The following is a 42013-nucleotide window of genomic DNA, read 5'->3' as shown; positions in this document are numbered from 1 at the left end:
CTTTCCGTGCGCCTTCGACCCCGGTCGAGGAGATCGTGGCCGGCGTGTTCGCCGAGGTGCTGGGTGTCGAGCGTGTCGGTGCGGATGACGATTTCTTCGCCCTGGGTGGTAACTCGCTGTTGGCGACGCAGGTCGCCGCGCGGATCGGCGCGGCGCTGGACGCCCGGGTGCCGGTGCGTGTGCTGTTCGAAGCATCCACCGTCGCCGGGCTCGCCGCCAAGGTCGAGCAGCACGCGGGCGCCGGTGGCCGCCGCGAGCTGGTGGCCGGTCCGCGTCCGGAGCGCATCCCGCTGTCGCTGGCGCAGCAGCGCATGTGGTTCCTCAACCAGTTCGACACCGCCTCGGCGGTGAACAACATCCCGGTGGCCGTGCGGCTCACCGGCGAACTGGATGTCGAGGCGCTGCAACTCGCGGTCGGGGATGTGGTGAGCAGGCACGAGACGCTGCGCACCGTCTACCCCGAACACGACGGCACGGCGCATCAGGTGATCGTGCCCGTCGACCGGGCCGTGCCGGACCTGACGCCCGAAGCGGTCGCGCCCGAGGACATCCGGCACCGGATCATCGAGGTGGTCTCGGCCGGATTCGACGTGACCACCGAGGTTCCGTTGCGGGCCAAGCTGTTCCGCGTCACGGACGCGGGCGGCGGGGCGGAAGCCGGCACAGCGTATGTGCTCGTGTTCGTCGCGCATCACATCAGCGCGGACGGCTGGTCGATGGGCCCGCTGACCCGCGACGTGATGCTGGCCTACGCGGCCCGCTCGGCCGGCGTGGAGCCGGGCTGGGCGCCGCTGCCGGTGCAGTACGCCGACTTCAGCCTCTGGCAGCGCGAGGTGCTCGGCTCCGAGGCCGACCCGGAGAGCCTGATCTCGCAGCAGGCCGAGTACTGGCGCACCGCGCTTGCCGGGCTGCCCGACGAGCTGAACCTGCCCGCCGACCGGCCGCGTCCGACGACGCAGTCGTTCGCCGGTGGGCGCGTGGTGTTCCCGATCTCCGGCGAGCTGCACCGGATGCTCACCGAGATCGCCAGGGAGCAGAACGCGACGCTGTTCATGGTCGTGCACGCCGCGCTCGCGCTGTTCCTCGCGCGGATGTCCGGCACCGACGACATCGCCGTCGGCACGCCCATCGCGGGCCGCGGCGAAGCCGAGCTCGACGACGTGATCGGCATGTTCGTCAACACCCTGGTGCTGCGCTCGCACGTGGACGGGGATCTGACCTTCGACCAGTTCCTGGCCCGCACCAAGGACGCCGACCTGCAGGCGTTCGCGCACGCGGACCTGCCGTTCGAGCGGCTGGTGGAACTGCTCAACCCGGAGCGCTCCACCGCGCGGCACCCGCTGTTCCAGGTGGCGCTGTCGTTCGAGAACCTGCCCGAGAGCAGTTTCGAACTGCCCGGATTGCACGTGGGCGCGGTCGATTTCGACGTCGACACCGCCAAGTTCGACCTGTCGCTGACCATCCGCGAGGCCGGGGAGAACCCCGACGACGCGGGCATGTACGCGGAGTTCTCCTTCGCCCGCGACCTGTTCGACGACGAGACGGTGCGGGTGTTCGCCGAGCGCTTCACCAGGCTGCTCACCGCGATCACCACCGACCGCCAGACCCCGATCGGTGACCTGCCGCTGCTGGACAAGGCCGAGTTCCACCTGCTCACGCACGTGCAGGGCGAGGACGTCATGGCCACCGGCCTGCTGCCGGACCTGCTCCAGTACGGCGCGCGGCTGGACCCGGAGCAGATCGCGGTGCGCTACCAGGGCCGCTCGATCACCTACCGCGAACTGGACGAGTACTCCTCGCGCCTGGCGCGGGTGCTCATCTCGCGCGGTGTGGGACCGGAGCGCATCGTGGCGCTGTCGTTCCCGCGGTCCTACGAGATGGTCGCCGCGTTCTGGGCGGTGGCGAAGGCCGGCGGCGCGCACGTGCCGGTGGACCCGACCTATCCCGAAGACCGCATGCGGCACATGGTCAACGACTCCGGCGCGGTCATCGGCATCACCGCGAGCGAGTACGTCGACCGGCTGCCGCGCGACGTCGAGTGGCTGCGGATCGACGACCCGGCCCTCGGCGAGCTGGTCGAAAGCCAGTCCGCCGAGCAGGTCACCGACGCCGACCGGATCTCGTCGCTGGCCATGCGCCACCCGGCGTACGTCATCTACACCTCCGGCTCGACCGGCATGCCCAAGGGCGTCACGGTGACCCACGCGGGCATGGGCGGCCTGGTCGGCGTCGCGACCGATCTGTACCAGCTGGAATCGCACCACCGGTTCCTGCACATCTGCTCGCCCAGCTTCGACCCGTCGGTGCTGGAGTGGCTGTGCGCCGCCTACACCGGCGCGACGCTGGTGGTCGTGCCCTCGACCATCATCGGCGGCCCGGATCTGGCGGAGCTGCTGCGCACCGAGCGGGTGAGCCACACCATCATCACCCCCGCGGTGCTGGGGACGGTCGATCCGGAAGGCATGGAGGCGCTCGAGGTGGCCTCCGTCGGCGGCGACGTCACCACGCCGGAGCTGCTGGCCAAGTGGTGGCCGGGCCGCAAGTACTTCAACGCCTACGGTCCGACCGAGACGACGATCATCTCCTCCTACGCCCAGCTCACCCCGGGCAGGCACATCACCATCGGCCGCCCGGTGCGCGGCATGTCCGCGCTGGTGCTGGACAACCGGCTCAATCCGGTGCCGCCGGGCGTCGCGGGCGAGCTGTACCTGGCCGGTGGCGCGCTGGCGCGCGGCTACCACAACCGCCCCGACCTCACCGCGGAACGGTTCGTCGCCAACCCGTGGAGCACCGAGGGCGCGCGGATGTACCGCACCGGTGACGTGGTGCGCTGGTTCGCCGAACCCGGCGAGCGGGCGGGCAACGCCGCGCTGCCGTCGGTGCCGTGGCAACTGGACTACGTGGGCCGCTCGGACTTCCAGGTGAAGATCCGCGGGTTCCGTATCGAACTCGGCGAGATCGACACCGTGCTGGCCGGCCACGAGGACGTCGAGTACGCGATCACCATCGGCCGCAAGACCGAAGCGGGCGCGACGATCCTGGTGTCCTACGTGCTGGCCGCGCCGGGTCGCGAGATCGACACCGCACGGCTGACCGAGTACGCCTCGCGCAGCCTGCCGCCGCACATGGTGCCGACGGCGATCGTGGTGATCGACGAGATCCCGCTGACCCCGGTCGGCAAGCTGGATCGCAAGGCGCTGCCCGAACCCGACCTGGCCCCGCGCGAGTTCCGCGCACCGGCCAGCGAGGTCGAGGCCGTCATCGCCGAGGTGTTCGCCGAGGTGCTCGGCGTGGACCAGATCGGTTTGGACGACTCGTTCTTCGCGCTCGGCGGCGACAGCATCCTGTCGATCCAGCTGGTCTCGCGGGCCAAGGCGCGCGGCGTGCTGTTCACTCCGCGTGACGTGTTCGAGCGGCGCAGCGTGGCCTCGCTGGCCGAGATCGCCGCACTCGGCACGGGCGCCGAACAGGCGAAGCTGGAGGAACTGCCCGGCGGCGGTGTCGGCGAGATCCCGCTGACCCCGATCATGCGCCAGATCCTCGGAAGCGGCTCGTCGTATCAGCGCTTCTCGCAGACCATGGCGCTGCGGCTGCCCGACGGCATCGACCGGGAGACCCTGGTCGCCACCATCGCGGCGGTGTTCGACCACCACGACGTGCTGCGCTCGCGGCTGCGCCGCACCGGCGCGGACTGGACGTTCGAGGCGCTGCCGCACGGCGCGGTGGACGTCGACGCGCTGGTGCGCCGCGTGGAACTGCCCGCCGACATCGACGACGCGGAGCTGGACCGGGTCGCCACCGAAGCGCTCGACGGCGCGATGGGCGGGCTGGATCCGGCGAACGCCGCGATGGCGCAGTTCGTCTGGTTCGCCTTCGCGAGACCGGACAGCGTGACCACGCAGGGAGACGCGGACGCCGCTGTCGGACACCGCGCGCGGCGCGACGTGCTGTTGATCGTCGCGCACCACTTCGTGGTCGACGGCGTGTCCTGGCGCATCCTCATCCCGGATCTGGCGGTCGCCTGGTCACAGCTGGTCGCCGGTCAGCCGGTGACGCTGCCCGCGGGCGGCACGTCGATGCGGCGCTGGGCGCACAGCCTGGTCGAGGCGGCGAGCGCGCCGGAGCGGATCGCGGAACTGCCGTTCTGGCAGCAGGTTTCGGCCACGCCGGACCCGCTGCTTGGCGAGCGTCCCTTCGATCCGGCGGTGGACACGTTCGCGACCGTCGAGCGGGTCGAGGTCACCGTGCCCGCCGAGGTCACCGACGCGGTACTCACCGCGATCCCGGGCCTGTACCGGGGCGGTGTGAACGACGGCCTGCTCTCGGCGCTGGCCATGGCGGTCGCGCGCTGGCGCGGTGACGGTTCGGACGCCGCGCTGGTGAAGCTGGAAGGCCACGGCCGTGAAGAGGACGTGGTCCCGGGTGCCGACCTGTCGCGCACCGTGGGCTGGTTCACCTCGGCCTACCCGGTCCGGCTCGATCTGGCCGGCGCCGACCTCGCCGACGCGTTCGCCGGTGGCGCCGCGCTGGGCGAGATCGTGAAGTCGATCAAGGAGCAGTTGCTCGCGGTGCCCGACAAGGGTCTCGGCTACGGCCTGCTGCGGCAGCTGAATCCGGAGACCGCGGCGAGCCTTGGTTCGTCCGGCCAGATCAGCTTCAACTACCTGGGCCGGATGTCGGCCGGGGAGATCCCCGAGCAGCTCGCCGAGATCGGCTGGGTGCCGGTGGCCGACCTGGGACAGCTGGATGTCGACATGGACCTCGACATGCCCGCCAACGCGACGATCGACATCAACGCGATCGTCACCGACTCCGAAGAGGGACCGAGCCTGGGTGCGTCGTTCGCCTTCCCGACCGGTCTGCTGAACCGGGAGCGGGTCCAGGAGTTCGCCGAGCTCTGGGTCGAGGCGCTCACCGCGCTGGCCACGCACGCGCGGCGGCCCGACGCGGGCGGCTTCACGCCGTCGGACATGTCGCTGGTGCGGGTGCGGCAGCACGACATCGAGCAGTGGGAACGGACCTACCCGGCGCTGTCGGAGGTGTGGCCGCTCTCGCCGTTGCAGTCGGGTCTGCTGTTCCACGCGATGATGACCCAGTCCACCGTGGACGTGTACACCATGCAGGCCGTGGTGGATCTGGGTGGCGCGCTGGACGCGGCACGGCTGCGGGCGGCGGCGCAGGGCATCGTGGACCGGTACCCGAACCTGCGCACCGCGTTCGTCACCGACGCCGACGGGCAGGCCGTGCAGGTGGTGCTGGACCGGGTCGAGGCGCCGTGGCGCGAGGTGGATCTCACCGATCTGCCCGCCGAGCAGCGGACCGCGGAACTGCGCAGGCAGGTCGCGGCCGAGCAGGCGACGCACTTCGACATGGCCACCCCGCCGCTGATCCGGTTCACCCTGTTCCGCAGCGATTCCGCGCAGTGGCACCTGGCCATCACCACCCACCACATCCTGCTGGACGGCTGGTCGATGCCGCTGCTCATGCGGGACATGCTGGTGCTGTACGCGGTGCGGGGCGATCAGACCGCGCTGCCGCGGGTGGCCTCCTACCGCAACTTCCTCGGCTGGCTGGCCGGGCGCGACCGGGACGCCTCGCTGCGCGCCTGGGCGGCGGCGCTGGAAGGCGTGGAGGAACCCACCCAGCTCGCGCCGCAACCGCGGGCCACGGAGAACTACGAGATCGGCAAGGTGGTCACCGAGCTCGACGCCGACCGCACGCGCCGGATCACCAAGCACGCCGCCGAACTCGGCGTCACGGTGAACACGCTGGTGCAGGCGGCCTGGGGCATCCTGCTCGGGCGGCTCACCGGCCGTGGCGACGTGGTGTTCGGCGCGACGGTGTCCGGCCGCCCGGCCGAGCTGCCCGGCGTCGAGTCGATGGTGGGTCTGTTCATCAACACCCTGCCGGTGCGGCTGCGCATCGACGACCGCCAGACCATCGGCGAGCTGCTGGCACGGTTGCAGGGCGATCAGGCGGGCCTGCTCGAGCACCACTACGTGGGACTCACCGACATCCAGCGGGTGGCGGGCACCGGGTCGCTGTTCGACACGCTGCTGGTGTTCGAGTCGTATCCGATGGACAAGGAGGCGATCTCGGCCGCCAGCTCGATCGACGGCATGTCGGTGACCGGCGTCGGCGTCAACGACGCCACGCACTACCCGCTGACGCTGCTGGTCATGGCGGAGGCCACCATCGAGCTGACCCTGAAGTACCTGGGCAGCCGGTTCACCGCCGAAGAGGTCGAGACGCTGGCCGAGCGGCTGGTGCGGGTGCTGGACGCGCTGCTCGGCGACGCGGACGCCCTGGTCGGCGACATCGACATCCTGGACGAGGGCGAACGGGCCCGGCTGCTGGTCGAATCCGGGGTGGCGGCAGGGGCTTCGACGCCGGAGCCGGTGGGCCGGGTCGGCGCGCGCACGGTGGCCAAGGTGCTCGCGGAAGTCGTCGAGGAGGACCCGGAGGCTCCCGCGCTGCTGGCCGGGGACGACGAGGTCGCCTTCCACGCACTGGATCGGCGCTCCTCGCAGCTGGCCCGGGTGCTCATCGATCGCGGTGCGGGACCGGGCGACGTCGTCGCGGTGACGCTGCCGCGTTCGGTGGACGCGGTGGTCGCCGTGTGGGCGGTGCAGAAGGCCGGCGCGGCGTGCCTGTTCGCGGGCGACCTCACCGCGGACCAGCTGACCGCGGCCGGCGCCGGGTACGGGATCTCCGCCGAACCGGTGACCGACAGCGACATCCACTGGGTGGCGCTGGGCGACGCCCAGGTGAGCCAGGACATCGCCGCGGCGGCGGCGCACCCGGTGTCCTACGCCGACCGGGTTCGTCCGCTCGGCGAGGAGCACCCCGCGTTCGTCGTCGCCACGGCGGACGGGGTGGTCGCGATCACCCAGTCCGAGGCGCTGGACGAGGCCGAACGGGTACGCGAGGAGCACGAGATCGACTACGAGTCGACCACGTACACCACCGCCGTATCCGGTCGCGCCGCAGTCCTGGAGTTCCTCACCTCCGCCACCGCGGGCGCACTGTCCGTGGTCGCGATCGGCGACCTGGACACCGACCTCACCGAGGGCGAGGTCACGCACTGGTTCACGCGGCCGGGCGAAGCGACCGACGCGGCGGATGCGGAGATCACGATCGTGATCGCGGAGTAGGGAGACAGCGGTTCTTTGCTGGTGTAGGGCGCGGCGATCCGCGCCCTACACCAGCCTCGTCGCTTCGCTCAGTGACTCGATCCGACCCCGTTGACTACACTCAGGTCGATCGGCGGCGACCAACGCCACCGTCATCAGAGGTTGGAGGTGGTTCATGGCAATGCCAGTGCCTCATGCCGACGGTTGGACGGCTGCCGACCTCGATCACATGCCCGAAGATGGACTGCGTTACGAGGTGTTGAATGGCCAGCTCGTCGTGAATGCCGCCCCCAAGCCTCGCCATCAGTGGCTGGTCCAATGCCTGGTACGTGCGTTGGTGGACAGTGCGCCGTCCGGCTGCCTGGTGCTCGAAGGTGTGGGCGTGTTGATCGATGACGACGAGCCGATTCCAGATCTGGTCGTGGTGAACGGTCCGATAGATTGGGACGAGCGCGGGATCCCCGCCGCTCAGGTCCAGTTGGTGGTCGAGGTCGTATCCAAGTCCACCACGCTGCAAGACCGCATGGTCAAGCCTGTCGTCTACGCCGAGGCAGGTATTCCGAATTACTGGCGATTCGAGCCCAACGCCTTCAAGGGGCAGCTGCCGGGGGAGACCCTCCCCGTTCTGTTCGCACACGAACTGGGTGCCGACCGTACCTACGAGCTGACCCATCGGGTGGCCGCCGGTAACGCGGTCACCCTGCGCAGCCCGTTCGAGTTCACGATCGACCCGGCGGCGTTGCTGCCCTGATCGCCGCGCCTGGAGTGGTCAGGGCGCGAGGGCGTCAACGGTCGAGCGCCTTGATCCAGGCGTCGTATTCGGCCGAGTCGAATGTCCGTCCGTTGCTACAGCCCGGCGCCCATCGGGCGTAGGTGTTCTCCGGGCTCACGGTGACCACGTCGACGACCCGGACCAGTTCCGAAGGCATTTCGGAGCCGAGATGACGGACACCGGGAACAATCACCGCGTCCGCGTCGACTCGGCGGACGACGTTCAGCAGACGGCTCAGCGGACTGTCGGTCTCCGGGCCGAATACGACGGTCTTCGCGAGTTCGTATCCGAGTCGCAGTGCGACACTGCGAATTCGGATTTCGTCCCAGGTTTGGGAGACGCCGGAAACATCGCGGCGCAGGTATCCGATAGCGGTCGGTCGCGGCCTCATCCGTCCACCTCGCTCGTATTTGCGGGCCGGTGGCCCGGTGCCGGGTGTCCGCACCGGTCGGAGCACCTGTATCCGACGCTAAGTAGCCGGGTGCCCGATCGTCTACGGGCTTGCGGGAACTTGCGCATATTGCTTCGAAAGCGTCTTCAGCAGCAAAGCGGCAATGCATCATTGGCTGTGGGATGCAAGCCGGCACAAGCAACTGAATGGGGGCGGATGATGCGTTTACGCTTTCTCGGCAAGGGCGGCTCGGATAAGACGGGTTGCCCGGCGCTGTATGCCACCGACCGGGGCAGTTATCTCGTGCAGGGTTGGCGGACCGACCAGTCCGGAATTCTGGAGATCCCCCACTTGCTACCCGGCTTCGCCGAACCGGGCACTTTCATCGGAGCGACGATGACCGACACCGGAAGGGGAACCTTCCGGTTGGGTGGGCGGCCGATCACCGATCGCGAAACACTGGATCAACTGGCTTTGGAAGACGACGAGACAGCCATCGAAGTGCCGAAGGGTGAGAGGACTTACTACGGTGGAATTCCGCTCGAATGATCGTTGGGTGGAGCTGTTCGAAGTCACCCGGACGTCAGCGTTTCATTTGGAGGTCCGCGACACTTACGCGGAGCCGGAGGAGTCCGAGCCGTTCCGCCGATTCCTCGACGGCGTGCCGGAGCCTCCGGGTGGTTACGACAAGAGCGATTGGCTGGAGCTCGTAGCGACGTTGGCGCAGCGTGGTGTCACGATGAGCCGAGTGCGGGTGGTCAGCGTTCCGCTCTCGGACTATCAGCGCTGGCTGTTCTCGGTCACCGGTAGCAGCGTCGCCGCCGGCGAGGACATTCGATACCTACCCCGACATCTGGCCGGAGAGGTACCGCCGGACGATTGGTGGCTGTTCGACGGTGAACGGGTGGCGTTCAATGTCGTCGACTCCACGGGCAAACCGGCCGGAGCCGCGGTGACCACCGATCCGGTGATCGCGGCGTACTGCCGAGGGGTGCGAGAACGACTCTGGAACCTGGCGACGCCGTTCGCCGAATACGCCGCACCGCACCCGTGACCAGTTCGATACAGGACGCGCGAGCGGCACTCGGCCAACGGCTGCGCGAAATGAGACGCGATGCCGGGGTGAGCGGCCGGGAGCTTGCCGTCCGTGAGGGCTGGCACGAGTCCAAGGTCTCTCGAATCGAGCACGGACGAATCAAGCCGTCGAATGACGACATCCGTGCGTATTGCCGCCATTGCGCCGGGCAGGAGCAGCTCGCCGACCTGCTGGCCACGTTGCACAACATCGACACGGCATATCTGGAATACCGGCGTTTACTAGGCGCGGGCGTCAAACGTGGACAGCAGTTGTATGCCGAACTGGAGGCCGAAGCGGCGTTCGTGCGCAACTACGACCCGCAGATCGTCCCCGGTTTGCTGCAAACCGCCGACTACGCCGAAGCCAAACTGCGGAGCGTCATCGAGTTCTATCGTCTTCCGAACGACATCGACGCCGGTGTCACCAAACGTATGGAGCGCCAGAAGGTTTTGTCGAAACGAGATCACCGGTTCCACTTCATCATCAGTGAACGGTCGCTCTACACATCGGTCGGCGGAGACGCCGTGATGATCGGGCAACTGGAACGGTTGCACTCGATCACGGGTATGCCCCGCGTGACGCTGGGGATAGTCCCGTTGACGGCTCCCGCTCATGTAGTTCTGGAGAACTTCACGATGTTCGACAACCGTATGGTGAAGGTGGAAGGGCACACCGCGGAGATAACCATCACCCAGCCGCGCGAGATCGCCCTCTACGGTCATGCTTTCGATATCCTGGCGCGCCAGTCGATGACCGGAGAGAAGGCCAGGGCCTTGATCAGGTCCGCCCTGGACCGCCGCCGACCGGCCTGACGGCGCGCCCACCGCGAGTGGCACGCGGAACGCTGGAGTTCACCGGGTGCCACTCGCGGAACAGTTCAGAGTGGGAGTGCGTGGTCTTCGGCGAAGACCTTGCGGCAGACGGGGGCGCAGAAGGCGTACGAAGTGCCCTCGTGGGTGAGGGTGAATCGGGCCGTGGAGAGGTCCACGGTCATGCCACAGATGGGGTCGATGGCGTGGCCCTCGGGGGGTTCGGCGTGGGTAGCGGAGGCTCGGTAGTCCTCGGTCATCAATTTGGTGATCTCGGTGGCGGTGAGGGTGTGGCCGAAGGTGCCGAGGTTGTTCTCGCGGAGGCCGACGATCTGGACCACGCAGTGCGGGTCGCGGGTCAGGCGGTCCGGGTCGGGTTCGGAGTCGGCGATGGCCTTGGTGATCAGGGGGATCACGTGGCCGCCGAATTCGGCGTTGTTGGCCCAGGAGCCGGGGACGGTGAGCCGCGCGAGGTAGCGCGGCGCGTCGTCCAGGGCGGGTCCTCCGGTGGCCCACGCGTCGGCGTCGCGCACCAGCACATGGGTCAGCTCTCTGGCTTTCGCCAGCACCGCATCCGGCGCGCCGGGCTCGGTGGTCAGGTCGCGCAGAATGCGCTGGGCGAGGGCGCGTTTGCGGTCGGCGGTCAGGGTTTCGTCGGAGACGAACAGTTCGACGGTCATCATGAGCGGGCTTCTTTCGCGGGGAGCAGGGTGGTCAGCACTACGAGGAGGAAGGCCACCAGCGCGCAGGCCGTGCGCGCGAAGTGGAATGCCTCCCAGCGGCCGAGGATTTCGGCGTAGTCGGCCGGTGGGCCGCTGACCGCCCATACCTTGATCTTCTGGTTGATCGGGACGTTGCCGAGGCGGGTGATGAGGAACGCCGAGACGGCCAGGACGCCCGCGCCACCGGCGAGTAGGCGGGCCCGTCCGGTGGATCGGGTGGCGAGGGTCAGCGCGCTCACAATGGTCAGGCCCATCAGCGATTGCATGACCAGGCCGTTCACGCTCATCAAGGCGGTGTGGAAGGTGAAGCGCACATCCAGGGGAACTTTGCGGAACGCGTAGAGGACGTTGACCGCTCCATAGCCGAACGCACCGGCGAGCAACCCGCCGAAAACCAGCGCGAATGCTCGCGCCACCAGCGGTCTTGCGGCGATTCTCACGCGTGACGCTCCGCCGGGACCAGTGCGAGCAGTTCGTCGACCGACCATTGATCGTAGACGTGCGTGCCGTGCTTCGCGGCGAGCACGCGTCCGTCGGGGGAGATCAAGAAGTCGGCGGGCAGTCCGAGGCTGCCCCCTTCGGGTGTGGTGGGCGGGGCGGCCTGCCTGCGGCGCAGGGTCGCGTACGCGGCGTGGGTGACGCCGCGCAGGATGGCGGGCCAGCCGCGCGGGTCGAGCAGCGCACGCGGTGAGTTCTCGACACCGAATTCGCGGTACAGCTTCCGGTCCGGGTCGGCGATCACGTCGAGTGGCATTTCGGCGGTGTACTTGCGCAATTCCGCCGCGCTGGAATGGAAGACGACCACTTCGCGGATGCCCGCGGCGGCGATCTCCGCGCGGCGGGCGACGATCGTGCGCAAGTGCAGGTTGCACACCGGGCATCCGGCGAAGCGGCGGAATTGCAGGTGGACGAGGCGATCCGGGTCCGGCACGAGGACCTGCGCACCGGACACGGTGACCAGCGTCCGGTCCGGGACTGCGGGCGGCAGCGACATGGGGCTCCTTTCGTAGGTGTACTTCGTACGCCTACGACCAGTATGCGCGTAGCTTGTACGCTGTCAATCCGTGCCCCGTCCCCGTTCGCTGACCACCGCCGATGTCGTCGCGGCGGCTCTCGCCGTGCTCGACCGCGACGGTCTGTCCGCACTGACCATGCGCGCGGTGGCCAAGGAGCTGGGCATGGCGACCATGGCCCTGTACCGCTACGTGCGCGACCGCGATGCGCTCGAGGTGCTGGTGGCAGACCAGGTGTTCGCTTCGATCGACACCTCGCTCCCCGCCGGAAGCGATTGGAAAGCGCGCGTGACGGTGTTGCTCGAGCACATCCGCGACGGGTTCTCGGCCCATCCCGCGGCCGTGCCGCTCGTGCTGCGGCACCGGCAGTCGTCGGTGGAATCGCTGCGCGTGATGGAAGCGATGCTCGCCGTGCTCACCGAGGGCGGCTTCACCGGACGCGCCCGCGTCATCGCCCAGCGCACGCTGATCGCCTTCCTGATCGGCTATCTCCAGAACATGCACTACGCGCCGTTGCCGGGCCGGGGAACGATCGCTATGGCCGAACTTCCCGCCGCCGACTACCCGCATCTGGCCCAGACCGCGGGCCAGGCCAAGGGCATGTCGGCCGACGACGAATTCCGGGGTGGTGTCCAGATCGTGCTGCGCGGTCTGGAGCCCTAGCGGTCGGCCGAACCACGGAAAAGCGCCGCGACGTCGACGCTTTCGGCCATGGCTCGGGCGCCGGCGTCGTTGAGGTGCATACCGTCGCCGCTGTCGAACTCGGGGCGGATGAAGCCGGGCCGCTGCGGATCCTCGACCGCACGCGCCACGTCGAACACCGAATCGAAGACGTCGGTGCCGCGCAGCCATTCGTTCACCCGCCGACGGGCCGGCTGTGCCACCGCCACGTGCAGATCTTCGTAGATGACGCCGGCGTAGGGACCGATCGTGGCGGCGTGGACGGTGAGCCCGGCCGCGTGCGCGCGCCGGGCGAGGGTGGTGAAGCCCGCGATCAAGTCGTCCGCGGTCGCGGGCGGCTGGCCCGTCATGCCGCCCAGGCTGAGGTCGTTGATGCCGAAATTGATCAGCACGCTGGTCACGCCGGGCACCTCCAGCGCGTCGCGATCGAAGCGGGCCAGGCCCGACTCGCCCACCGCGTCGAGCAGCAGTCGGCTTCCCGCGATGCCCTGGTTGACCACCCAGCCCCGGTCCAGGCGCGCGTTGAGCACGTCCACCGACCGGCGGTTCGCGCCGAGTGTGGTGCCGACGCCTTCGAACCAGGAGTCGCCGAACGCGACGGCCACCGGCGTGTCCGCGGGCGCGAGCACATCGACGCCGACGACGAAGAACCGCCCGGGTACCTCCTCGGCGGGGTCGATCGCCGCTTGGTCCGCGACATCGCCGTCCGCGATATACGCGGTCTCGCCGGGCTGGTGCGAGAAGGTCGCCAGCCCCGTGGGGCCGGGCAGATAGAGGCTCAGCGCCAGATCCGCGCCCGCCGAGACGGCCAGATCCACCGGATCGCTGTAAATTTCGCCGCCCACCGGGACGAGGACCTGCTCGGCTCCGCCGAACCGCAGCACGCTGTCGGTCTCGGCGACGATCTCACTGCCGGTCTTGCGCAGGGCGATCCGCGCCGCGCCGACGGCCAGCGGCGTCTTCCCGTAACGGTTGGTCAGCCCGATCCGCACCTGCGCGCCGCCGCCCGCCAGGTGCAGCACTTGACGCACCGTCCGGTCGGTGAACGCGCGCGAGTCCGCGAATCTGACTTGCTCGTCCGGACGGATCACCGCGGTGCGGAATCCGGCGATCCAGGCGGTGGACGACATGGCGACCTCCATTAGTTGACGCGAGGAATAATGCGTACGCATATTTGTACGACTACTTTTTCCTCGTGTCAACTATCTGGCGGTAGATTCGCCCCATGGACATGACCGAGCTGTTCGACGATCCCCGTCTGACCACGATGGGCCTGCTGTTCGAGGCTCACGGCGGCGTGGTGGCGAAGCTGGAGCCGGTGTGGAAGGCGCACGGCTTGTCCGGGTTGGATCTGAACGCCCTGATGCGGCTGAGCCGTTCGCCGGGGCGTCGGTTGCGTATGTCGGAGCTGGCGGCGCAGACCACGCTGTCCACCAGCGGCGTGACGCGACTGGTCGATCGGCTGGCCCGCGCCGGTCTGGTGGAACGCGAGCTGGACCCGGAGGATCGGCGGGGCGCCCATGCGGTGCTCACCGAGGCCGGTGCGGCACGGCTCGCGCAGGTGCTGCCGGACTATCTCGCCGCCGTCGACCGCTGGTTCGTCGGATTGCTGACCGCGCCGCAACTCGCCGCGCTGTCCGAGGCGCTGCGGATCGTCCGCGACACGGCCAACCCCTCGGCCACGTTCCGGATGGACTGAGCGTCAGTCCGCGTTCGCGGCGAGCAGTCGTTCCAGGCCGTCCAGGATCAGCAAAGCTGCGCCCGGTGATCGAGCGGCGCTGCCCGCTCACGGCGGCCGCCTCGGCGGTGGGCCATGTCGCCGAGGGGCACGCCCAAGGTAAGACGGTGATCGTTGTCTGAGCCGGGCGGCGGGTCATCCGGCCCGGACCGCGCCCGCGCGCTGCGCGAGGTAGTCGGCCCAGGTCAGTTCGCCCACCTCGGCGCCGTCGGTCACCAGGTTCTCGCCCGCGCGGTAGACCCGGCCAGCCTTGCCGGGCACCGGGACCGTCAGCAGCGCGCGCCGCTTGCCCAGCGTCGTCAGATAGTCCCGGACCATGTCGCGCATGCCGAAGACTTCGGGGCCGACCAGGTCCGGCACCCGCCCGGCGGGTGCGCCGAGCGTCAGTTCCACCAGTCGCGCGGCGACTTCGCGCACGTCCACCGGCTGCAGGCGCGCACCGCCGAGGACCGGGAGCACCGGCGACTTCAGCATCGCGTCCACCAGCTTCGGTACGAAGTCGTGGAACTGCGCGGCGCGCAGGGTGGTCCACGGGATGCCCGACGCGGCGACGGCCTGCTCCGCGGCGAACTTCGCCCGGAAGTAGGTCAGCGGAAGCAGATCGGCGGCGGTGACCGAGATGTAGACGATGTGCCCGACGCCCGCGGCGGCAGCGGCCCGCAACAGGTTCGCGGTGGCCACCTCGTCGCCCTTGGCGTCACCCGCCAAGTGCAGGACGGTGTCGACGCCCGCCACCGCGGCATCGATCCCGTTGCCGCGCAGCAGATCCCCGGCGACGAACCGCACCCCGTCAGCCGAGGGACGTTCGGCGCGGCTGAGCACCCGCACGTCGGCGTCCGCGGCGCGCAGCAGCGGGAGCACCTGGCGGCCGAGGGTGCCGGTGCCGCCGGTAACCAGAATCTTCGTGGCCATGACCGTCTCCGATCTCGTCGTGCCGGTGGCGTTCCCACCGCTTCATCGAGACGACGGAGTACGGTCGCGGACTGTGACACCGGTGCGCGGATCACTCCCGGTCGCGGTAGCGGCGAAAGCTCGCCTTGGCCGCCGGTTGGCACGGGGTCGAGGGCCGCTGGCCAGTGCGGAAGCGACCGTGCAGATCGGGTGCAGGCTGGCGCGGGATGCCGCTACCGGACGGATTCGCCGCGTTCGCCGAGGTATGAGCGACCGGCCGAACCCGCCGGCGATCACAGTTGCCCAGGTCGCCGGGTTCGCGGTGCCCCGGCTCCGTGTGCGCGATCGAAGCCGTCGCCGCCGTCGCGGCCTGAACCGGGTCACTCGACCGCCGCGGCGAGGCGCGCGGCGAGGGCGCGTATGTGCGTGACCAGCTCGGGTGGTTCGTGCACCTGGAACAGGAAGCCGAAGGTGGCGACGTAGATCGCCAGCTCGTCCAAGGAATTCGATCCGGTGCGCAGCAGGCAACTCTCGGCATCCAGTGCCTCGATCACCCCGACGGTCGGCGCGATGCGCTCGGCGGCCACCTCGGCCGGAACGCCCAAGGTGATGCGAGCCGCGTAGCGGTACGGGGCGGTCGTGACCCCGCGCGAAAGGTACCCGGACAGGTCGGCGTCGGGTGCCTCGCGCGGGGTGAAGCGCGGGCCGGTCGGGATACGTGGACGCAGCCGGTCGACGCGATAGGTACGCCAGTCCGCGCGATCGACATCCCAGCCGATCAGGTACCACCGCCTACCGGTGTGGGCGAGGCGATGCGGCTCGGTGGTGCGCAACGAGGTGGCGCCGTCGTGCGCGCGATAGTCGAAGCGCAGGCGATGGTGGTCGCGGATGGCGGCCGCGACTGCGGTGAGAACGTCCGGATCGACGGTCGGGCCGCCCGCGGGCACGGTGACCGTGGCCGCCTGGAGCATGCCGACGCGATGACGCAGGCGCGCGGGCAGCACCTGCTCGAGTTTGGCGAGGGCGCGCAGCGAACTGTCCTCGATGCCCGCGATGGTGCCGCCCGCCGCGGTGCGCAGGCCGAGCGCCACCGCCACCGCCTCGTCGTCGTCCAGCAGCAGCGGCGGCAGTTTCGCTCCCGCGCCGAGCCGGTAACCGGCCACGCCGGGTGTCGCGTCCACCGGGTAACCGAGGGTCCGCAGTTTGTCGACATCCCGGCGCACGGTGCGCACGTCCACCTCGAGTCGTTCGGCGAGTTCCGCGCCAGTCCAGTCGCGCGGGGTCTGCAACAGCGACAGCAGGCGCAACAAGCGCGCCGAGGTTTCCAACATGGGAAAAGTCTCTCCGATGGCTAGGGCCGAAGCTGTCCTAGGTGGGTCATACCGTCGATGGCATGAGCAACGAGATCACCCCGTTCCGCATCGACATCCCGCAGCGGCAACTCGACGACCTGCGTTCCCGTCTCGACGGCACCCGCTGGCCTGCCCCGCTGCCCGGCGACGGCTGGGACACCGGCGTGCCGACCACTTGGCTGCGCGAGCTGGTCGACTACTGGCGCACCGAGTACGACTGGCGCGCGGCCGAAGCGCAACTCAACGAATATCCGCAGTACACGACGGTGATCGACGGGCAGACCATCCACTTCCTGCACGTCCGCTCACCCCGGGCGGACGCGCTGCCGCTGCTGCTGACGCACGGCTGGCCGGGCTCGGTGGCCGAATTCCTCGACGTCATCGGGCCTTTGACCGACCCGGGACAACATGGCGGCGACCCGGCCGACGCCTTCCACTTGGTCATCCCGTCGCTGCCGGGATTCGGCTTCTCGGGGCCGGTCGCCGAAGCGGGCTGGAATATCGACCGGATCGCCGCGGCGTGGGCCGCACTCATGGACCGGCTGGGCTACCAGCGCTACGGCGTGCAGGGCGGTGACATCGGCGCGGCGGTGAGCCCGCAGGTCGGCCGGACGGCGCCCGGCCGAGTCGTCGGCGTGCACGTCAACGGCGGGCCGGGCCCCTTCCCGCCGGTGCCGCTCGGGGAGCAGGAGCTGGCGAGCCTGACCGAGCTGGAGCGTGATCGCATCCGGCGGATCGAGGCGTTCCTGCAGGAGGAGTTCGGCTACATCGCCATCCAGTCCACCCGCCCGCAGGCCCTGGCGTACGGACTGGTCGACTCGCCGGTGGGGCAACTGGCCTGGATCATGGACAAGTTCCGGGAATGGACCCATCCGCGCGGGGTCGAGCCGGACAAGATCCTGGACCGAGATCGGCTGCTGACCAACGTGATGCTCTACTGGCTCACCGGCACGGCGGGCTCGGCGGCGTACGTCGGTTATGCCCAGAACGCCGCCTGGGGGGAGCCGAAGCAGAACTCCGGCGTCCCCACGGCCGCCCTGGTGTTCGCCCACGACATCGGCATCCGCCGTTACGCCGAGACCGAGAACACCATCGCCCGCTGGAACGACGTCGACCGCGGCGGCCATTTCGCCGCCATGGAGGAACCCGCGCTGCTCACCGCCGACATCCGCGAGTTCTTCCGCGACCTGCGCTGAGCGGTCATGCGGTGAGCTCACCCGCCGAGCGCCAGGAATCGCGTTCGGCGGTGAAAGCTTCCGCTTGCTTCGCACGGAAGGCCTCGATGTCGCCGGCATTCTCGGCGAGGAAACTCCGATACTCCGCCAGGCGGAATTCCCCGTCCTCGGCCTGCACCCGGACGTTGCCCGCCGCGAAGTCGGCGCGCAGGTCGAGCAGCTCCTCCGCCTCGACCGGATACCAGCGGATACGGTCGAAATAGCGCAGGAGCCATGGTGTTTCGGCTCCGGAGGCGGCCCGGTCGGCGCCTGGAGCCACGGCGGGCGCCGCGCCCGCCCGGTGATTCCACACCTGGGTGGTGCGCCCGACGAATTGGTAGCCGCCCGGCCCCTCCATGCCGTAGACGCACAGATAGGCGCCGCCGATGCCGACCGCGTTCTCCGGGGTCCAGGTGCGGGCGGGGTTGTATTTCGTGGTGACCAGCCGGTGCCGGGGATCTGTGGGGGTGGCGACCGGCGCGCCGAGGTAGACGTCCCCGAGGCCGAGCACCAGATACTCGGCGTTGAACACGGTGTCGTAGACATCGGATACGGCAGCCAAGCCGTTCACGCGGCGAATGAACTCGATGTTCCACGGGCACCAGGGCGCGTCGGCCCGCACGCCGCGCATGTACCGGGTGATCGCCTCGCGCGTGGACGGGTCGTCCCAGGACAGCGGCAGGCGCACGACCCGGCTCGGCACGACGAGCCGATCGGAGGCGGGCAACTGCGCCTCGGCCTCGGCGAGCAGGTCCAGCAGCGCGCAGGCCCGCAGCACGTGCGGGTCGACCCGGATCTGCAGCGAGCGGATGCCGGGGGTCAGCTCCGTCACGCCGCGAATTCCGGCGGCGAGCAGGTGGTGGTGCAGGGCGTGCACCCGGGCGCGCAGACCGAGATCCAGGGTCATCGCGCCGTACTCGACGAGCACGCCGTCGTCGCCGGCTCGGCGATAGGTCACCGTGGTCTCGCCGTCCACCTCGGCGCGGCGCAGCACGCCGTCGTCGCCGTCGCCGCCCGCCGACAGCACCGTGGGCCAGGCGGCGCGGCGCGCGGTTCCGAGTGCGCGGATCGAGGCGGTGCGGTCGCCGCGGACCGGCACGAACCGCACCCGGTCGCCGGGCGACAGCTGGCCCAGCTTCCAGCGGTCGGCCGCGACGACCGTGACCGGGCAGACGAAACCGCCGAGGCTCGGCCCGTCGGGTCCCAGCAGGATCGGGGTGTCGCCCGTAAAGTCCAGCGCGCCGACCGAATACGGGGTGTCGTGGATATTGGACGGATGCAGGCCCGCCTCCCCGCCGTCGGCGCGGGCCCATTCCGGCTTCGGCCCGATCAACCGCACACCGGTGCGATCGGAGTTGAAGTGCACCTCGTAGTAGGTGCCGATCACGGTGTCGAAATCGGCGCGGGTGAAGAACTCCGGTGCGCCGTGCGGACCCTCGGTGACCGCGATTTCCCAGTTCCGGGTGAGTACCGGTTGCTCGTCCATCGGCACGGCTGTCACGACCCGGCCGTGGTGCGCGCCCAGCCGAAGCGACGCACCGGCGCGCACCGCGCCTCCGGTGCCCCCGAAGCGGCCCAGAGTGAAAGTGGCCGCGCTGCCGAGATATTCGGGCACGTCGATACCGCCCCCGATCAGCACGTAGCAGCGCATGCCCGGTCCGCGCACCGCGCCGACGTCCAGCACGCCGCCCGCGGGCGCCCGCACCGTGCGCCACTGGGGCGCGCGGACGCCGTCCAGCGTCACCTCCGCCGGCGCTCCGGTGACGCAGACCCAGGTCGGCGCGGTGAACCGGAGCGCCGGGCCGCCGAGGGTGCATTCCAGCCCGGCGGCGCCCTCATCGTTGCCGAGCGCGCGATTCCCCAGACGGAAGGACAGATCGTCCATCGGCCCCGAGGGCGGAACGCCGACGTGCCAATACCCGACCCGGCCGGGCCAGTCCTGCACGGTGGTGAGCATGCCGGGGCGGAGGATCTCCACCTGGCCGGGCGGCGCGGGCACGGACTGCGCCGTTCCGGCCACCGGTAATTCGGCGACGGTCATCGGGACACCACCATGCGCACGGGGGTCGGGTCGAAGCCGTTGCAGGGGTTGTTGATCTGCGGGCAGTTGGAGACCAGCACCAGCGTGTCGATCTCGGCGCGCAGCGTGACCCGTTTGCCGGGCGCGGACAATCCGTCCACGATGCCCAGCGTGCCGTCGGCCTCGACCGGAACGTTCATGAACCAGTTGATGTTCGACACCAGGTCGCGTTTTCCCAGACCCCAGCGCAAGGCTTCGGTGAGGAAGTTCTCCACGCAGGCGTGCTGGTGGCGGGTGTGCAGGCCGTAGCGCAGCGTGTTGGACTCCTGGGAGCAGGCGCCCGCGATGGTGTCGTGGTTGCCGACCTCGTCGGCCACGACGGTCATCAGCGTGGCGCCCGTATCGGTGCGCAGTTCGCTGCCGGTGGTGAGGAAGATATTGCGCTGGGCGGCGACCGTCGCCTGCGCGCTGTAGCGATCGGAGTGGTCGGCCGCCGAGTACAGCAGGCAGTCCACCGCTTGGTTGCCGTGCAGGTCGATGATCTCCAGATACTCGCCCGCACGGACCACGGCCGACCACGGCGCGCGGGCGGGGACGGTCTCGTCGAGCACGATGGTGCGGGCGGAAGTCATGCGGTTGCCTCCAGAGTCAGGGCGGCCGTCCAGGCTTGTTCGGTGTTGTGCACGGCCCGCAGGTATTCCGGGTCCGGGTCGGCGGGTACGGCGAGGTCTTCCGGGGCGGACCACGCGACGAGATCGAGGTCGGTCGCGAGCCGGTCGTCCAAGGGGTGAGTGGAGTTGGCGACCAGTACCGTCACCGGCAGGTGCAGGAGCAAGTCGACCGAGGAGCCCGCAGCGGCGCTGCCGGTCGCGGTGAGCGCTCCGTCCCGCTCCACCCGCACGCCGCGGAACAACGAGACCGTCGGCCCGACGTCCCTGGGGTGCAGCCCGTGTTTGGCGGCCGCCAGCCGCAGCAGGTCTCGGGCTTGGGCAGTGGGTCCGCAGAGCGCGTCGTGTCGGCCGGAGGTGTCGGCGAGCACGGTCGCCAAGATGCGGCCCTGGTCCGACAGCAGCGGGTGCCCGCTGCCCAGGTACGCCTGCCACGGCACCTTGATCGTGTCGGCGACGTTCAAGCGCTCCCACGGCGCTTCGGTGCGCACCAGCAGCAGGTGCGCGCAGGCCGCGCCGCCCGGGTCGCCGAGGCGGACCCGGGTGCCCCGGCCGAGCGCGATGTTCGCGTAACCGCCCGCCGGAATCCGCTGGGCGAAGGTGATCTTCGAGGCGGGGATCTCGGCGGGCCGGGCGGGCTCCGCGATGACCGCGGCCGCGGCCTGTGCTCGCGCGTGCGCTCGCGCGCCGGAGGTGTCCGCAGTGCTTGTCACGGTGCTTCCTTTCGTGCTGATTCGTTCTTCGCCGGTTGCCGGCGCGGCGGCGCGGGCAGTGCGCCGCCGCGCCGGGCCGGTCAAGCCGGTTGCGGTGCGGGGTCGCCGCTCGTGACGTCGCGGGACCAACCGGCCGCCAGGCGATGCACCACCACGCCGACGGCCAGCACCAGCAGCACGAAAAGCGGCGCGGCCCAGCGCATCCACCAACCGCCGCCCTCCGGCGTGTAGACCTCCGCCCGTGGCCAGGCCAGGTTCACCACCATCGCGACGCCCCAGACCACGGCGAGCGCGTTGACCGGAATGCCGAACCGGCCCAGGCTGAACAGCCGCGCGTCGGTGCCCGGGTCCGGCAGGCCGGTCCACCTGCGCACCAGCAGCGGCACCGTCACCAGCAGGTAGGCCAGATACAGCGTGACGATGCAGACGCTCGCCAGGGTCGCGAACATCGCGGCGTTGCCGAGGTTGAGCACCAGCAGGCCGATGCCCAGCGCGCCGATCACGACGGCGGGCAGCACCGGCGTGCCGTATCGCGGATGCACGGCGGCGAGCCGGCCCGCGAACGGCAGCTTCCCGTCCCGCGCCATGGAGAACATCAGCCGCGAACCCGCGGTCTGAATCGCCAGGGTGCACACCGTGATCGCGACCGCGACGCAGCCGAGCAGCACCTTGCCCGCCGGGCTGTCCAGTTTCGCGGTGAGCACGTAGGCCAGTCCGTCCGAGGCCAGCGCGCCGTCGGACAGGCTCGGCGCGGCCATCAGCGCGCCGAGCAGCATGAGCCCACCGCCCAGCGCCGAGACCGACAGCGCGGTGAGGATGGTGCGCGGCGCGACCCGGCGCGGGTTCTTGGTCTCCTCGGAAAGCTCGCCCGCGGAATCGAATCCGACCATCACGTAGGCCGCCATCAGTCCGGACACCAGGAACGCGGCCCAGTAGGGACCAGGTGCGGCCTGATCGGTGTGCAGCACCACGCCGGGCCCGCGTTCGGGACCGGTGAAGAACAGCGCGACGATCGCGAGGACGCCGACGATCTCGACGGTGACGCCGATCGAATTGATCCGCGCCATCAGATCGATGCCGATCACGTTGATCAGCGTGGTGACCACGAGCAGGACGCTGCCCAGCAGTACGGCGTTGGTCGCGCCGGAGGGCGAGGTCAGCGCGGTGTCCGTGCCGACGAGCTGGAATCCGCTCCAGATCGAGGGCAGCACCACCTGCAGGGCGATCGCCGCCGCGGCGGCCGTGACGATCTGCGCGATGATCATCATCCAGCCCGCGAACCAACCGACGAGTTCACCGCCGAGCCGTCGCGACCACTGGTAGATGCAACCCGAGATCGGATAGCGCGCGGCCAGTTCGGCGAAATTCAGCGCCACGAGGAATTGTCCGGCGAACACGATCGGCCAGGTCCAGAAGAAGGCGGCTCCGCCGAACGAGTAGCCGAAGCCGAAGAACTGGAAGATCGTGGTGAGGATGGAGACGAACGAGAAGCCGGCCGCGAAAGAGGCGTAGCGGCCGAGCTTGCGGTGCAGGACGGGCTGGTAGCCGAACCGGGCGAGGTCGGCGCCGTCTCCGCTGAGGTCGGCGGACGGACTGGGGGCGAGCGTGGCGGCCATGGGCGGTCCTTCGGCGTGCGGCCAATAACTATCAGATGACAGTTTTGCGGCCGCGATCGCGCTTTCGGTGACCTCTATGTATCGGTTCCGGTACCCCCGGTAACTTCTGCGTTGCCGCTATTTCTATCAAATGACAGAAAACGCACGGCCGCCGTTGTCGCGCGGCGCGCACGGCCACCGCGCCGGAGCGTCCGCACAGCGAGCTGCCAGAATGGGGCGGTGGCGAACCTCGGACCCGGACGGCCGCGCGTCGAACAGCGGCGCCGGCGCGGCACGACACCGCGTGCCGAGATCCTCGACGCCGCAGGCGAACTGTTCACCACCAACGGGTACGCCAATACCTCCACCCGCGCGATCGCCGACGCCGTCGGAATCCGGCAGGCGTCGCTGTACCACCATTTCGCGGCCAAGGACGACATCCTGGACGCGCTGCTCGCCGAAACCGTTGCCGCGCCCATCGAATTGGCCGAGCGGCTGCGCACGGCGTCCGACCCGGCGCCGGTCCGCTTGTACGCGCTGGCCGTGTTCGACGTGCGGCAACTGTGCGCCTCCCGCTGGAATCTGGGTGCGCTGTATCTACTGCCGGAACTGCGCACCGAGCGGTTCGCCGCGTTCCGCCTGCGCCGCGACGAATTGCGCGGACATTACGAGGCTCTGGCCGCGCGCGTGCTCGCCGAGGTCGTCGCGCCGAGCGTGCCCGGCACCGAGTCGCTGCCGTTCCGCCTGGTGGAGACCGTGATCAGCATCCGCTCCGACGAGGGCGCCGCGCCCAGGTACGCGGAGCGGACCATCCCCGGGGCGGTGCTGCGCGTCCTCGGCTGGACCGGCGACCTCGACGCGATCCGGGCCGCGGCGGTCGTGCTGCTGGACCGGCTCGCCGCGCCCACGGACTGAGCCTCAGGACTTGCCGGTGCCCCGCACCCAGTCCAGCCCCCAGTGATACGCCTTGTCCACCTCGGTCACGCCCCAGCGCGGACGGTTCGGCGGCGGCGGGACGAAGCGTGCCTCCCGGCGCACCACCAGTTCCGCGCCGGTGTTCTCGATCAGCGCCAGCACCACGTCCCGGGAGCCGTCCGCGCAACCGTCCACACTCAGCTCGACCAGGGGTGCGCCTGCCGGGTACAGCGTCGCGGTCGCCCGGATGCCACGGAAGTCGGCCGCGCCGTCGTAGAGGGTGGCGAAGACCAGGATGCGGCGGAACTCGCCGCCGTGGCCGAGATCGATCTCCAGGTTCTCCCCGGCGGCGGCGGTACCGGAACGATCGTCGCTGTCCAGCCGGATGAACGGAGGCCGCTCCAGCGATCCGAAGTCGCCGACCGGACGGATATCGCCCTTGCGCCCGTCGGCCAGTTCCCAGAAGCAGCACAGGTCCAGATCCAGCGTGGCCCCCTCGCTCGCGCCCCCGGTCCACTTCAGGTTGACCCGCATGATGCCAGAGGTCGCGCCCAGTGCGGTGAGCGAGACCGAGGGAAACTCCTGCGTCAGCGCGAGTTGGCCGGAAGGCTGTCCCGCCGCCGAAGGCGTGTACCGACCTGGCGGGTGCTGACCCGATGCCGAATCCCGGCCGGACTGTATGTAATGGCCTGACTGTGGCGAGCTTTGACCATCTGGGGCAGACCAGCCGGGTGGCGGCGTGTATAGACCCGGCGAAGAGTATTGACCCGGCGGTGGCACCGGGTGGCCCGGTGGCGTGTATCGGCTCGGCGGTTGCGTCGGGTCGCTCGGCGGGGTGTGTTGGCCCGGGGGTTGCGCCGGGTCGCGCGGCGGGGTGTGCTGGCCCGGGGGTTGCGCCGGATAGCCCGGCGAAGGGTGCCAGCCCGGTGGCGTATAGCCGCCCGGCGATGCGGGGTACTGCGGAAACACGGGCTGAGCGAATGGAGCCGGGTAGCCGCTTGGCGGTACCGCGGGGCTTTGCCAGGCTGCGGCGTCGGGCCGCGCAGGTGCGGCCGGTGGCGCGCCGGAAGGACCGGCTTCGGTCGGGAACGTCGCGGAAGGAGAAGCCGTCAACCGACCCGGCTCCGGCGGTACCGGCGCTGCCGGTGGCGGCGGCGGGGTGAACTCGTGCGCGGGCGCGGGTGGCGGTGGCGGTGGCGTGTATTCGTGGGGCGGGGCGGGCGCGTCGTCCACAGTGATGCCGTAGTCGGTGGCCAGGGCCGCCAAGCCCGATGTGTATCCCTGACCCACCGCGCGGAACTTCCAGCCGCCGTCGCGCCGGTACAGTTCGCCGAGCACCACCGCGCTCTCGTTCGTCGCGCCGATGCTGTCGAAGCGGGCGAGCTCCGCTCCGGTGCCCGCGTCCACGACGCGCACGAACAGCCCGTCCAGCAGTCCGACCGGGCCGCCCTCGGTGGACGCCGCGATCACGACGCCGTCGATCTGCGACTCGACCCGCGCCAGGTCCGCGGACAGCACGTCCAGCACGACCGATCCCGGCCGCTTGCCCTCGTGCCGGACGGCTCCGGAAGGGTGGGCGGGCTGGTTGTAGAAGACGAAATCGCGGTCCGAGCGCACCTTCCCGGACGCCACGAGCAGTGCGGAGGCGTCGGCGTCCGGCGCATCGGCCCCGGCCCGCCAGCCCACTTCGATCCGGACGGCGGAACTCGGCACCGGCACGTTGGCGCCCTTCGGCATGGACACGTCTGTCAACGTAACCGAAACCGGCGCACGGCGTCCGGCATCCGCGCATGCCGCCGTCGCGCTCTCAGTGCGTCGGCGGCGCGATCTGCCAGTGTTCCTGCAGCGCCCCCGCGATCTGCGGGAGCACGGTCACCGGAATCCGCTTGTGGCGCAGAATCGCTCGGATCTCCGTCACTTGGTCGCGTTTGCGCAGGTCGTACGCTCCCGCCACCGGGCGGACCACCGGCGGGATGGACAGCAGGACCAGCTCGCCGTGCGGTTCGTCGCCGCCGGCCAGATCCAGCGCCAGCGACCAGCGGGCGCGCTCGTCCAGGGTGAACCGCCCGGCCACCACCCGGTCCCACGAGATGCTGGAGACCGTCCACGGCTTGCGCCGGTAGATGGCGTGGTCGGTGAGCACGATGGCGTCCCTGGTGAACAGCGCGGCCAGCACCGCGATCCCGACCACGGCTCCGGCCAGCAGTCCGGTGAACACCCGGTTCACCCCGAACGCGGCGACGAACGAGCCGCAGATCGTGACGGTCGCCAGGACGCCGGACACGCTGTAGAGCGCGGCGCGCTGAGTCGGGACCACACCTGCCCGCACCGTTGTCATCTCACCTACCTGCCTCGGGCGCATTTCCGGCTCAGGCTACCGCCTCGCGCGAGCGGCGCACACCTGGCCGTTTCCCACATCTGGCCGTCAGACGGTCAGCGGGACCGCGGCTTCGGCGGTGTACACCAGGAACGTCAGGCTCTGCTGGAAGTACAGCTGGACCGACGTGCTGTCGTGCGACAGGTAGCCGATGGACAGATCCTGGCCGATGCGCAGATCGAAGTCGCCGCCGCGAGTGGTGAGCACGATCGCGCCGTCGATGGCGGGCGCCCAGATGATCTCGCCTTCCGGGATCAGCCGCTCGATGTGCGTGCGGATCATGTGGCCGTGATCGGAGGTCTCGCTCACCGCCGTGTACAGCTCGGCGCTGAGCAGCACCGAGTACGGCCCGTCGACACCGGCCAGCCGCAGCGCGCTCAACGCTTGCGCGATCGCCTCGGGGACGAGCCGGGTGTCGCTGGGCAGCGTGATCGGCTCGTTGGAGGCGCTGGCGCGGATACCGGTGATGTGCGCGGCCGGGTAGCCCTCGAAGATCGCGCGGTCCTCGGCGAACGCGATCTTCTTCGCGGCGTCCTTCACCGGGTCCAGGTCGGCGTCCTGGGCGCCGCGCTCCACGTTGTCGAGTTCCTCGCGGGAGAGCGTGAACGGCACGCGCAGTTCGACCAGCGGCGCGACCACCCGCTGGCGGGCGAACACCCCGGCGTCGGGCGAGTCGATGGCCGTGGTGTGCCCGGTGCCGACCGCGGAGTAGTCCACGCCGTGCGGGCCGGACAGGTCCACGACGCGTCGCCCGGCGATGTGCCGCTTGAACGTGCGCGTCGCCTCCTCCTCGATGGCCGCCCACGCCTCGGCGGTGATCGGCGCCAGTTCGCGATGGAGGTTGTTCATGGCCGGGTGCTCCTTTTCAACGAGCCGATAGCGAGGGCGCCGTCGCCCGCGGGCGCGGCGGTGCCGGGCGGATCTGCGGGACCGCCGTCGGTGTCCACGGACACCGCCGGTTGCGCCGTCTCCCACGGCGCGGGCGGCAGATCGTCGAGGAAATCGACGGTGGGTGCGAAGAACGAGGTGCCGGTCCGGGCGACGGAGAAATCGAGGATGCGGTCGTAGGCGGCCTCGCCGGTGCCCAGGAACATGCGGGTGAGCATGCGTTCGGTGACGCTCGGGGTGGCCGCGTAGGCGATGTAGTAGGTGCCGAACACCCCCTCGCGCACGCTGCCGAAGGGCATGTTGCCGCGCAGGATCTGACGTTCGGTGCCGTCCGGATCGATCAGCGTGTTTACCTCGACATGCGAGTCGGCGGGCTTGATCTCGTCGGGGAGTTCGAAGTCGTCCAGCTTGGTGCGGCCGATCACCCGCTCCTGCTCCTCGACCGACAGCGCGCGCCAGTCCGCCAGCGGATGGGTGTACTTCTGCACGATCACGTAGCTGCCGCCGGTGAACTGCGGGTCCTCCGCGCCCACCAGCGCGGCCGCGGCCGCCGCGCGCCCCTCCGGGTTCTCCGTGCCGTCCACGAAGCCGAGCAGATCGCGCTGCTCGAAATAGCGGAAGCCGACGGTCTCGTCCACGATCGTCGCCGCGCCCGCCAGCCGGTCGGCGATGGCCATGGCCAGTTCGAAACAGGCGTCCTGCACCTCGGACTTGAGGTGGAACAGCAGGTCGCCCGGTGTCGCGGGCGCGGTGTGGCGAGCCCCCACGTAACCGGGGAACGGATGCAGCTCAGCGGGTTTGGGCCCGGCGAACAGGCGGTCCCAGGCGTCGGAGCCGATCGACGTGACGCACGTCAGGTTCGCCCCCGGCAGGCGGAAGCCCACCGAGCGGCGCAGGCCGGTGATGTCGGCGAGCAGGTCGCGGACCGCTGCCTCGCCACCCTCATCGATCGTGGCGACCAAGAAGATCGCCGACGGTGTGAGCGGTTCGAGGATCGGCTGCGGCTCACCCATGATCGACACCCTAACGCCCGGCCGGTCCGGGCGCGGTGCGGACCCGCGCGGCGGCGGCTACATCGCGACGGTCAACAGGAACGCGACGTCGTCGATCGCCTTGACGCTGTGGCGCGCCTTGGGCACCACGATCAGGTCTCCGGCCGAGCCCTTCCACTCGTTGGCGCCGCTGATCAGGATCAGGGTGCCGCTGAGCACCAGCAAGGTCGCCTCGCCCATGTTGTCGTGCTCGGCCAAGCTCTGCCCGGCCGTCAGGCCGACCACCGTCTGCCGGAGCGTGTGCGCATGGCCGCCATAGATTGTCTGTGAACTGCGTCCGCTCGTGGCGACGGCTGCCAGCTTCAACTGCTGACGCGCTACCGCAGTCAGTGATTTCTTTTCCATGGACCGCCTTTCGCAATTCACCACAGCCGATGCCGGGCTGCTGGCAACGGCTCGAGGCGTCGGCCGGACACGCGTCCGACCCCCGCATATCGAGGAGTATGCCCCAGTCGACCGCAGTGCGGGCCGGGTTTCACCGGCCGCGCCGCTGGGGGCGGCGTTCCCAGGGGGCCGAGCGGCGCGCGTCGACCGGCGCGCGCGTCAGGCGACTTGCTCGCGGACGTAGTGCCGGATGCGGAAACGCAGACCGGTGGACGAGGTCCGCCAGGGCTCCGGGTCGTCCGGTCGCCACTGCGGTCCGATCGGCGGCGCGAAGGCGTCGCCCTCGACCTCGGTGTCGATCTCGGTGACGCGCAGGTCGGTCGCGAATTCCAAGGCGGCGCGGTAGATCTCGCCGCCTCCGGCGACCCAGACGGTGTGCGGGGCACACCGGGCCAGCGCTTCGGGCACCGAGGACGCGCGCTCGGCGCCTTCCGCCGACCAGTCGGGCTGCCTGGTGACCACGATATTGCGCCGCCCGGCCAGCGGCCGGAAACGCGGCGGCAGCGAATCCCAGGTCCGCCGTCCCATCACCACGCAATGACCCCAGGTGACGTCCTTGAACTGCGCCATGTCCTCGGGCAACCGCCACGGGATGGTGTTGCGGAAGCCGATCACCCCGTCCAAGGTCTGCGCCCAGATCAGGCCGATCGTGCGGCTCTCGCTCACACCGCCACCGGGGCTTTGATGGCCGGGTGATGCCGGTAGCCGACTACTTCCACGTCCTCGTACCGGTAGTCGAACAGCGTCGGCGCGGGCCGCAGCCGCAGCGCCGGGAACGGGTAAGGGTCGCGGTTCAACTGTTCGGCGACCTGGTCGAGATGGTTGTCGTAGATGTGACAGTCACCCCCGGTCCAGATGAAGTCGCCGAGCGCCAGTTCGGCCTGCTGGGCGACCATGTGGGTCAGCAGCGCGTAGCTGGCGATGTTGAACGGCACGCCCAGGAACAGGTCGGCGCTGCGCTGGTAGAGCTGGCAGGACAGTCGGCCCTCGGCCACGTAGAACTGGAAGAACGCGTGGCACGGCGCCAGCGCCATCTTGTCCAGGTCGGCGACGTTCCACGCGGAGACGATGATGCGCCGGGAGTCCGGGTCGGTGCGCAAGGTCTGCAACACCTGGGAGATCTGGTCGATGTGGGTGCCGTCCGGCGTCGGCCAGGACCGCCACTGCACCCCGTAGACGGGGCCGAGTTCGCCGTTCGCGTCGGCCCACTCGTCCCAGATGGAGACGCCGTGGTCGCGCAGCCAGCCGACGTTGGAGTCGCCGCGCAGGAACCACAACAACTCGTAGACGATCGACTTCAGATGAACTTTCTTCGTGGTGATCAGCGGAAACCCAGCCGCGAGGTCGTAGCGCAGCTGGTGGCCGAAGATGCTGCGGGTTCCGGTGCCGGTGCGGTCGGCCTTCTTCGTGCCGGACGCCAGCACCAATCGCAGCAGGTCCTCGTACTGGGCGTCGGGAGCCGAAGCCGGGGCGAACGCGTCATGAGCCACGCCTCGCAACTCTAGTCGTCGTCCTCGGGCGAACCCGGGGAGCCGGACGAGCGCGTCGACAGGCCCGATCCGGCGGTCGCGGTCCGCCGCGGCCCTGGCAAGCTCGAGCCCATGCGCAAGCTCTACGTGATCGGCATCGGCGCCGGTGACCCCGACCAGGTCACCGTGCAGGCGATCAAAGCTCTGCGGCAGGTCGAGACGTTCTTCGTGATCGGTAAGGGCGAGGCCAAGCGGGAGCTGGTCGACGTGCGGACCGCCATCCTCGACGCGCACCTGGACCGGCCGTACCGGGTCGTGCCGATCGCCGACCCGCCGCGTGACCGGACGCCCGCCGAGTACGTGGACGTGGTCGAGGACTGGCACGACCGCCGTTCGGCGCTGCTCGAAGCCGCCTTCGCCGCGGCCGACGGCGTCGGCGGCATTCTGGTGTGGGGCGATCCCGCGCTGTACGACAGCACCCTGCGCATGGTCGAACGGGTGCTCGCGCGCGGCGTGGCGCACTTCGACTACGAGGTCGTTCCCGGCATCACCAGCGCCCAGGCGCTGGCCGCGCGGCACCGGATCGTGCTGCACGGAATCGGCGAGCCGGTGTGCGTCACCACCGGCCGCCGCCTGCGGGAGGACGGGCTCGGCGCGGAGAACGCGCTGGTGATGCTGGACGGCGAGTGCTCGTTCACGACGATCGCGGACGAGGACGTGCACATCTGGTGGGGCGCCTACCTCGGTATGCCGGACGAGACGCTGATCGAGGGACCGCTGCCCGCGGTGCGGGACCGGATCGTGCGCCGCCGCGCCGAACTGCGCGAGCGCAAGGGCTGGATCATGGACATCTACCTGCTGCGCCGCACCGGGTGAGCGGCTGCGTCCCGCCCGAGAACCGGCGGGTTGTCGGCGCGGCTGGGTAGTCTGGTCCCCGTGCCAGAGCTACCGGAAGTGGAGGCGTTGGCGCAGTTCCTGCGGGAGCATGCGGTCGGCGCCGTGGTCGGCCGCGTCGACGTGGCCGCCCTGAGCGCCGTCAAGACCTTCGAGCCTCCCGTGACCGCGCTGTCCGGCCGGGACGTCACCGGCGCCGGGCGCTGGGGGAAATTCCTCGGCATGGAATGCGACGGGCTGTGGCTGGTCACGCATCTGTCGCGCGGCGGATGGCTGCGCTGGATCGACGAACCGAGCCCGACGCCGCCCAAACCGGGCGGCAAGAGCCCGCTGGCGTTGCGCGTGCATTTCTTCACGCCCGAAGGGGCGACGCCCGCGTTCGACCTGACCGAGGCAGGCACCAAGAAGCGGCTCGCGGTCTACGTCGTGGCGGACCCGAAGGCGGTGCCCGGCATCGCCCGGCTCGGTCCGGACGCGCTGGAGCTGACCGAGGCGCAGTTCGCCGACATCCTGCACAGCACCTCGCAGCGGATCAAGACCGCGCTGGTGGACCAGGCGCTGCTGGCAGGCGTCGGCAACGCCTACTCCGACGAGATCCTGCACACCGCGCGGATCTCGCCGTTCGCGAACACCAAGACGCTGCCCGCCGACAAGCTGGCCGAGCTGTACACCGCCATGCGCGGGGTGCTCACCGACGCGGTAGGCCGTTCGGTCGGACAGGACGCCGCCCGCCTCAAGGGCGAGAAGCGCTCCGGCATGCGGGTGCACGCCAGGACCGGGCTGACCTGCCCGGTCTGCGGCGACACGGTCCGCGAGGTCGCCTACGCCGAGCGGTCGTTCCAGTACTGCCCCACCTGTCAGACCGGCGGCAAGATCCTCGCGGACCGGCGGATGTCGCGGTTGCTGAAGTAGCCGCCGCTAGGTCACCGTGGGCACCCGTACGCCCTGCCAGGCGCGTCGTTTCGCCCGGTCGGGGTCGTGTTCCACCCGAGTGGGGTAGTCGATGATCAGCGTGGACCGGCGGGCCTCCGTGTAGGCGGGCCAGGACGGCAGCGGAGCTCCGGTGCGGGCGAAGGCCAGCCAGTTGTCCTGGAACTGGCCGGTGACCGCCCGCAGTCCGCGCCGGCCGCCCGCGGCGGTGAACGCCCGGCCGATCGGCGTGTCGCCGACGCCGAAGACGGCGATGAGATCGGTGGCGTGCGTGGCGCCGAGCCCGGACAGGTGCAGGGCGCGCGGCGCGAAGTCGTAGCGGTAGGCGTAGGTCGGGGCGTGTTTGCTGTGGCCTTCCATGACGGTCAGCGAGGGACGCCAGAAGGTGTAGTCGCCCCCCGCCCGCACCGCGGCCCTCGGCTGGGGATAGCCGGGATAGGCCGCGGCGATCCGGGATTCGGCATCGGCGGAATCGCCGAGCGCGGAGCGCAACCGCTGCGGCGTGGTGGGCAGTTCGTCGGCGAATCTGGCGAACAGTGTGCCTTCGTCCCGGTTCGTGCCGATGATCAGCGGCACCCGGTGGGCGGAGCCGTCGCTGATCGCGTCGACCGGGGAGCGGGGCAGGAACTCGCCGTCCACGACCGGACAGACGGGGAAGACGCCCGGCTGTTTCCGCAGCACTTGGGCGATGGTGCGGTCGACGGCTCGGCGGATGTCGTTGGGGGCCGCGGTGCGCAGCACGGTGTGCGCCGTGTCCGGCGTGGCGCCCAGAGCGTCGACGCAGCGGCGTGCGAAACCGCGGGCTTCCTCCGCGGTCAACGCCCAGTCGGCGGGCGGGCTCTGCGAGATCGCCCGATGGAACAGGCCCGCGGCTCTCGGGGTGGCGAGGAGTCCGAGCACGGCGTGCGCGCCCGCGGACTCGCCGAAGATGGTCACGTTGCCCGGGTCGCCACCAAAGGCCGCGATATTGGTCTGCACCCACTCCAGGGCGGCGAGCTGATCGCGCAATCCGAGGTTCGCGTCGAACGGGTGCTGCGCGGTGCCGAATTCGCTGAAGTCGACATAGCCGAACGCGCCCAACCGGTAGTTCAGCGAGACCACCACCACGTCGCCGCGCACGGCCAGCCGCGCGCCGGAATACAGACCGAGCGCGGAGGTCCCGATCAGGTAGCCGCCGCCGTGGATGAAGACCAGCACCGGTCGCGGCTTCGACGCGGGCGTGGCGGGAGCGGTGACATTCAGTGTCAGCGCGTCCTCGCTGGTCGGCTGGTAGGCGCGCGGCCCGATCCGAGCCCCGGAGCGGTGCTGCATCGCCGCGGAGGTGAATTCCGTCGCCGCCCGAACGCCCGACCACGGTTCGACCGGCTGTGGAGCGCGAAATCGCAGGTCCCCGATCGGGGGAGCCGCGTAGGGAATAGACCGCCAGCGCAGTACGCGGCGGCCCCGGCGGCCGCGGACGATTCCGTCGGCGGTCGCGATATCTGTTGTTGCCACCATTCAGAAATGGTAGCTACGAGCGGCGGGCCTCCAACAGGCGCAGCCAGAACTCGCTGACCGCAGGAAAGGCTGGCACCGCGTGCCACAGTGCGGACAGGGGGACCCCGCCGACCACCGCGATCGTCGCCGCGTGCAGTTGCTCGCCCACCTCGGGGCCGACGAAAGTGGCACCCAGCAGCGTGTCGGTCGCGCTGTCGATCACCAGCTTCGCGCGGCCCGCGTAGTCGTCGCGCGACAGCGCCGATCCGGCCACGGCGATGTCGAGTTCGACGGTCTCCACCGCATGGCCCGCGTCCCTGGCGGCGGCTTCGGTCAGGCCGACGGAGGCCACCTCGGGCGCGGTGAACACCACCTGCGGCACTTTGCCGTGGTCGGAACTCGCGACGTGACGCGGGTCCTCCAGCGGCCTGCCCTCGGCGCGCGCCGCGATCACGTCGCCGCACACCCGGCCCTGGTACTTGCCCATGTGCGTGAGTGCGGCGCGGTGGTTGAGATCGCCGACCACATACAGCCACTCGCCCTCGACGTCGCGCGCGGTGAGCTGGTCGTCCACCGCCACGTAGCCGTCGGGCAACCCGACCGCGTCCAGCCCGAGGCCCTGGGTGGCGGGTGCCCGCCCGGCCGCCACCACGATCTCGTCCACTTCGAGAGCCGACTCGCCTTCGGGGCCGCGCAGCCGGATCGTCGCCGGACCGCCGTGGATCCAGCCCTCACCGGTGTCCTTCGCGGCCGGGCGCTCGACGCCGGTAGGCGCGGTGCCGAAGCGCACCCGCACGCCCGCGTCGGTCAGCGCCGCGGCCACCCGTTCGCGCGCGAACGGTTCGGTCGAGGCCAGCAGCGCCGAGCCGCGCACCAGCAGGGTGACCTCGGCCCCGAGCGCGGCCAGCCAGGTCGCCGCCTCGGTGGCCACCACGCCGCCGCCGACCACGGCCACCCGGCACGGCACTTCGTGCAGATTGGTGACGTCGCGCGAGGTCCACGGCAGCGCGGCACGCATGCCGGGCATGTCGGGGACGTTCGCGGTGGTGCCGGTGGCCAGCACGACGGCGTGGCGGGCGCGCAGCCGCCGCCCGTCGACCTCCACCGAGCGCACGCCGGTCAGGCGGCCGGTGCCGCGCACGACGTCGATGCCGTTGCTGCGGGCCCAGTCGACCTGTGCGGAATCGTCGTGGTCGTGCACGAAGGCGTCGCGCCGACGCAGCACCGCCGAGACGTCGAGGCCGGTGACCGAAACGCCCGGCATCGCCCGCGCGGACGCCAGGACGTGACCCGGACGCAACAGCGCTTTGCTCGGTACGCAGGCCCAATAGGAGCACTCGCCGCCGACGAGTTCACGTTCCACGATGGCGGCCGTGCGGTCGCTCCCCGCGATGGCGTAGGAGGCGGCGTTCTCGCCCGCGGGTCCGCCGCCGATCACGATGACGTCGTAGTCGGTTGTGCTCGACATCGCCGCGCCTACTGCAGGTAGCCTTCGACCTGCGAGACCGAATTGGCCTGCACCCCGTCGGGGGATTCACCCGAATCGATCCGCGCCCGGCGATGGCGCAGCAGGTCCCAGGCCTGGTCCAGCATCACTTCGAGTTCGGCCAGGCGCTGGCGTTCGGTCTTCGGGTCCAATTCGCCGCGGGTGGCCTGCGAGCGGAGCTGGTGCTCCTGGTCGACCAGTTCCTTGATGCGCGCCAAGATGTCCTGTTCGCTCATGCGGACCATGCTACGGCCGGGCGAAGCACTCGGCGGCCAATGCAACGGCCGTGGTCAGCTCCGGCCAGGGCAGCGCCGTGTAGCCGAGCGCGACGCCGAAGTGCGCGCGGCGCGCTCCGAGGTGGTGCCGCGCCAGACCTTCGAGCGCGACGCCGCGCGCCTGCCCGGCGGCGACCACGCGCCGTTCGGCCTCGGCCGACTCCACCGGCACCACGACGTGCGAACCCGCGTCGTCGCCGAGCACGCCGAGTCCGCGGCGGCGCAATTCGGTCACCACCAGCGTCCGGCGCGGCGGCAGCGCGCGCCGCAGCCTGCGCAGGTGCCTGGCCAGGTCGCCGTGCGCGGCGAAGGCGACCAGCACCCGCTGGCCCGCCGGGCTCGGTCCGGTGCCGGTGCGCTCCCGATGGGCCAGCACCGCCTCGGCGACGGCCGGAGCGGCCAGCAGCCAGCCGACGCCGAGCGCCGGGGAGAGGATCTTGCTCGTCGTGCCCAAGTGGACGACCACATCGGGAGCCATGGTGGCCAGCAGCGGCAGCGGCGCGGTGTCGTAGCGCAGTTCTCCGTCGTAGTCGTCCTCGATGACGAAGACGCCGGTTCGGCGCGCGTGCTCGACCAGCTCGACCCGCCGCGCGGCGGGCATGCGCGCGCCGAGCGGAAACTGATGCGCCGGAGTGCAATACACCGCCTTGATCCGAGGCGGCAGCAGATCCACGCGCAGACCGTCCGCGTCGACGGGGATCGGCACGACCTCGAGGCCGGCCGCCGCGAAGGCCCCCGCGGCGCGTTGATAGCCCGGGTCCTCCATGGCGACGGCATCGCCCGGTCGCAGCAGCGCCGCGGCCAATTCTCCGACGGCGGAACTGGTTCCGGCGGTGGCCAGCAGCACGGTGTCGCTGCCTGCGCCGATCCCGCGGTGGCGCAATAGATGCTCGGTGACCGCCGCGCGGAATTCCGGTTCGCCCGCGCGGTTCTTGCGCACGATCGGGGCGTGATCCGCGGCGGCGCGCCAGGCGCGGCGCCATGCGGCCGGGTCGATGGCGTCGATGCAGGGAGCGCCCGGGGCCAGGTCGAACAGTCGCGGCCCGGGGTCGGTGCCGTGCCCGGAGCCGGTGTTCGAGGGCGCGGTGGCCGGTGCGGTCGTCAGATAGGTGCCGGAGCCGCGTCTGCCGCTGAGCCAGCCCTCCGCGTGCAATTGGTCGTAGGCGGCGGCGACCACGGTGCGGCTCACGCCGAGCCGCTCGGCCAGCGCGCGGGTGGACGGCAGACGGTCGCCGCCGCGCAGCGGTCCGCTGGTCGCGGCGCGGCGCACCTGGTCGGCGATTTGCACCGACAGCGGTTGCGCCAGCTCGCGATCCAGGTCGAGCGCAAGGTCCTCGAGCACGCTTCCTCCTCGAAGTGGACCGCTGAAATACGTGGGAATTGGCACTTTGATAGTGCCATTCGTGCCCCGATGCTGGGTACATGACCGAGACAGTCAGCCCACGGACTCCCCTCTCGCCGACGCCGCGCAGCACACCCACCAGGTCGACCGACCGCGCCAGGACCGATCGCGCCGACCTGGATTCGGTACTCGACGCCGGGCTGATCTGTCACCTCGGTGTGCTGCTCGGCGGCACGCCGGTGGTGCTGCCCACCGCCTACGGTCGCGACGGCGACACGCTCTACCTGCACGGTTCCACCGGCGCGGGGAACCTGCGCGCGGCACTGGCCGCGGACATCTCGGTGGGGGTGACCCTGGTGGACGGCGTCGTCTACGCGCGTTCGGCCATGCACTTCTCCATGAACTACCGCTCGGCGGTCGTGCTGGGCCGCGCTCGCCAGGTGACCGGCCACGACGAACGTCTGCACGGGCTGCGGGTGATCGTCGAACACGCCGCGCCCGGTTCTTGGTCGCGCGTGCGCCCCCCGAACAAGAAAGAACTGGCCGCGACCACAGTGCTCGCCCTGGACCTCACCGAGGCGTCGGTGAAGATCCGCGAAGGCGGCCCCAAGGACGACGAGGCCGATATCGAGACGGGCGGCGTCTGGGCGGGCGTCCTGCCCCTCCGCCAGGTGTGGGACGCACCGATCGACTCCCCGGACCTCGCTCCCGGCATCCCCGTCCCCACCGACGTCCTCCACCGCGCCGGCTCCTGATCGCCACGCGGCCGGTCGGCGTACTCCGCCGGGACCGGTTGCGGCCGAGCGCCGGTACGAGGTGTGAATCGGCGCTCGGGCAGGTGCGCACCGCGGCCGGGAAGCTCCGATCGGATCGTGCTACCGCAAGCAGGGCCGGTCTCAGAACACGAAGTGAGGTCCGTAGCCCGTCGTTTGCGCCATGCCGTTGCGAGCTTCGGCGCGGACGGTGATGAACGGCATCGCGGAGGCAGGGGAGAGGCATCCGTTCACATTCAGCGGGGTATTGCTGTGCGCGAAAGTGAAGGGGAACGTCGACTCGTCGTCCAGGTCCGCCTCGGCGATCACTGCCGCGGTCACGCTGCCCGGCGCCAGATTCACGGTGATCTCACCGCCGAGTTCGCCGTTGACGCCGAAGGTGGTGTCCGCCCCGATGGCGACGGTGGGCGCGACGATGACCGGCAACTCTTCGAGCATGCCGTACTCGTTCAATGCGCCGAAATCGATCCCGCCGAATTCGATGACGATCCCAGGGGAGAATTCGACGCCGCTGCCGACGGCCGCGGCGATGGAGACCGAGATGCCGTCGGAGATGTCGACCGCGCAGCCGATGAGATATCCGGCGACGATCTGCCCGCCGCGCAGCGCCGACGGCCCGTCGGAAACGACCGAGAAGTCGCCGGACACCTTGACCGCGTGCGCGAACGGAACGCCCAGCGCGACGTCGCCGCCGGGCACGACGTTGTTGTAGTCCACCGACGCGATCAGATGCAGGCCGCCGCGGGTGCCGACCTCTCCCGGCTCGGCGCCCGCCACGGTGTCGGAAACCGCGAATGAGGCGGCAGCGGCCACGATTACCGCGACGATCGCGGCAAGAGTACGCGAATGCTTGCGGTTCATCATGCTCCAGTCGAGTATCGATCGAATCGGAACTTCGTACGCAAACGGACTCGCGCGGCAAATGGGTCGTCGCGGACTCCACTCGGCATGCGCGGCAAGGAGACTTTAACCGGCGGTGCGGCGCGCGGCGGTAATGGTGCCGACACGGCGAGTCGGCCGGCGCGACCGGCGGGCGGTCTTCGTCGGCATCGCGCGCGGCATCGGGATCGGCGAGTGAACCATTGCTGTTCTTACCAGATCATCGACAATTTGCTAGAAATCCGCCATAGTTTTGCGCGTCGGTCGACTGCGCCTGTTCCCCGAATTCACCACGCGGCGGCGCGCAATCCCGCGGAGCGCACCGTGCGCACCGCGAGTTCGCGCAACGCGCCGGTGCTCGGAATTCGCTCCGGGTCGAGGCTGACCAGGCTCAGCACGTAGTCGTCGCCGATGCGGCACAGATAACCCGAGAGGCGGGTGCGGGGCAGGCGCGCCGTGCCGAGGCCGGGGTGGATGGCCCGGGCGGCGACGCCGGTGCACCGGTGCGGGCCGAGCGCGCGCAACGACGCCGGAAGTGTTCCGATGTTGGAGCACAGGATGTCTCGTTCCCCCGCGCCCTTGGACAGCGCATAGGCCCAACTGTCGGGGATCACTTGCAGGAGTTCTTCCGGTATGCCGCTCGGCGCGGACATGCGGTGCTCGTAGGCGGCGCGAGCCAGCGGGCGAATCGTAGCCGGCGTGTCGGCGCGGGTGATCGCGATGCGGGTCATGGCGAGGTCGTTGTCGACGCGGGGTTCGTCGCGGGTGTCCACGGGCAGGCTCGCCTCGATCGTCTCGCCGGGAAACCCGCTGTGCCACAGCATGGTCGCGACGAGGTGGATGAACAGGCTGTTGGCCGTGCCGCCGTCTCGCGCGGCGACGCGGTCCCACTCCGCGGCAGAGCATTGCAGGACGGCGCTGTGCGTCGGCCGGGCGGCCACGCGCGGCGGCTCGTCCCGGCTCGGGACGGCGGGCTGCCGCGGTATCCCGTGCCGCAGCGCAGCCGCGGTGCCGCGCAGGACGATCGACCACTGACGCCGGGCATCGCGCCAATCGGACTCCACCGCAGCGCGATTCGGCGCGCACACACGCGTCCCGCCCAGTGCGTCGTCCACCGCGAGCACCAGCGCGCGCCCGTCGGCCAGTGCGTGCGAGCAGGTGAGCGAGACGACGGAACCGCCGTCGTCCAGCGTCGCGGTCGAAAGCCGCCAGCCGGGGCCGTATTCCGGATCGAGCCCGTCGCCCTGCGCGTCCGCCCAGTCGAGCAGTTCGGTGACCGGGAGTACGTCTTCGGCGCGGTCGATCGGATACGCGCGAGCGTTCGGCCGCCAGGCTCGGCGAGCGCCCGGCACCCGCGGACGGATCACCCGCCGTCCCAGGGGGCCCGAGCGCAGGGCTTCGTGTACCCGCGCCAGCAGCGCCGGGTCGATCCGGTCCGCCGTTCGCCACAGCCCCTGTAGCGCGATCGGGGTGCCCAGCCCGCGATGGGTGCGCAGGAAGATCTCGTCGACGACGCTCAGGCGGCCCATCAAGCGCTTGCGCCGTGCCGCCCCGCGCCCGCCGCGAAGCGCTGGGCGCCGTCCAGCGCGCCGCCGGCCAGCGCAGTCAGGCCGTGACGGAACTCGTTGCGCAGCGCGGCCTCCTCGGTCAACCCCTCCTGCTCGAGCATCGACATCCGGTCCGAGCGCAGGCAGGTCTGCGGCAGCGCGGCCAGTTCGGCGGCCAGCGCCTCGGCGGCGCCGCGGGCTTCGCCGGTGGGCACCACGCGGTTGACCAGACCCATCTGCAGCGCCTCCGGCGCGCCGACCGCGCGCCCGGTGAGCACCAGATCCATGGCGCGGCCCGCGCCCACCATCCGCGGTAGCCGAATGGTGCCGCCATCGATCAGCGGAACACCCCAGCGGCGGCAGAAGACGCCGAAGGTGCTGTCCTGCTCCGCGACCCGCAGGTCGCACCACAGCGCGAGTTCCAGCCCGCCCGCCACCGCGTAACCGGAGACCGCGGCGATCACCGGCTTGGACAGCCGCATCCTGGTCGGCCCCATCGGGCCGTCGCCGTCCTCGGTGGCCGAGTTGGAGCGCTCGGTGCCGAGCGCCTTCAGGTCGGCGCCCGCGCAGAACGTGCCGCCGTCGCCCCACAGCACCGCGACCGCGGCGTCGGGGTCGGCGTCGAACTCGCGGAAGGCGTCGGCCAGCGCGGCGGCGGTCGGTCCGTCCACCGCGTTGCGCGCCTCGGGGCGGTGCAGGATCACGGTGGTCACGGGTCCGTCGCGTTCGATCAGTACGGTCACGCGCTCGACCATACGCCGTAAAAGCACCCTTGTGCGAAGAAATGAATACATGCTTCACTTCTTGGGTGGCCTACCGCAGAACCCCCGCTGTGCAGGCCCGTCTGGACGCCCAGGCGGGCCTGATCGTGCAGGCCGCCACCAAGGTGCTGTCCGATGGCGGCTACGCGGCGCTGTCCATGGCGGCGGTCGCGGCCGAGGCGGGCGTCGCCACCGGCACCGTCTACAAGAACTTCGACGGCAAAGCCGCTCTGGTGCGCGCGGTGTTCCGGAAGGTCGTCGCCCGCGAGGTCGCCGCGGTGGCCGCGGCGGGTGCGCACGGAACGGCGATGGAACGGGTCACCGCGGCGGTCGAGACCTTCGCCGGGCGCGCGCTGAAGAACCCGAACCTGGCCTACGTGCTGCTGGCCGAGCCAGTGGACGCCGCCGTGGACAGCGAACGCCTGCGTTTCCGGCGCGCGTTCGCCGAGACCTTCGAATCAGCGGTGGCCGAGGGCGTCGCGCGGGGCGAACTGCCCCCGCAGGACCCGCGGATCAGCGCGGCCGCGCTGGTCGGCGCGATCGGCGAGGTGCTCGTCGGCCCGCTCGCCGACGCGCCGCACGGGGAGTCCGTCGTCCCAGAACTCATCGCTTTCGCGATCCGCGCGCTGGGTGTGCGCGAGGACCCGGGCGCGGGCCGCGCTCGGCTGGAATCAGGAGTGTCAGATGCAGACGCATGAAGTCTTCAACCAGGTACCCGACATCGTCCCCTTCGACGCCGCGCGCAATCCGGCGCTGCTGGAAGGCTTGCACCGGGAAGGCGCGGGCTGGGCCGAACCCGAGGTGCGGGAGCTGGGAGCGCTCGCCGGCGGCGCGCCGGCGCAGGAGTGGGGCAGGCTGGCCAACGAGTACCCGCCGGTCCTGCGCACCCACGATCGCTACGGCAACCGCGTCGACGAGGTCGAGTTCCACCCGCACTGGCACGACCTGATGCGCGTGGCCGTCGAGCACGGCCTGCACGGCGCCCCCTGGCTGGACGATCGGCCCGGCGCGCACGTGGCGCGCGCGGCGAAGTTCTACACCTGGGGCATCGCGGACGCGGGCCATATGTGCCCGATCTCGATGACCTACGCGGTGGTCCCCGCGCTGCGGCACAATCCGGAACTGTCGGCGCGGTTCGAGCCCTTGCTCGGCTCCCGCGTCTACGACTTCGGGCTGCGGGAACCGTCCACCAAGGCCGGACTCGTCGCGGGCATGTCGATGACCGAGAAGCAGGGCGGCTCCGACGTCCGCGCGAACACCACCACCGCGACGCCGCGGCCGGACGGCTCGTACCGGATCGTCGGGCACAAGTGGTTCACCTCCGCGCCGATGTCGGACATGTTCCTCACTCTCGCCCAGGCGCCCGGCGGCCTGTCATGCTTCCTGCTGCCCCGGGTGCTGCCGGACGGCGCCCGCAACCCGATCCGCATCCAGCGGCTCAAGGACAAGCTGGGCAACAAGTCCAACGCGTCCTCGGAGATCGAGTACGAGAACGCCGTCGGCTGGCTGGTCGGCGCGGAGGGCGCGGGCGTCAAGACCATCATCGAGATGGTGAACATGACCCGGCTGGACTGCGTGATCGGCTCGGCCACCGGCATGCGGGCCGGCGCGGTGTACGCGGTGCACCACGCCAGGCACCGGGAGGCGTTCGGCAAGAAGCTGATCGACCAGCCCGCCATGCGCAACGTGCTGGCCGATCTGGTGATCGAATCCGACGCCGCGACCACCGTGATGATGCGGCTGGCCGGGGCCACCGACCGGGCCGGGCAGGATCC

The 42013-nt window shown here is 70.4% G+C and carries 39 protein-coding genes; 14 read left to right on the top strand and 25 right to left on the bottom strand.

The genetic code is table 11. The features are described from left to right. Positions 1-7154, top strand: a 7154-nt coding sequence (locus ON27_RS24135) for a non-ribosomal peptide synthetase (RefSeq protein ID WP_043732239.1), incomplete at its 5' end; no start/stop codon positions are given. Between the two features lie 154 nt (positions 7155-7308). Then, complete coding sequence (locus ON27_RS24130; protein ID WP_043732236.1) at positions 7309-7884, top strand: Uma2 family endonuclease; 576 nt, start codon at positions 7309-7311, stop codon at positions 7882-7884. A gap of 34 nt (positions 7885-7918) precedes the next feature. On the opposite strand, the gene ON27_RS24125 is transcribed toward ON27_RS24130, so the two are convergent. Then, complete coding sequence (locus ON27_RS24125) at positions 7919-8296, bottom strand: hypothetical protein (RefSeq protein ID WP_051046949.1); 378 nt, start codon at positions 8294-8296, stop codon at positions 7919-7921. A 129-nt stretch (positions 8297-8425) separates the two neighbouring features. Between ON27_RS24125 and ON27_RS24120 the strand changes: the two genes are divergently transcribed. From ON27_RS24120 to ON27_RS24110, 3 genes are read left to right on the top strand one after another with little or no spacing between them, the layout of a single operon-like run. Beyond that, positions 8426-8845: a hypothetical protein gene (locus ON27_RS24120; RefSeq protein WP_245560082.1), complete on the top strand. Its 420-nt coding sequence runs from the start codon at positions 8426-8428 to the stop codon at positions 8843-8845. A 7-nt stretch (positions 8846-8852) separates the two neighbouring features. Continuing rightward, the gene (locus tag ON27_RS24115) at positions 8853-9350 is read left to right on the top strand and encodes a DUF6879 family protein (RefSeq protein ID WP_245560081.1); all 498 of its coding nucleotides are present in this window, start codon (positions 8853-8855) and stop codon (positions 9348-9350) included. Continuing rightward, the gene (locus ON27_RS24110; protein ID WP_043732233.1) at positions 9347-10186 is read left to right on the top strand and encodes a helix-turn-helix domain-containing protein; all 840 of its coding nucleotides are present in this window, start codon (positions 9347-9349) and stop codon (positions 10184-10186) included. The genes ON27_RS24115 and ON27_RS24110 overlap by 4 nt, the downstream gene beginning before the upstream one ends. A 65-nt stretch (positions 10187-10251) precedes the next feature. Here ON27_RS24110 and ON27_RS24105 read toward each other — a convergent pair whose 3' ends face one another. Genes ON27_RS24105 through ON27_RS24095 form a run of 3 tightly spaced genes read right to left on the bottom strand, consistent with a single transcriptional unit; the run spans position 10252 to position 11899 of the window. Further along, positions 10252-10866 (bottom strand): YHS domain-containing protein, encoded by a 615-nt coding sequence (locus tag ON27_RS24105; protein WP_043732231.1) that lies wholly within the window; start codon positions 10864-10866, stop codon positions 10252-10254. Beyond that, complete coding sequence (locus ON27_RS24100; RefSeq protein ID WP_245560079.1) at positions 10863-11345, bottom strand: anthrone oxygenase family protein; 483 nt, start codon at positions 11343-11345, stop codon at positions 10863-10865. Before ON27_RS24100 ends, ON27_RS24105 begins: the two co-directional genes overlap by 4 nt. Then, entirely contained in the window at positions 11342-11899 is a 558-nt protein-coding gene (locus ON27_RS24095) for a peroxiredoxin-like family protein (protein WP_043732228.1), read from the bottom strand. Before ON27_RS24095 ends, ON27_RS24100 begins: the two co-directional genes overlap by 4 nt. Positions 11900-11969: 70 nt before the next feature. Between ON27_RS24095 and ON27_RS24090 the strand changes: the two genes are divergently transcribed. Next, a complete protein-coding gene (locus ON27_RS24090) occupies positions 11970-12581 on the top strand; it encodes a TetR/AcrR family transcriptional regulator (protein ID WP_043732226.1) in 612 nt (203 codons plus the stop codon). Here the strand turns inward: ON27_RS24090 and ON27_RS24085 are convergent. Beyond that, positions 12578-13729 (bottom strand): GDSL-type esterase/lipase family protein, encoded by a 1152-nt coding sequence (locus ON27_RS24085; protein ID WP_043732268.1) that lies wholly within the window; start codon positions 13727-13729, stop codon positions 12578-12580. The genes ON27_RS24090 and ON27_RS24085 overlap by 4 nt on opposite strands. A gap of 95 nt (positions 13730-13824) precedes the next feature. Here ON27_RS24085 and ON27_RS24080 point away from each other — a divergent pair, with 95 nt between their 5' ends. Beyond that, a complete protein-coding gene (locus ON27_RS24080; RefSeq protein ID WP_043732224.1) occupies positions 13825-14298 on the top strand; it encodes a MarR family winged helix-turn-helix transcriptional regulator in 474 nt (157 codons plus the stop codon). 174 nt (positions 14299-14472) lie between these two features. Here ON27_RS24080 and ON27_RS24075 read toward each other — a convergent pair whose 3' ends face one another. Together ON27_RS24075 and ON27_RS24070 are read right to left on the bottom strand one after the other, a co-directional pair. Beyond that, the gene (locus ON27_RS24075; RefSeq protein WP_043732222.1) at positions 14473-15249 is read right to left on the bottom strand and encodes an SDR family oxidoreductase; all 777 of its coding nucleotides are present in this window, start codon (positions 15247-15249) and stop codon (positions 14473-14475) included. 359 nt (positions 15250-15608) lie between these two features. Beyond that, positions 15609-16559, bottom strand: a complete 951-nt coding sequence (locus ON27_RS24070; protein WP_043732220.1) for a helix-turn-helix transcriptional regulator — start codon at positions 16557-16559, stop codon at positions 15609-15611. A 62-nt stretch (positions 16560-16621) separates the two neighbouring features. On the opposite strand from ON27_RS24070, the gene ON27_RS24065 reads away from it, so the two are divergent. Continuing rightward, positions 16622-17776 (top strand): epoxide hydrolase family protein, encoded by a 1155-nt coding sequence (locus ON27_RS24065; protein ID WP_043732218.1) that lies wholly within the window; start codon positions 16622-16624, stop codon positions 17774-17776. Positions 17777-17780: 4 nt separating this feature from the next. On the opposite strand, the gene ON27_RS24060 is transcribed toward ON27_RS24065, so the two are convergent. From ON27_RS24060 to ON27_RS24045, 4 genes are all read right to left on the bottom strand, one after another. Continuing rightward, complete coding sequence (locus ON27_RS24060) at positions 17781-19751, bottom strand: 5-oxoprolinase/urea amidolyase family protein (RefSeq protein ID WP_043732262.1); 1971 nt, start codon at positions 19749-19751, stop codon at positions 17781-17783. An 80-nt stretch (positions 19752-19831) separates the two neighbouring features. After that, positions 19832-20446, bottom strand: a complete 615-nt coding sequence (locus ON27_RS24055; protein ID WP_043732212.1) for an urea amidolyase associated protein UAAP2 — start codon at positions 20444-20446, stop codon at positions 19832-19834. Continuing rightward, entirely contained in the window at positions 20443-21195 is a 753-nt protein-coding gene (locus tag ON27_RS24050; protein ID WP_043732257.1) for a DUF1989 domain-containing protein, read from the bottom strand. Before ON27_RS24050 ends, ON27_RS24055 begins: the two co-directional genes overlap by 4 nt. A gap of 80 nt (positions 21196-21275) precedes the next feature. Continuing rightward, a complete protein-coding gene (locus ON27_RS24045; protein ID WP_051046947.1) occupies positions 21276-22811 on the bottom strand; it encodes an amino acid permease in 1536 nt (511 codons plus the stop codon). A 219-nt stretch (positions 22812-23030) separates the two neighbouring features. Between ON27_RS24045 and ON27_RS24040 the strand changes: the two genes are divergently transcribed. Further along, positions 23031-23705: a TetR/AcrR family transcriptional regulator gene (locus ON27_RS24040; RefSeq protein WP_043732209.1), complete on the top strand. Its 675-nt coding sequence runs from the start codon at positions 23031-23033 to the stop codon at positions 23703-23705. Between the two features lie 3 nt (positions 23706-23708). Here ON27_RS24040 and ON27_RS45420 read toward each other — a convergent pair whose 3' ends face one another. From ON27_RS45420 to ON27_RS24005, 7 genes are all read right to left on the bottom strand, one after another. Beyond that, on the bottom strand, positions 23709-25442 hold the full coding sequence (locus tag ON27_RS45420; protein WP_051046946.1) for a TerD family protein: 1734 nt from the start codon (positions 25440-25442) through the stop codon (positions 23709-23711). A gap of 70 nt (positions 25443-25512) precedes the next feature. Continuing rightward, complete coding sequence (locus ON27_RS24030) at positions 25513-26043, bottom strand: hypothetical protein (protein ID WP_043732207.1); 531 nt, start codon at positions 26041-26043, stop codon at positions 25513-25515. 87 nt (positions 26044-26130) lie between these two features. Continuing rightward, positions 26131-26931 (bottom strand): family 1 encapsulin nanocompartment shell protein, encoded by an 801-nt coding sequence (locus tag ON27_RS24025; protein ID WP_043732203.1) that lies wholly within the window; start codon positions 26929-26931, stop codon positions 26131-26133. Next, positions 26928-27983, bottom strand: coding sequence for a Dyp-type peroxidase (locus ON27_RS24020; protein WP_043732199.1), 1056 nt, complete (start codon positions 27981-27983; stop codon positions 26928-26930). Before ON27_RS24020 ends, ON27_RS24025 begins: the two co-directional genes overlap by 4 nt. A gap of 57 nt (positions 27984-28040) precedes the next feature. Beyond that, entirely contained in the window at positions 28041-28367 is a 327-nt protein-coding gene (locus ON27_RS24015; protein ID WP_043732196.1) for a cupin domain-containing protein, read from the bottom strand. Positions 28368-28565: 198 nt separating this feature from the next. Then, a complete protein-coding gene (locus ON27_RS24010; protein WP_043732193.1) occupies positions 28566-29072 on the bottom strand; it encodes a dihydrofolate reductase in 507 nt (168 codons plus the stop codon). Further along, a complete protein-coding gene (locus ON27_RS24005) occupies positions 29069-29896 on the bottom strand; it encodes a thymidylate synthase (RefSeq protein ID WP_051046945.1) in 828 nt (275 codons plus the stop codon). Before ON27_RS24005 ends, ON27_RS24010 begins: the two co-directional genes overlap by 4 nt. Positions 29897-30007: 111 nt before the next feature. Here ON27_RS24005 and cobF point away from each other — a divergent pair, with 111 nt between their 5' ends. Together cobF and ON27_RS23995 are read left to right on the top strand one after the other, a co-directional pair. Next, positions 30008-30751: a precorrin-6A synthase (deacetylating) gene (gene cobF / locus ON27_RS24000; protein WP_043732191.1), complete on the top strand. Its 744-nt coding sequence runs from the start codon at positions 30008-30010 to the stop codon at positions 30749-30751. Positions 30752-30811: 60 nt separating this feature from the next. Continuing rightward, positions 30812-31681: an Fpg/Nei family DNA glycosylase gene (locus ON27_RS23995; protein ID WP_043732188.1), complete on the top strand. Its 870-nt coding sequence runs from the start codon at positions 30812-30814 to the stop codon at positions 31679-31681. A gap of 6 nt (positions 31682-31687) precedes the next feature. On the opposite strand, the gene ON27_RS23990 is transcribed toward ON27_RS23995, so the two are convergent. Genes ON27_RS23990 through pdxR form a run of 4 tightly spaced genes read right to left on the bottom strand, consistent with a single transcriptional unit; the run spans position 31688 to position 36278 of the window. Then, on the bottom strand, positions 31688-33196 hold the full coding sequence (locus ON27_RS23990; RefSeq protein WP_043732185.1) for a carboxylesterase/lipase family protein: 1509 nt from the start codon (positions 33194-33196) through the stop codon (positions 31688-31690). Between the two features lie 13 nt (positions 33197-33209). Continuing rightward, on the bottom strand, positions 33210-34643 hold the full coding sequence (locus tag ON27_RS23985) for a dihydrolipoyl dehydrogenase family protein (protein WP_043732183.1): 1434 nt from the start codon (positions 34641-34643) through the stop codon (positions 33210-33212). Positions 34644-34651: 8 nt separating this feature from the next. After that, positions 34652-34897, bottom strand: coding sequence for a DUF2630 family protein (locus tag ON27_RS23980; protein WP_043732245.1), 246 nt, complete (start codon positions 34895-34897; stop codon positions 34652-34654). Between the two features lie 10 nt (positions 34898-34907). Then, a complete protein-coding gene (gene pdxR / locus ON27_RS23975; protein ID WP_043732181.1) occupies positions 34908-36278 on the bottom strand; it encodes a MocR-like pyridoxine biosynthesis transcription factor PdxR in 1371 nt (456 codons plus the stop codon). Between the two features lie 80 nt (positions 36279-36358). On the opposite strand from pdxR, the gene ON27_RS23970 reads away from it, so the two are divergent. After that, on the top strand, positions 36359-37033 hold the full coding sequence (locus ON27_RS23970; protein WP_043732179.1) for a pyridoxamine 5'-phosphate oxidase family protein: 675 nt from the start codon (positions 36359-36361) through the stop codon (positions 37031-37033). A gap of 141 nt (positions 37034-37174) precedes the next feature. Here ON27_RS23970 and ON27_RS23965 read toward each other — a convergent pair whose 3' ends face one another. The 3 genes from ON27_RS23965 to ON27_RS23955 all read right to left on the bottom strand — a co-directional run bounded on the left by ON27_RS23965 (position 37175) and on the right by ON27_RS23955 (position 40232). After that, on the bottom strand, positions 37175-37912 hold the full coding sequence (locus ON27_RS23965; protein WP_157227299.1) for an MspA family porin: 738 nt from the start codon (positions 37910-37912) through the stop codon (positions 37175-37177). Positions 37913-38217: 305 nt separating this feature from the next. Continuing rightward, positions 38218-39459: a hypothetical protein gene (locus ON27_RS23960; RefSeq protein WP_043732174.1), complete on the bottom strand. Its 1242-nt coding sequence runs from the start codon at positions 39457-39459 to the stop codon at positions 38218-38220. Next, a complete protein-coding gene (locus ON27_RS23955) occupies positions 39459-40232 on the bottom strand; it encodes a crotonase/enoyl-CoA hydratase family protein (protein WP_043732171.1) in 774 nt (257 codons plus the stop codon). The genes ON27_RS23960 and ON27_RS23955 overlap by 1 nt, the downstream gene beginning before the upstream one ends. A gap of 53 nt (positions 40233-40285) precedes the next feature. Here ON27_RS23955 and ON27_RS23950 point away from each other — a divergent pair, with 53 nt between their 5' ends. Together ON27_RS23950 and ON27_RS23945 are read left to right on the top strand one after the other, a co-directional pair. Beyond that, positions 40286-40936, top strand: coding sequence for a TetR/AcrR family transcriptional regulator (locus ON27_RS23950; protein ID WP_043732169.1), 651 nt, complete (start codon positions 40286-40288; stop codon positions 40934-40936). After that, positions 40923-42013, top strand: a 1091-nt coding sequence (locus ON27_RS23945; RefSeq protein WP_043732165.1) for an acyl-CoA dehydrogenase family protein, incomplete at its 3' end; no start/stop codon positions are given. The genes ON27_RS23950 and ON27_RS23945, both read left to right, overlap by 14 nt.

This window comes from Nocardia asiatica NBRC 100129 (genome assembly GCF_000308415.1).
GTDB lineage: Bacteria > Actinomycetota > Actinomycetes > Mycobacteriales > Mycobacteriaceae > Nocardia > Nocardia asiatica.
This window is presented reverse-complemented; position numbering and strand designations above follow the sequence as displayed.

What these genes read in the sequence shown, in the direction of transcription:
- ON27_RS24130 (WP_043732236.1), top strand. Translation starts at nt 7,309, where the DNA reads ATGGCAATGCCAGTGCCTCATGCCGACGGTTGGACGGCTGCCGACCTC.
- ON27_RS24125 (WP_051046949.1), bottom strand. Translation starts at nt 8,296, where the DNA reads ATGAGGCCGCGACCGACCGCTATCGGATACCTGCGCCGCGATGTTTCC.
- ON27_RS24105 (WP_043732231.1), bottom strand. Translation starts at nt 10,866, where the DNA reads ATGATGACCGTCGAACTGTTCGTCTCCGACGAAACCCTGACCGCCGAC.
- ON27_RS24095 (WP_043732228.1), bottom strand. Translation starts at nt 11,899, where the DNA reads ATGTCGCTGCCGCCCGCAGTCCCGGACCGGACGCTGGTCACCGTGTCC.
- ON27_RS24085 (WP_043732268.1), bottom strand. Translation starts at nt 13,729, where the DNA reads ATGTCGTCCACCGCCTGGATCGCCGGATTCCGCACCGCGGTGATCCGT.
- ON27_RS24080 (WP_043732224.1), top strand. Translation starts at nt 13,825, where the DNA reads ATGGACATGACCGAGCTGTTCGACGATCCCCGTCTGACCACGATGGGC.
- ON27_RS24075 (WP_043732222.1), bottom strand. Translation starts at nt 15,249, where the DNA reads ATGGCCACGAAGATTCTGGTTACCGGCGGCACCGGCACCCTCGGCCGC.
- ON27_RS24070 (WP_043732220.1), bottom strand. Translation starts at nt 16,559, where the DNA reads ATGTTGGAAACCTCGGCGCGCTTGTTGCGCCTGCTGTCGCTGTTGCAG.
- ON27_RS24065 (WP_043732218.1), top strand. Translation starts at nt 16,622, where the DNA reads ATGAGCAACGAGATCACCCCGTTCCGCATCGACATCCCGCAGCGGCAA.
- ON27_RS24060 (WP_043732262.1), bottom strand. Translation starts at nt 19,751, where the DNA reads ATGCTCACCACCGTGCAGGACTGGCCCGGCCGGGTCGGGTATTGGCAC.
- ON27_RS24055 (WP_043732212.1), bottom strand. Translation starts at nt 20,446, where the DNA reads ATGACTTCCGCCCGCACCATCGTGCTCGACGAGACCGTCCCCGCCCGC.
- ON27_RS24045 (WP_051046947.1), bottom strand. Translation starts at nt 22,811, where the DNA reads ATGGCCGCCACGCTCGCCCCCAGTCCGTCCGCCGACCTCAGCGGAGAC.
- ON27_RS45420 (WP_051046946.1), bottom strand. Translation starts at nt 25,442, where the DNA reads ATGCCGAAGGGCGCCAACGTGCCGGTGCCGAGTTCCGCCGTCCGGATC.
- ON27_RS24030 (WP_043732207.1), bottom strand. Translation starts at nt 26,043, where the DNA reads ATGACAACGGTGCGGGCAGGTGTGGTCCCGACTCAGCGCGCCGCGCTC.
- ON27_RS24025 (WP_043732203.1), bottom strand. Translation starts at nt 26,931, where the DNA reads ATGAACAACCTCCATCGCGAACTGGCGCCGATCACCGCCGAGGCGTGG.
- ON27_RS24020 (WP_043732199.1), bottom strand. Translation starts at nt 27,983, where the DNA reads ATGGGTGAGCCGCAGCCGATCCTCGAACCGCTCACACCGTCGGCGATC.
- ON27_RS24015 (WP_043732196.1), bottom strand. Translation starts at nt 28,367, where the DNA reads ATGGAAAAGAAATCACTGACTGCGGTAGCGCGTCAGCAGTTGAAGCTG.
- cobF (WP_043732191.1), top strand. Translation starts at nt 30,008, where the DNA reads ATGCGCAAGCTCTACGTGATCGGCATCGGCGCCGGTGACCCCGACCAG.
- ON27_RS23990 (WP_043732185.1), bottom strand. Translation starts at nt 33,196, where the DNA reads ATGGTGGCAACAACAGATATCGCGACCGCCGACGGAATCGTCCGCGGC.
- ON27_RS23985 (WP_043732183.1), bottom strand. Translation starts at nt 34,643, where the DNA reads ATGTCGAGCACAACCGACTACGACGTCATCGTGATCGGCGGCGGACCC.
- ON27_RS23980 (WP_043732245.1), bottom strand. Translation starts at nt 34,897, where the DNA reads ATGAGCGAACAGGACATCTTGGCGCGCATCAAGGAACTGGTCGACCAG.
- ON27_RS23970 (WP_043732179.1), top strand. Translation starts at nt 36,359, where the DNA reads ATGACCGAGACAGTCAGCCCACGGACTCCCCTCTCGCCGACGCCGCGC.
- ON27_RS23965 (WP_157227299.1), bottom strand. Translation starts at nt 37,912, where the DNA reads ATGAACCGCAAGCATTCGCGTACTCTTGCCGCGATCGTCGCGGTAATC.
- ON27_RS23960 (WP_043732174.1), bottom strand. Translation starts at nt 39,459, where the DNA reads ATGGGCCGCCTGAGCGTCGTCGACGAGATCTTCCTGCGCACCCATCGC.
- ON27_RS23955 (WP_043732171.1), bottom strand. Translation starts at nt 40,232, where the DNA reads ATGGTCGAGCGCGTGACCGTACTGATCGAACGCGACGGACCCGTGACC.